Origin of the sequence: Paenibacillus ginsengihumi DSM 21568, assembly GCF_000380965.1 — a bacterium.
GTDB classification, from domain to species: Bacteria; Bacillota; Bacilli; order Paenibacillales; family NBRC-103111; genus Paenibacillus_G; species Paenibacillus_G ginsengihumi.
Genome location: NZ_KB905589.1, coordinates 1 through 45008 on the forward strand (window position 1 = coordinate 1; position 45008 = coordinate 45008).

Here is a 45008-nt window from a genome sequence, read left to right on the forward strand (position 1 = left end):
ATACGGTAAACGGGGAAGAGTGAGTTACGCGCTTTGCCGCCGGAGAGGCTGCACATCGCCTCCGGCAGTTTGATTTTTTCGAGAAAGGCCAGGAAGATTTTGATGCCACCGCAACTCGTTGCGTTTTGTAGTGAAAATGCAGTTTTGATTTTGCTGATCGTTGTGGTAGACTTCACCTAAAAGGTGCTCCTCTCTTTGGGTGTAGTGTTCCTTGCAAACACCATTCTACCAAAGATTCGGAGCCCTTTTCATATTTTCAAGAAGCGATACTTTCGAAATTCAGGTTTATAACAATATTTGTAGTGTTGCATGTCCTTCCGAATGTTTTAGCTGCAGTAGTTGCATCAGGAGGTACGTTCGGAAATTACCACCTTTTTATAGATACTAATGAAAGTTTATTCGTTATTCCCAAGTACTGTTTTTTGATCGTAGGCGTAGCCTATTGTGTGTTGGCTGAATTTGGGGGGAAAGTTGAAGGCAAAAAATAAAACCAGCGAAGAACGCTGGTTTTATTTTTTAATAAGTGGGATAGCTGGAGGACACAACAAACTCGACGATGCCGTCTTGCTGTCCGCTGACTTCCCGAGGCATATAAAGATCAACCCAAGTGCTGCCGGTCAATTTATTTTTCCAGTTTGTATAGTAGTTATTTTCCCAATGTTCCATCCAGCCATAAGAATTTGTTTTGATCGGCGTGAAATCGTACCAAGCATATTTTCCGTGCGGAGCTGTGGCGGCAAGATTGTGCTGATAAGTTGCAGAACCGTTCCAATTTCCGCCGAGTGCTACTTGGAGAGCTTTCTTCATCTTAGCCGTAAGGGTCATAACCCTCTTTCTTTCTTTATGGACTGGGACAGGAACACGATTGTATTCGTTATATACGTTCCAAGTACAATTTGTGCCACACAATGGTGGAGCCATAGGCGTAATCTCAGAGAATGAATTTTCGGGCCTCAATTTTTGTGTAGGTTGGTTTGCTTTTTGAATTGATTTCGACCTTTCTTGCCTTTTTACTGTTTCATGAAGAGAGGCAACTTCTGCGGGAGTAAGTTCAACGAGACCATTCTTTGTAACTCTCCATGTTTTCACTACTTGTCGATCGTTGTTGGATCCTTTGGTCTCTGTAGCCCCGGCACTCATGATCGAAGAGAACATAAGAGCAAATGCTATTTTACATTTATGCCTTCCCCCATGGTATGATAGATGCTGCGAATACCGCCCCTAATTTTGCGCGAAACAAGCATAAGTGAGGACAATCGATGGAACTGGAATGGACAGGGGAGCGCATTATCCCCAAGCAGCTGAAGCCGACTAACGGCATGCTGCTCGAGCATGTGGCCAGGTATTACTTTGCCACACCTTATATTACCGGCCGGGTGCTGGATATCGCCTGCGGGACGGGATACGGGTGCCATATGGTGGCCAAGGAGCGCAAGCGGGAGGTCACGGAAATCGTAGGCGTGGATATCGACGCTCCGACGATCCGGTATGCGAGCCGCGAATACAACCACCAGAAGGTCCGTTATGTGCAGGATGACGCCGCCGATCCCGGATTGCCGGACAGGTTGGGAACCTTTGACACGATCCTCAGCTTCGAGACGTTCGAGCATGTGGCGGCCGAGCGGACGTTCATGGACAACCTGTATCGGATGCTGAAGCCGGGAGGAACGCTGGTGCTCTCCAGTCCTTTCGGACGAGGGAGGGGCATGCCGACGAGCGAGCCGTTTCACGTCCATCAGCTGACGCCGGAGCAGTTCTCCGAGCTGTTCGTTCGCTATCGGCATACGGATATTTATTACCAAAGAGGGGTAACCTTCGAAAAACCGAGAGACGGCGTACGTTATTTTATCGGAGTTGCGGTCTGCACGAAATAATCGGACCGCTGCATTTAAAGGAGAGACAAACATGATGAGCATGAACGGCCAGCGCCGCAGCGATATCCGGCCGGGACTGGAAGTCGACATTGTGCTGAAGCAGGACCAGCGTACAGGCAAGACGACGCGGGGCATTGTTAAGGATATTTTGACCAAATCGCCGAATCATCCGCATGGCATTAAGGTGCGGCTCCAAGACGGTCAAGTCGGGCGGGTAAAAGCCATTATCGGCGGGATGCCGGAAGACAGGACATAACGCCTTAGGGCAGGGCTTGGCAGTATGCTGCATCAGAAGCGGCGAAGTGTTGGATGAGCAAGGGAGGCCGACAGGCTTTGCGGCATTGCGCCAATGGACACTGCGGCATGCAGCGCAAGAAGCGACAAGCCGCGGGGCGGTTAACGGCGCCGGCATGCTTCGGAACGTGCCGTGCAAGGGGCGACATGCTCGATAGACGCCTATGCCGCTTGCGCGGCACCATCAGGCGATGGAAAATGAGCCGCGGGCCCTGGGCATTTTTCGGGGGAGCTTACGCCTATGCCAGGCGATTCCTTTTGTCATCGGTCGTCTCCTTCGGAATTGAAAATTTGGCCCGTGGATTATCGCCTAATTTTCGGGGATAGCCAGCAAATGTTGTATTTTTTGCAGGATTTGTCGCCTCATGCGCCCTGAGAGGGGCCGCGTTCACGCGGAGTTCGCACGCATGCTAACGTGGAGTCTGAACGCAACGCGGAGTCTGAGCGCTACCATGGAGTTTGCACGCTAAAAACCGGTTTCGGGGGCCGCCGGCTGAGCGCTTTGTCGCAGGAAAGTGTAAATTTCCACAATAAAGGGCCACTCCGAAGGCAAAGTTTACTCCGCGCTGACAAAAAAAGTTTGACTTCGATAAAGCGTAAACGTGTTAATCGAAGTCTCGCTTTCTGCACCAGGCAAAACTGCCGCTCAGCCGCAGCTCCGCTCATCTGGCGAATGTGCTTCGGTCGAAGCCTCTCTTCATGCTCGCTAGCCTGGAGTGCTGTTTTGCCCGGGCTAACGCTTGCCACAGAGCTTATTCCCTCGAAACGCTCGATTTGAAATTGTAACGCAAGTGAGCAGTCTTATTTGGCATTTCGGGCCACCAGATTCAGCGTTTCTGACTAAATAGCGCTCTTCAGTTTCGTTACATTTTAAAAAGTGCCCGTTTCAGCAAAATAGCGTTTGTCACTAGCGTTAGAAATTCGGAAGCTTCGGCAGGAGCGCAAGAAGGGACCGTTCAGGAAGAGCAGCGTAGGAAAGAACAGTACAAGAGGAGCAGATGATGAAAATGTGCCGCGCACCCCGGGGCTTGACTTCATCACAAGCAATATTTATACTAAATCTAAATATAAACTAGGTCAAAGGATTTGGTGTCATGAATAAAATTAACTTGACGACACAGCGCAAAGCGATCCTCGACATTATACAGCAATCGCACGATCATCCGACCGCTGCGGAGGTTATCGAGCGGCTGCGCGAGCAGGGCCGGCAATTCGCTTACGGCACGGTCTACAATTCCCTCCGCTATTTGACGGATATGGGCCTGATTCGCGAGCTCAAGCTTGGCGAGGCGGCCAGCCGTTACGATGCGCGCACCGATGAGCATCAGCATATCGTATGCCGGCGCTGCGGCCGCGTCGACGAGGTGCTGACCGACATTCCGGCGGCATGGCTGGAAGCCGTGGCGCGCGAGACCGGCTATGCGATTGATCGCGCCCAGGCGGTCGTGGAAGGAGTGTGCGCCGAATGCAGGAACTCCGGCAAGTAATAAACGGCGAGTCGTATCCGAGCTTTGGCTATGCGCCGCTGCAGGGCCGCGAGCCGTGTCAGGGCTTTGACGGTGCGCCGCTGCACTGCTCCCAAACCGAGCGGATCGCCATAGTCAGCCCGTTCCCGGGGAGGCTGCAGCAGCTGATCGCCGCATTATCGGAACAATGCTACGATGTGATGGTGTTTCATCGCTGGGATGAGCGCCTGGCAGACGATTTGCAGATCGGGCTGCGCATCGTGGACTTCACGGCAGCCGGTCATCCCGGCTTCCGGCGGGAGCTGGCCCATTTGGCCGAGTTAGGCGACGCGGTTCCCACGTTGTACCTGGTCAATGGCGCTTTGCCGCGAGGGGCGGCTCTACTACAGGAGCGCAGCCGGATGCCGTGGCCGATTCATCCCGCCCGGGCGCTGGAGCGAGTTCGGCGCATGATTCGCAGCGAAGAAGCGGCGGTTCGCCGGGCCAGGAGCCTCCGGTTCAAGGATATCGAGCTCGATCCGAAGCGGATGACGGCGCTGCAGAGCGGCCGCAGGCTGGAGTTGACCAGGACGGAATACGACCTGTTGAAGGCGCTGCTGGAGGCGAAAGGCTCCGTGCTGACGCGCGAGGAGCTGATCCGCCGCGTATGGGGATTCGACTACTTCGGAGGCAGCAACGTCGTGGACGTGCATGTGCGGAGCTTGCGGAAGAAGCTCGGAGACAGCGTCGCGTCGCCCCGGTACATCGATACCGTGCGGGGCGTAGGCTACAGGCTGGCGGATTAAGCCCAAATACCGGCCGGAAGAGATGAACGAAGTGCCGGAAGAGATGGGGACGGAGAACCGGAAGAGGATAGAAGAAGTATCGGAAGAGATGGACGAAGCAATGGGCGAGATGGGAAAAAATCAGACCAGCAGTGAAGTTGTCGGCACACTTCACGATCTGCCAGGACAGTTATGCTTTCGTTTCAAGCCCAGCCGCCTAAGCCTCCAACACCGCAACGGCCCGGACCGGGGATCCGTCACCACGGACGATGCGCAGAGGAAAGCCGTAGAACATAAAATCGGTCCCGGCGGGCAGGCGGTCCAAACCGTGCAGCCCCGTATATGTCACAATTCCGATACCGAGCAGCGCCCGCTCCAGTTCTTCTGACAGTTCGCCACCGACGAACGGCGGCCGTAGCGCAGCGAGCCGGTCAAAGCATTCCAGCCCGACGGATTCAGCGAAAAACAGCCCCCGGCCTTCCGGCCAAGTCGGGTCTTCGATCCGTACTACGCGCGATGCTCCGAAAAATCGCTCTAATGGCAGCTCATCCAATGTCGCTGCACCGGGGTGCATGTGCGAGGGCGCGTCCACGTGCGTCCCCGTATGGCTGCCCATCGAAAGTTGCCGCAGCTCCCAGGTGTGGCGCTCGTATGTGTGCACAACCTTCACTTTGACCTCCGGATCGCCGGGATAAACGGGCATACCGTCCGCAATCGGCTGCGACAAGTCGATCACTCTCACTTTGAACGCCTCCATTTTGCAAGTTGATTTTACAAAATTTACCATTATATGAATAGGTGTCGTTCCTCGCTAGCGTAACATATAAAACGATCTTATTCTTCTCAAAAAAAGTTGCCGCCCGGCAATGCTCGCTTGCGAATCGATGCCGCCTGCGCCAAACGCGCCAAATATGACAGCGCTTCGCTCCAGTCCGGCTGCTCCGGCGAATGCAGCCCGAACTTCGGCTCGATTTCCGGTTACTTTCCCTTTATACTGAGAATAACAGATTTTTGAGTTCATACCAACGCCGAAGGAGCGATCCTCATGCCGATGTCCTTTCACCAAATCAGGGAGCTTGCCGACCGGATCCGGAGCAACGTCAATCAAGTGATCGTGGGCAAAGAAGACGTGATCGACAAGCTGCTGATCGCGCTTATCGCCTCCGGGCATGTGCTGCTCGAGGACGTGCCGGGCACGGGCAAAACGCTGCTGGCCAAGGCGCTCGCCCGTTCGCTGGATTGCCAGTTTAAGCGCATTCAATTCACCCCGGATTTGCTGCCCTCGGATTTGAGCGGGATCAATTATTTCAACCAGAAGCAGTCCGATTTCGAGTTTCGGCCAGGGCCGCTGTTCACGAATATTTTACTGGCTGACGAGATCAACCGGGCGACGCCGCGCACCCAATCGAGCCTGCTGGAATGCATGGAGGAGCGGCAGGTCAGCATCGACGGCGACACCCGTCCGCTCGAGCGGCCGTTCCTCGTCATCGCCACCCAGAATCCGGTCGAGAATCAGGGGACGTTTCCGCTGCCCGAGGCGCAGCTCGACCGGTTCCTGTTCAAGCTCGGCATGGGGTATCCGAGCGCGGAGGAGGGCCTGAGCATCCTGAAGCGCTTCAAGGAGGCGAGCCCGCTGGCGGAGCTTGCGCCCGTCGCCGCGGCAAGCGAGCTGATCGAGGCCCAGAACAGCTTTGCCCGCATCGAGGCGAGCGACGAGGTGCTGACCTACCTGCTCAGCATTGTGGAGCGGACGAGAACGCACCCCGATGTCGCCACCGGCGTCAGCCCGCGGGGCAGCCAGGCTCTCCTGAAAGCGGCGCAGGTGCAGGCGATTTTGCAGGGCAGGGATTTCGTCGCGCCCGACGATGTCAAGGCGATGGCCGTGCCGGTGCTGGCCCACAGGCTGATGCTGACCGGCTCGTTCCGACTGCGTCCGGAAGCGGCCGAGCGCGTCATTGAGAAAATATTGCAGGAAATTCCCGTGCCTGCGGAGGAACAGGTGTTCTCCAGGCCGTAAGGAAGCGAGGCCGATTGCAAATGGAAATATATTGGCTGCTGCTCGTCGCCGCTGGCGTCATCTGGCTGCAGGGTGCGCTCTTTGGCCGCTTCGGCAAGCGAGGCCTAACGTATGAGCGATTTTTCAGCGTGAAGGCGTGCTTTCCCGGCGACGAAGTCGAGATGGTGGAGCGGATTGCCAACCGCAAGCTGCTGCCCGTGCCGTGGGTGCGGCTGGAATCGCTCATCCATGCCAATTTGCGGTTCCAGGGGCAGTCGGGGCTGACGATCAGCGAAGGGGAGATGTTTCAGAACCATCGCAGCCTGTTCAGCTTGATGCCCTATACGCAAATTGTGCGAAGACATAAAATTGCGGCCCTGCGGAGGGGCTGCTACCGGCTGAACACGGCGACGCTGACGACGGGCGATATGCTCGGGCTGAACCGGGCGAGCGTTACGATGACGCTCGATGCGCAGCTGCTGGTCTACCCGCAGCTGCTCGATCCGCAAGAGCTGCAGCTGCCGAGCCACAGCTGGCAGGGCGATGCGACGGTGCGCCGCTGGATTGTCGACGATCCGTTCATGATCTCCGGCGTCCGCGAATACCGCTACGGCGATCCGCTCGGCGGCATCAACTGGAAGGCGACCGCCCGCACCGGCCGGCTGCAGGTGCACCAGCGCGATTTTACCGCCGAGCACCGGCTGATCATCTGCGTGAATGTGGAGGATCACGAAGGCATGTGGAGCCAGGTGAACGATGAAGAACGGTTCGAACGCGGACTCTCGTACGCCGCGTCGTTCGCGCAGATGGCGATCGGGCGAGGGATGGAGACAGGCTTCGCCACGAACGCTTACAGCGTCGACGATCCGAAGGAGCCAGTGCGGGTGGAGCCGGGAAGCGGGGGGCCGCAGATGGAAGCGCTGCTGCAGACGATGGCCCGGCTTGTCGTCGCCCGCAGCATTCCTTTCGACACGCTGCTGGAGCAGGAAGTGGAGCGGGCGGTCTCGAACGTCGATTATCTGCTCGTCTCGGCTTACGTCAGCGAGAAGATGGAGGCGCAGATCCATCGGCTGCGAAGGAACGGCAACGCTGTCGACTTCTTCATGCTCGAGGGCAAGGACAACGGTGCGGCACGAAGGGAGGGCGAAAGCGCATGAAGCCGAGGGACAACAGATCGAAGGAAGCATGGGCCCCCCAGCCCCCCTGGGCACCTGCCTGGAGCTCGCTGATCCGGGCCGCCCTCCAGGGCGCCGCCGAGCTGCTAATGTTCCTGCCCCTGGCGCTGATTGCCGCGGCGTACGCCTTGCCGGATGGGGCGGCGTCCTGGGCGTGGATCGCTTCGCTGCCGATCCAATATGCCGTAGGCTACGCGGTATGGCGCTTTCTGCCGATCCGCCGCCGCGTCTCGCTCTATCTCCTGCTGCTGCTGATCGCGCTGGCGGGCGCTTATGCGGCGTTCGGGGCCGAGCGCTGGCTGCTTCTGCTGCTGACGGCGCCGCCTGGCTTCCTGATGGCCTTCCGGGGAGCGCAGGCCGTGTCCGAGCCATGGCATGCCGCCTTCCCGGCCAGCTTGTATGTGATCGGTCTGGCCGTCTATTTCCTCTCCTCCGTCGTGCTCCGGTTCATGGACAGCTTCGACCCGTATATGCCGGCGCTGTTCTGGGGCGGGTTCGCCTCTCTCCTGCTCGGTCTTGTGCGGATCAATCAGTCGAACGTCAGGCAGGAGACGCTGTCCGGCGGCCAAGAACCGAGCTTGCCGGCGGCGCTGTTATGGCAGAATCGCCTGCTTGTCGCCGCATTGTTTGCGGTCGTGCTGCTGGCGGCAGGCTTCGGCGCGATCCGCCGGGCCGCATTCTGGCTGCTCGCGCAGGCCGCCGGCTTCGCCCGCTGGCTGATCTCGCTGCTGCCGGAATCGTCCGGCGAAGGCGCCAGCCCGCCGCCGGCCCCTCCCGGCGCTCCCGAGCTCGGACCGGTCGCCGAGCCTGCTGCCTGGTGGCTGCTGCTGGAGAAGATCGCTGTCGTCGCCGCAATCGTCATTGCGGCAGCGGCAGCCTGCGCGCTCGCTTATTGGCTGGCTCGCAGGCTGTATCGATGGGCCCGCCAGGCCTACGATTGGCTGAGAGCGGCGCTGCAGTGGGGCGAACGGCTGGAGGCGAACGAGGGCTACGAGGATGACGTGGAGCGGCTTGTCAGCTGGCAGGAGCTGAACGGGCACTGGGCCTCCCGGCTGAAGCAGTGGCTTACGCCCGACAGGAAGGCAAGATGGAGCGATTTGACCGACAATCGCGAGCGCATCCGCTTTTTGTACCGTGCCATGCTGGAGGAGAGCGTGCGCCGGGGCTACGTGTTCAAGGCGCATCTGACGCCGCGGGAGACGGAGCGGGACTTGCAGCGCTGGCAGGCGGAGCGGCCGCGCCGGATGGAGCCGCTGATCGGTCTGTATGAGCGGGTGCGTTACGGAAGGCGCGATGCGAGCGACGAGGAAGTGCGCGCAGCGAAGGAAATGCTGGAAGGGAAGTGATATAATTAGGGAAGCGGCTAATAATTTGAAAGTAAAAGGAGGGAAAGCCTATGATTCAGCATGATCCGGCGTCATCCCGCTATGCGTTCGACCGGGGCTGGCTGCGGGGCCACTACAGCTTCTCGTTTGCCGATTACGAGGATGAGAACAAGATGGGCTTCGGTCCTTTAAGGGTATTCAACGACGATTGGATCGCCCCGGGACGCGGCTTCGGCGCGCATCCGCACAGTGACATGGAGATCGTCTCGATCGTCCTGCAAGGCCAGCTGCGGCATGAGGATAATCTCGGCAACGTAGCTGTCACGACGTTCGGCGAGGTGCAGCGCATGTCGGCCGGAAGCGGCATTATTCATACCGAGCATAACGCATCGCAGACCGAGGAGCTGAACCTGCTGCAAATGTGGTTCATGCCTGCAGTCCGCGGGCTTGTGCCGTCCTATGAGGCGACGCGCTTCGATCCGGAGCGGATGAGAGGCCGGCTGCTGCCCGTCGCTTCGTCCGTACCGGAGGCCGGCGTGGCCAAGCTGCATCAGGATATGACCATTTACTTGACCCGCCTGGACGGAGGAGCGGAGCTGGAATTCCGGCAAGAACCGGGACGCAGGGTGTTCCTCTTCGTCATCGACGGTTCCCTGAAGGTGAACGAAAGCGTGCAACTGCAGAGGAGAGACGCGGCGCGGATCGTCTCCGAGCCCAGACTCACCCTGCAGGGCGGCGGCTCCGCCTTCGCTGTATTGATCGATTTGCCATAACGGGCATCCGTGAAGTTCGGCCATGCTCAAGAATACCGCACTCGCTGGCAAACGATCGCAGAAATGTGCCGTTACAGAGGCCAGGCAAGGAGGGAAAATCGTTGGCTGCAAGCAAAAGGCTGCTTATCAAGCATGCCGTCACCGGAAAAATGCTGCTGGATTCGGACGCCGCTCCCGTGTCTTATGCGCTGAAGGAAGAACAGCCGGGCTGGACATTCGAGATATCCTTGCCGGACCCCGCGGCGGCGGAGCCGATCGTTCGCCTGCGTCACGAGCTGAACGTGTTCCGGTTCGAGACGCTGGAGGACGGCACCATCCGGAAAAACTGGTACTACGTCAAGGACGGCGTCGTTCGCTGGGATGAGGCTGCGCGCAAGCTCGTCATCTATGCGGATTCGCATATTACGTATCTGCCGACGGATTATTACGCCTAGACCGAATTGTTTCTTCGCCTCCGGCCATACTGGGGAATGAGGGTACGGTTGAATAATCAGAAGGCGAGGAAGACCCTTTTTTAGGGACAACACCATTTTGTGAAAACCTGTCGTTGAACCGGATGGCGGCGGGTTTTGTATTCATCTCGCGGGACCTATCAAAATAATTCCTGCCAGCTTCCTAATTTATTTTGGAAGCTTTTTTTCCGCCCTCTAAAAGGAACGCCGCGACAAAGACTGCTAATAGACCTAATGTAACGACGGCTGAATTTTCATACCATTTTAAGAAAAACGTCTATCGACGTCTATTCAAGGATGGGCGACCGCGGTTCAGCGGTTGTTTTTTTTCTGGTACAGAAAGTCGCACTTTGCTTTCATCCTTTAGCGAGGTTAGACTTTCTGTAACGGTAAAAAAAGCTTTGTTGTCCAAGGGGAATTGTCGTCAATAACCGTTTTTTGGATTTCCGGCCCGTTCGTGGTACTATAAATAATTATCGACATATTTCCAAGGGTGAATCGAGTGGCATGAGTTGGATAAATCAGATCAGCAATCTTTCCTGGGAAGACATTGAAGCGATATTGAACCGTTACGAGGCGCTCGGGCCGATTCCCGGCATTGCTGCGCCGTTGATCGAGGCATTCATCCCCGTGCTTCCGCTCATTGCCATTCTCATTGCCAATGTGAACGCCTACGGCCTGTGGGAGGGCATTCTGCTCTCCTGGTGCGGCGTCGTGGCTGGGGCTATCAGCGTCTTTCTGCTCGCCAGAAACTTCGGAGGGCGGTTCCGCGGCTACATCGACCGCAAATTTCCGCAATCGCGCAAATTCATCGGGTGGGTGGAGAAGAAAGGCTTTACGCCGATCTTCGTGCTGTCCTGCTTCCCGTTTACGCCGTCCGTTCTCGTCAACGTCGTCTCAGGCATCTCCAAAATCCCGTTTCACACCTTCGCCACGGCGACGATGCTCGGCAAGGGCGTGATGATCATTCTCGTGTCCGTGGCCGGGCACGATCTCGGCAGCATGCTTCGCCAGCCGTGGAAGCTGGCGCTGGTCGCCCTCGTATTCGTCCTGCTCTGGCTGTCGGGCCGCAAGCTGGAATCCCGCTATATGAAATAAAGCCGTAAGCGCCTGTCCTTCTCAGAACGGCGCTTTTTAGCATTCGATCGTACAGTCGTCTCGCGGACAACATGATGGAGGATAAGAGAGTCATTTTTGGGTGAAAATGGAACACTCCGGTTCCTGTTTGTTCGCAGATTTACGGATAGACGCCTATGACGAGCGATTCCTATCGTCATCGGTCGGGATTTGTGCGACGAGCTCGTCGTGCTGAACAACGGCGTGCTGTCCTCCGTGCCTTCCGAGCTTCTGCATAGCCCGGAGTTTGAACAGAGCGTGATCGAGCTGCTGAAGGGTGAGAACCTTGCTGAAAACTCTTAAGACGTTGCTTGCGATCCGCACTGCCGCTGCCGTGAACTTGTTCGTATATTACATCCGCAAGCTGCCGCTAATGGGAAGGCTGATCACCGACCGTTTCTATGCCAGGCTGAAGCTGAAAAAGACGCTCTCCGCGATCATGCTGGTCATCATCCTGCTGTGGGGATTTGTCTCCAAGCTGCTGTACGTCGGCCTTATGGCCTATTGGCCCGCCACCGCGCTAGGCGGCGAGCGGCTGCTGCTTGGCCTTCCGTCGGCACTTGCCGTGCTCGTGGTGGGGCTCATTGCGGTAGCAGGGCTCGCCCGCTACTCCGGCTACCGGAACATCGTGGACGCGGCGGCCAAGAGGGACGACCCGCTGATGGATATCGGGCGCATGATTGCGGAAGCGCAGGCTGCCGATGTGCGAACCCGCGAAGACGACTACATCTCGCCTGCGGCGGACGGCGGCAAGCTCTCGCCGCAAGGAGGGCTACGCTTATCTGAATGCGTTGTTCTTCGCCAGGCACCGGAGACTGATTAATCAGCCGGTTTACAAAAGAATGACGCTGATCGGAGGCTTGACCGCCGCCGGCGCGGCGTTTGTTCTGTTCTTCCCGCAGTGGGCAGGCGGCCTGCACGGGGAAGCTCTCTTTCCGTACATGCCGATCGCGCTGTATTTCCTGTCCACCGGAGAACGCGCATGCAGGGCGATGTTTTACAACTGCGACCTCAGTCTGCTGCGTTACAGCTTCTACCGGAACGCTGCCGGCCGGCATTTCCGGATTCGGCTGCTGCGGATCGCCGCCCTCAACCTGGCGGTCGCCGCCGCATTCGGAATCGGAAGCGCGATAGTTATTGCGGCCGCGGGGAGAACGGTCTGGAGCGCGGAGCTGCTTCTGCCGTGGATTTACGCGCTGGCGCTGTCCGTCTTTTTTTCAGTCCATCATCTGTTCATGTACTATATTTTCCAGCCATATTCCACCGAGCTTAACTCGAAAAATCCGCTCTACCACGCGACGAACACGCTCGTATCGCTGGTTTGCGGCATCAGCATCGCTGTCCGGGCCGCTGCTCCCGCCTACACCGCGGCCGCACTGCTCCTGGCGCTTGCGTACCTGGGGATCGCGCTCGTTCTCGTTCCCAAGCTCGGCCGCTACACCTTCCGCGTAAAATAACCGGGCAAGGACGGGGCGGCGGGAGGGAGAGGAAGGGAACGCGCCATAGCGAGGGGGTTCGACCGGCGAAGCGAGCAGCGCCCTACCCGTTCAAAACGGTCCTCCGCTGCGAATTTTATAGCGAAAGCGCGTATTGCACACACCTGGTATTACCGGGGATGACGAAGTGTTTCTCGGCAATGCCGGGAATGGCTCGGAACCTCGGGACCATGAAAAGGAGGACCTGTCATATGCCGTATCATTTTTTCGTAGGCAACGATAACGGGAACAGCGAGCACGATATCGTCATTGATGGCCGGCTGATTCGCCAGCCCAACGTTTTTTGCGCGGTGGACAAGCTTCCCTGGAGCGACGAGCAGGCGCCGGAAAGCTTCATCCGCCATTTGCAGGACCAGCTGATCGTGACGATCGATTCGCCCTCGGCCCGGCCCGGCATGTACTACATAGGCCAGTTTGCGCTGGAGAGCGGTGAGCTGCTCGATACGATGCAGATCGGCATCGACCAAAAAAGCGACATGGATCTCCCGATCGTCAATACCATCGCCCACATTGCTGCGGTAGCGGTGCAGAAGGCCTACGAGGAGGATAAGGCGATTCCCGAGCAGATCGAGGTGCTGGCGGATATGGCGACGGCGCTGCCGGTGACGCAGCACAGCGACGAGACGGCGGCCAAATTCGAGCGGCGCTTCATGGACGGAACGCATCGCGTGACCGTGCATCTGGGCAAGCAGCGGGTCGCTGTCAGCATCGTGTTCGATTACACGAAGGTCGTTCCCGAAGCGACGCCGGTTACGTTCGCGCTTCAGAAGAATGCAGACGGAGAATGGCGGACCGGGGAGATGTACAAGGAGTTCGCCGCGGTGTACGGCCTGGACCCGAACTTGAGCGGCAGCTATTTCAAGGATAAGCGCATCCTCCACGTCGATATCGGCGACGGATCGACGGAATATCCGATTACGGAGGGCAACAAGTTTTTGCGGCAATTCGTGCACGGCAGCCATCATGGCGCGGGCTATGCCATCGAGGAGGCGCTGGACGAGTTCAACCGGCTCATTCATCTGCCGGACAGCCCGCGGCAGTTTTTCAGCGACGTGCTGAAAAATCCGAAGCACAAATATTACGCCAGGGCGATGAAGACGCTCAGCCGGCCGCTGGAAGGACAGGCGAAGCAGATCGTCCAAAATATCCGCAAGCAGCTGACCAAAGCGCGCAACGCCATCGACATTATTTGCGTATATGGCGGAGGCAGCATCCTGATGCGTCCGAACCTGTATCCGCTGCTGAAGGCGCTCTGCGACGAGCGGGAGATCAAGCTGTTCTACGTGCCGGCTCCGTACGCGATTACGATGAACGCGGAGGGCTTGGACGCCTTCGTGCGGGGCAAAATTTACGATGCCTTGAAAAATAAAGCGAAGCAGGCGGTGTAGCGTCGCGGGCCCGGCCGAAAGATAAGGGGGGAGCGAGGCTGTGAAAAAAGAGAAGCTGCCGGGGACCAACATCAGCTTGAAGACGAAGAAGAACGAGTCGCCGGCGGTGATGGAATGGCTGAACTGTCAAACCAACCTGATGGATTCCATCCGTTATTTGATCGAAAACGAGATTCGCGCGAACGGAGTCCGGAATCTGCAGCTGCATATTCCGGCGGAAAGGCCGCCCATCCGCCTTCCCTCCGAACTTGCGGCGGAGAGCGCGGAGCGGTTCGCGGCGGCAGCTGCGGAGGGCGGAGGCGCCGCCGCTGCAAGGCGGCACCCGGCGCCCGGGCCGGAGGATGATATCGACGAGGACGATATCGCATCGTGGGTTTAGCAGGGAGGCTGCCGCAACCGATTGAAACGGACTTCGCTTCGTTCGCGTATTGAAGGGCAAGAACCTTTCTTAGGAGGGAACGCCATGCTGAAAAAACTGCTGCGCAAGCTGCTGCATTCGAAGACGAACAAGTACGGAGGCGGCTACTACCGCCCGTATCATTCCAGCGACGATTACCGCAAGCGGCACTACGGTTCTTCCCATCCGCATCACAATCAATACGGCCACGGCCATTATCGGAGAAAGCGCAAGTCCAGCTTCTTCTCCAGCAGCTAGCCGCGCCTCGAGCGATGCGGCTGCTGCTTCAAATCCGGCAATATCCGGGCAATCTCATCCGCGATGTCGCGGCATCGGGAATAAGGCTGCTCCGCCTCCAGCAAACGGCGGAGCAGCTTTTTTGTGCCCGGATGCAGGGTCAGCTCCTCTTCCCAGCTCTTCTCTTCCTCGCGCCTGCCGCGCCCGGCCGGCTCCTCATCCGGGTACGTGCTGTACAGAAGGAACAGCAGCAAATGCCCGAGCGCGTAAAAATCGCTCGTCACGTGCAGCCTTCTGCGCAGCCGCTTGCCGGTCGGGGCGTCGCCTGCCACGCCGTCCGTGTCGGTCACGTACTTGGCCGCCGGGCTGCCCGCGTGCTCACCCGCGGCGTCCACCTGCCCGGCCGCTGCGTTGCCCGCGTGCTCACCCGCGGCGTCCACCTGCCCGGCCGCCGGGCTGCCCGCGTGCTCACCCGCGGCGTCCACCTGCCCGGCCGCCGGGCTGCCCGCGTGCTCACCCGCAGCGTCCACCTGCCCGGTCGCCGCATCTCTCGCCGCCCCGCCTGCCGGGCTAACGGGCAGGCCTTGCCCGTGCGCGTGCGCGTCCCCGGCTCGCAACTCCCGGGCCAGGCCGAAATCGATCAGCCGAAGCTCATCTCCGTGCAGCAGTACATTGGCGATGCTGATGTCCCGGTGGACGATGCGCAGCCCGTGCAAATACTCAATGGCCGCCAGCAGCCGGAGGATCAGCTCCAGCGACCGCTCTTCCGAGAAGCGGCGGCCATCCGTGAACAGCAGCTGCTCCAGGCTTCGTCCGGCGGCATATTCCATCACGAAGCACGGCTGCCTCTCCGCGCGGAAGCTATCCAGCAGCCGCGGAATGAGCGGGTGGTCGAGCCGGCTCATGATCCCGATCTCGCGGGCATAAATGCGCTCTGCCCGCTCCTTTCCGCCGCGTGCCGGACTGATCCGTTTCAGGACGCACCGCTGGCCGGAGCGCAGGTCGATGCATAAGTAAGCGACGCCGAAGCTGCCTTCCCCGAGCCGTTCCACGATCCGGTAGCGGCCGGCCGCGACAGCGCCGGGACGAAAACGGCGTCCTTGCCAGCGGCGCAGCCAGACGCCAGGGGCGAACCATCCGAAGGAGGCCATCATCCGCTGCCGCCGGCCTTAACCGCGCGATCCGGCCGAGCCAGGGTTCTCTCCGCCCGGCTTTTTCACCGTAACCCGCTCGTTGCCCATCAGGAAGACGGCAACGACGGAGAGGGCAATCGGTATGAGCGCCAGCAGGAACATATATGTGATCGAGCCGGACATGGCGTCGACGATCTGGTCGAGCATCGCCGAAGGGATTTGCGCCCGCTTCTCCGGGGTGAACAGCTCGCGCGGATCTCCGAGATTGACGAGGCCCGAGCCCGGCCCCTGGCCTTCCGTACCGCCCAAAGATGCCTGCAGCTTGCTGGCGAACAGCTTGCTCTGAATCGTTCCGAAGACGGTGATGCCAAGCGTCATGCCGAGCGAGCGGAAGAACGAGTTCGTCGAATTGGCCGACCCGCGGTGCCGCATTTCGAGATTATGGATCGAGGCGGTCGGCAGCAGCGAGAAGGAGAAGCCGACGCCGAACCCGGCGATGATCATATAGAGCGTCAGCAGCGAGCGGGCGGTGTCCGGCGTAAGCAGAGCCAGCAGCCCCATGCCGATGGCATAGGCGAAGACGGAGACGATCATCAGGTTGCGGAACGAGGTCCGGTTCGTGAACACGCCGCCAACGGCGCTGCCGGCTACCGAGCCCAGCATCATCGGCGTCAGGATAAAGCCCGCATTCGTCGCCGAGCCGCCGTACACCGCTTGCACGAAGATCGGAATGTAGACCGTCAGGATGACGAACGTCGCGCCGTACAAGAACGCGAGCGCCTGAGACGAAGCGAACAGCCGCCGGCGGAACATCCAGAAGGAGATGATCGGCTCTGCCGCCTTGGTTTCGGCAATCAGAAACCCGATGAAGAACACGGCGAATCCGCCGAACAGGCCGATAATCGCGCCGGAGTCCCAGGCGAACTGCTTGCCGCCAAGCTCGAGCGCGAACATGAGGCAGACGACGGCGACCACCAGGGTCACCGCGCCCCACCAGTCGATGCGCTGCTTCGATGTTTGCCCCGATTCTTTATAGTGCCGAAGAATCAGAAAGAGCGACACGATGCCGATCGGCAGATTGACGTAAAAGATCCAGTGCCAGCTGATATATTCCGTCAGATAGGCGCCGAGCAGCGGTCCGAGCACGCTGGAGGTGCCGAATACGGAGCCGAGCAGGCCGGTCATCCGCCCTCTTTTCTCCGGAGGGAAAATGTCGAACACGATCGTAAACGCAATCGGCATCAGGGCGCCGCCCCCGATCCCCTGAATCGCGCGGAACAGGCTGAGCTGCACGATGCTCTGCGCCAGGCCGCAGAGGGCGGAGCCGAACAGAAAGACGATGAGCCCGAAGACATAAAACCGCTTGCGGCCGTACATGTCGGACAGCTTGCCGAAAATCGGCATGCCGGCCATGACGGCGACCATGTACGCCGAGGTCACCCAGACAAATTTATCAAGGCCTCCCAGATCGGCGACGATCGTGCCCATCGCGGTGGCGACGATCGTATTGTCCATAGCCGACATGAGGATGCCCAGCAGCAAACCGGCCAGAATGAGCCGGGTCTGCTTGACGTTAGCAACCATGAAGTGGACTCCTCTCATATTTTCTTCTTTGACATTATTATCGAAAAAGGCAAAAAATACAACCGAACCTGCAGGGGGCATGAAGGGGTTATGCGCGAGCGCGGGGGAGCTTGAAGGCGATGAACGGCTTTTTTCAAGAAAAGAACGCTTGTTCCCTTGCCTGGTGTTCGCTGGCTTCGCTTTCTGTTTTGCTGGGCTAACGCAAGCTACAGAGCTTATTTCACTCGAAACCATCGATTTGAAATTGTAACGCAAGTGAGCAGCCTTATTTCGCATGTTTGGCTGCCAGTGAGCGTTTTGGCCCAAAAAAGCGATAAAGCGAAGTGCGACTTTCTGTACCAAGGAAAACTACCGCAAAACCGCCGTTCATCCTTGAAAGGACGCCGATAGACGTTTTTCTTTTCGGACGAAAGCTGTCAAGCAAGCGGCCGCGGCTTCATTATGCTGCCGGGCAGTGCCGCCAATAATCGACAAGCGGGCGGGCGGGGCACAGCCGAGCAAAAGCTACATTAATAGCTCACGAAACAGGCGGTGAACGGCGGCTTTTTTGCAGATAAAATTCGACGTGGTTCGACAAATTCAATCCTCCGCTTGAGCAGAGGATAGAAGTGAAAAAATTGTGCGGATGAGATTGTAAAAGATCGAATTCAAATGAAATAGATTTGATGATTTTTTATTTGAAATTTGATTGAAATCGAATTTAATTGGCCTAATTTCGCTGAATTTTGTTTAATACCACAGATTGACTTTTGTGTAAAACGGTGATTTTGTCCCTAATCGGGGGGATACGGGGGGAAAAAGGAGCATCGGGCAGGTTATTTGGCCTCAGCCAAAATGAGCAGGGATTATCTGGAATATGGGGGGCATAGCCAACATGACCTCCTGGGGGTATCGTGTTAACATAAATTGTGTTCGCGAACAATTTTGCATTTGCAATCAGTTTTGGAAAGGAAGTGAGTGTGTGAAGCGTATTCTTACGCTGGCCATGATCATGCTGCTGGCAGTCGCGGCTATCGGCTGCGGCAGCGCGAAGGAACCGGGCCAAGGGGGAGACGCTCCGCAGGCAGGCGCGGGCGGAGGCGGCGAAGAAGGCAAGGGAGGCACGCTGGAGGAAGCGAGGAAGCGGGGCTATATCACCGTCGGGTTCGCTAACGAGAAGCCATATGCGTACAAAGAAGCGAATGGAGAGCTGACGGGGGAGGCCGTGGAAATCGCCAAGGTTGTGCTCAAAAACTTGGGGATTAACGAGGTTCGCGGAGAACTGACGGAGTTCAGCTCGCTCATCGGCGGGCTGCAGGCGAAGCGCTTCGATCTGATTACGGCCGGCATGTTCATCAATTCGGACCGCTGCGCAGCCGTGCTGTTCGCCGATCCGGAGTACAGCATCGGCGAAGCGATCGCCGTCAAGCAAGGCAATCCGCTCCAGTTGAAGAGCTATGAAGACATTGCGAAAAATAATGACGCCAGGGTAGCGGTGATGGCCGGGGCCGTGGAGATCGGCTACCTTGAGAAGTCCGGTGTGCCGAAGGACCGCATGGTCATCGTGCCTGACCAGGCTTCCGCGCTGAACGCCCTGCAGGCCGGCAGAGCGGACGCCATTACGATGACAGGTCCCGCGCTGCAGTCGATGCTCGATTCGGCGAACGATCCGAGTATAGAGCGGGTATCCGATTTCACGCAGCCGGTTATCGACGGCAAGGACGTCCGCGGATACGGCGCTACGGCGTTCCGGCAAGCGGATCAGGAATTCCGCGACGCGTTCAATGCGGAGCTGAACAAGCTGAAGGAATCCGGCGAGCTGCTGACCATCCTGCAACAATTCGGCTTTACCGAAGATGAGCTGCCCGGTAATGTAACGGCCGAAGAGCTGTGCAAAGAGTAACATGAACACGTCCATGGTGGAATTGGCGCCGCTGCTTCTGGAAGGAGCCGGCATTACGATTCAGGTCGCGGTTCTGTCGTGGCTGCTGATGCTTCCCATCGCAACGGCCGCAGGTCTGGCCCGGCTGTCCAAATTCGCCGCTGTTCGCGCCGTGACGGTCGTCTATGTGGAGGTTTTTCGGGGAACCTCGCTCCTGGTACAGTTGTTCTGGCTGTATTTCGCCCTCCCCTTTGTCGGGGTGGAGCTGCCGAAGCTGGCGGCAGGCGTTCTGGCGATTGCCTTGAATTACGGAGCCTACGGCTCGGAGATCGTGCGCAGCTCGATCCAGGCCGTTCCCAAAGGACAGTGGGAGGCGGCGGTCGCGCTGAATATGACGCCTTGGCAGCGGATGAGCCGGGTGATTTTTCCCCAGGCATTCGTCCGCATGCTTCCCCCGTTTGGCAATTTGTCCATTGAGCTGTTGAAATCGACCTCGCTCGTTTACTTCATCACGTTGTCCGATCTGACTTACCAAGCTATGGTGCTGCGCAACAATTACGTCTCAATGACGCCGCAAATATGGGCGACCTTGCTGGTCATTTATTTTGCGCTCGCCGGAATCGTAACTTTAGGCTTCAAGCTGCTGGAGCGCAGGCTTCAGGCAGGGAGGTGACAGAAGCATGTGGGATTGGAATTATGCGCTGTCCGTGCTTCCCGAGCTGCTCAGAGCGCTTCGCGTCACGGTGCTCGCTACCGTCGGCGGCTTTGCCGTCGCCTGCATCGCCGGCCTAATGCTCGCGATCGCCGTTCGTTCGCGATGGAAGCCGCTTTCTTGGGCGGCCCGCTCGTTCGTCGAGTTTGTCCGCAGCACGCCGCTGCTCGTGCAGGTGTTCTTCCTGTACTACAGCCTGCCGATGATTGCCGGCATCTCGCTGTCCGCCTTCGCGGTCGGCATTATCGGTCTCGGGCTGCACTACAGCACTTATATGTCGGAGGTGTACCGCTCCGGCATCGAGGCGGTGCCGAAGGGCCAGTGGGAGGCGGCGACTGCGCTCAACTTCACCAAAGCCCGCACCTGGCTGTCGGTGATTCTGCCTCAGGCGATCCCGCCGATTATTCCGGTGATGGGCAATTATTTGATCGTCATGTTCAAGGAGACGCCGATCTTATCGGCAATCACGCTGGTCGAAATGCTGCTTGCCGCCAAAAATATCGTGTCCGTTTCCTGGCGCGTGTTCGAGCCTTACACTTTGGTAGGGGTGCTGTTCCTCTTGATCAGCTACCCGGCGTCCCTGCTGATCCGCCGGCTGGAGGTGCGGATGAACCGGCAGCGCGGCGCGTAAGTGTAACGGGGCGAAAGGGGCCGGGATGAACGTTGGAGACCGGGATCAGCGAAGGATCCGGGATAAGCGTAAGGACTGGAATGGACGTAAGGACCGGGATGAGCGTAAAGACCAATGGGCACCCGGTAGGCAGCCTCTTCTCATCGAATTATCTCAGTTTTCGTATAAGAAAAATAGGTGTAGCGAGTATGTCTCATTCGTTCATAGGGAGGTGAAGCGATGCTGCTGGAGGACAGGACGGCGGATGCGGCAGAGGCAGCGGAGAGCGGCGCCCCGGCATCTGCCCGCGCGACAGAATCTGAGCCGCTGAACGCTCCCATGCCGCTGGTGAAATACGACAAGATCAGCAAGAGCTTCGGCGATCATCAAGTGCTGAGGGAGATCGATCTGGAGGTGGCGCCGGCGGAGAAGCTGGCCATTATCGGGCCGAGCGGCTCCGGCAAGACGACGCTCGGGCGCATGCTCATGACGCTCGAAGAGCCGACGTCCGGAACGATCGAGGTGGACGGCGAGCTGCTGTGGCACCGCAGGGTGAACGGCCGGCTCGTCCGCGCGGACGAAGCTCATCTGCACCGGATGCGCGGCAATATCGGGATGGTGTTCCAGCATTTCAATCTGTTTCCGCATATGACTGTGATGCGCAACGTTACGGAGGCACCCCGCAGGGTGCTCGGCGTGTCGAAGGAGGAAGCCGAGGAGCGGGCCGCAACGATGCTGCGCAAGGTCGGGCTCGCAAGCAAGCTGGATGCATATCCCTCGCAGCTTTCCGGCGGGCAGAAGCAGCGCGTGGCGATCGCCAGGGCGCTCGTCATGCGACCGAAGGTGATGGTGTTCGACGAGGTGACGTCGGCGCTCGACCCCGAGCTGGTGGGCGAGGTGCTGGAGGTGATCAAGGAGCTGGCGCTGGAGGGCGAGATGGCGATGCTGCTGATTACGCACGAGATGGATTTCGCCCGCGATGTGGCCGACCGCGTCGTCTTCGGGGCGGACGGACGGATCGTCGAGCAGGGACCGCCGGAGGCGATCTTTGAAAATCCGCAGAGCGAGCGGCTCAAGTCGTTTTTGAGCCGGTTCCGCGCCTCGCGCTAAGCAGCGCGGCCTGCCCCCCGCGCGGGCGCTATTCCGAACGAGAGGAGGACGATGCATGAACCTGAACGCAAGTTTGGCAGCGGCCGGGCCGGGCGTCATCTTCCGGCAGCCGTCGGCTAGAGACGGCGCGCGCGTCTGGGCGTTGATCCGCGAAGCGGGGACGCTGGATGTGAACTCGGCTTATTGCTACATGATGCTGTGCGAATATTTCAGCAAGACGTGCCTGCTGGCCGAGCAGGACGGAGCACTGTGCGGCTTCGTTTCGGCTTTTCGGGTGCCGGAGCGGGAGGATACGCTGTTCGTCTGGCAGATCGCCGTGCACCCCGAGCGCCGGGGGCAAGGGCTCGGCCGCCGGCTCCTGGATGAGCTGCTGGAGCGGCTTCAGACGGCAAGCCGGGAAACCGCCGGGGCAGAGCCGCCCCATGCTGTACAGCCGCCCATCCGCTATATCGAGGCGACGATCAGCCCGTCCAATGCAGCTTCCCGCGCTCTATTCCGCAGTTTGGCCCGGCGTCTGAAGGCCGGCTGCGAGGAGACGAGCGGAATGCCGGAGGACTGGTTTCCGGTCGAGCAGCGGCATGAGGCAGAGCGGCTGTTCCGGATCGGTCCGCTGGCTCCGTGATCCGGATCGGTGCTGCAGGCCCCAGGATATGGATCGGGCTCGCTGGTCCCGCGATCCGACGCGGTGGCGTAGGTACCATGATCTGGCCTGGTGCCGCAGGTTCCATGGTCCGGCCCGGTGCCGGTGCCGGTGCCGCAAGCTCCTGGATCAGGCGGAATCGGTTCTGCACGCCCCACGATCAGGCACAGAAGCTGCTTGAGAACGTACTGGAATTTTTTTTGCAAGAGAAAACCCCAATCGAGGAGGATGATCGAGTGAAAACGCAAACGATGGAGACAGCGTCCTTGCACGTGTTCGAACAGCTGGAATCGGAGGTGCGCAGCTACTGCCGCAGCTTTACGACGGTGTTCGCCCGCGCGAAGGATGCGATCCTGTGGGATGCGAACGGGAACGAATATATCGATTTTTTTGCGGGTGCGGGATCGTTGAACTACGGGCATAACAATGACGTCATCCGGCAGCGCCTTGTCCGCTATTTGCTGGAGGACGGAATCACGCATAGTCTCGATATGGCGACCGAGGCGAAAGAGCAATTCCTGCTGCGTTTTCAGGACATCATTCTGAAGCCGAGAGGGCTGCAATACAAAATCATGTTTCCCGGGCCGACGGGCACCAACGCGGTGGAAAGCGCGATGAAGATCGCCCGCAAGGTAACGGGCCGCACGGGCATCCTGTGCTTCACGAATGCCTTTCACGGCATGTCGCTCGGCTCCTTGTCCGTCACGGGCAACGCCTTCAAGCGCAAAGGAGCGGGCGTCAGCCTGAACCATTCCGTCTTCATGCCTTACGACCGCTACTTCGGGCCCGACGTGGATACGGCGGCTTACATCGAGAAGCTGCTGGACGATCCGGGCAGCGGCATTGAACGGCCGGCGGCTGTCATCCTGGAGACGGTCCAGGGGGAAGGCGGGCTGCATGTCGCAAGTCCCGAATGGCTGAGGCGTATCGCCAAGCTGTGCAAGGATCGGGACATCCTGCTGATCGTGGACGACGTGCAGATGGGCTGCGGCCGGACAGGATCGTTCTTCAGCTTCGAGGAAGCGGGAATCGAGCCGGATATCGTCTGCATGTCCAAGTCGATCGGAGGCTACGGGCTGCCGATGGCGATTACGCTGCTGAAGCCTGAGCGTGATATTTGGTCTCCTGGCGAGCATAACGGCACGTTCCGGGGCAACAATCTCGGGTTCGTCGCCGCTAGCGAAGCGTTGAATTATTGGATCGGCGACTCGTTCGCTGCCGAGATTCGGCGCAAGAGCGGGGAAATTCGCGCCGCTTTGGAAGGCATTCTGCGCAAGCATCCGTCCCTGAAAGCGCACATTCGCGGCAAAGGGATGATTCAGGGGTTGGCCTTCGAGGAGGAAGGAATGGCGGAGCGCCTGTGCGCAATCGCTTTCCGGAACGGTCTGATCATGGAGACGTCCGGCCCCCGCAGCGAGGTCGCCAAGCTGATGCCGCCGCTGACGATCGCCGATGAGGCGCTGCAGCGCGGTTTGCAGGTGCTGCAGGCGTGCGCCGCCGAGCTGGCCGGGGAAATCGCCCGCACCGGAGCCAAAGCCGCCGCGGGCCGGGCGGCAGCAGTGCCCGTTGCCCGGACAGGGACCGAACGTTAAGGGCAAGACTCCGGGGCCGATTCTGAATCTCATCATCCATCCACAGGAGGGAGCAGCGAACATGATCGTCAAACATTTGGAAGACATTATCCGCACGGAGGACGACGTCGACACGCCGACCTGGAATGCCCGCAGGCTGCTGCTGAAGAAGGACGGCATGGGCTTCTCGCTTCACGATACGGTCATCAAGGCGGGGACGGAGACGATGATTTGGTACAAAAACCACCTCGAAGCCGTGTACTGCATAGACGGAGAAGGCGAGATCGAGGTCGCGGGAGGCGAGACCTATCCGATCCGGCCGGGTACGCTGTATGCGCTGGACGGACACGAGAAGCATTACTTGCGCGCCTATTCGGGAGGGCCGATGCGCATGGTCTGCGTGTTCAACCCGCCGCTAACGGGCCGGGAGGTTCATGACGAGGAAGGAGCGTATCCGCTGGTTGAATAAGCGGACTGCCGGCAAGGGACGGCCGCTTGACAGACGAAGCCGCTCCCGCGCTTGAACGCTGTCTGCGGCGCAGAACGCGCAGCGCGCGCGAGGCGGCGTACGCCTGAGCCTGAGTGCCGCATCGCGGACCGATATGGCCTCTCTCGTTAGGCGAAGGCCTATGACTGAAAGGCGGATGGCAGGAACCGACGAAGCTGGATCGATGACGATACCTAGGACGATACCTGGATCGATGATCAAACCAAGAGATCGCTGACGATACCAAGAAAGAGGAGATGAACCCTGATGAGCAACCCTCAGACGAACGTGCGTGAGATCGATGTGTATCCTTCCCGGATTCATTCCGAGCCGGCGATTTTGGAACGGCAGGACCCGGTCGTATACTCTGAGTGGACGGAAAGCAGCCCGCTCAGCAAAGAGCAGTCCGACTTTTACGACAAGAACGGGTACTTGTTTCTGGAGGGATTCTTCTCCGAGGCGGAGGTCAACGTATGGCGCCAGGAGCTGCGGAACATGTGGGAGCAAGCCAGAACTTCGAATGCGGAGGAAGTGATTCGCGAGCCGGATAGCCAGGAAGTCCGAAGCATCTTCGCCGTTCATCGGGAAGGAGTGTTCGCCGAGCTGGCGAAGCACCCGAGTCTGGTCGGCATCGTCCAGTATTTGCTCGGCGGCGACACGTATATTCACCAATCGCGCATCAATTTCAAGCCGGGCTTTAACGGCAAGGAGTTTTATTGGCACTCCGACTTCGAGACATGGCATGTGGAGGACGGAATGCCGCGCATGCGGGCGCTCAGCTGCTCCATCGCGCTGGAGGACAACTATTCGTTTAACGGCCCGCTGATGGTCGTGCCGGGCTCGCACCGCAAATTCGTCTCCTGCGTCGGGCAGACGCCAAAGGACCATTACAAAAGCTCGCTGCGCCGGCAGGAGTACGGGGTGCCCGATCCGGACAGCTTGACGGCGCTCGTGCGCGAGGGCGGCATTGACACGCCGACTGGCAAGGCCGGCTCGATCCTTCTGTTCGACTGCAACATTATGCACGGCTCGAACAGCAATATCTCGCCCATGCCGCGCAGCAACGTGTTCCTCGTATACAACAGCGTAGACAACCGCATCGGCGAACCGTTCTCCGGTCAGAAGCCCCGGCCGGCCCATATCGCTACCCGCGAATAGCGATGCTGTCGCTGCCGCTGGTCGCCGGGATCGTCGGGATTAACGTCGCGTATGTATCCATTTTTACCCTGAGGCTCATCCTGGTCATCAAGGGGAGGATTGCTGTCGCTTCGTTCATGGCCATGCTCGAGGTGTTCGTCTATTTGACCGGCCTCAGTCTCGTGCTGGACAGTCTCGACAACCCGTTCAACCTGGCGGCCTACTGCATCGGATTCGGTCTGGGCGTGTATACGGGCAGCCGGATCGAGGAATATTTGGCGCTCGGCTATCTGGTCGTGCAGGTGATCGTCGATTCGCCGCAATCCGTGCTGCCCGCGAAGCTGCGAGAGATGGGCTACGGCGTGACGGCTTGTCCAGCGGACGGGCGCGACGGGCAGCGGCTCGTCATGCAGGTGCTGGTGAAGCGCAGCAACGAGCGGAAGCTGCTGAACAGCATTTCGCAGCTTTCGCCCCGGGCCTTCGTCATCTCCCATGAGCCCAAGCGGTTTGTCGGCGGCTTCTGGGTCCGGTGAATCGGGCAGTAGGGCAAGGCCAGTATCAATGAGGCGATTTTGCCCATGCTGCATTGCATGAGAGAATGCACCGGTTTTAGGGCATGGCATCAGGAAGAATAGCTTATGACCGGAGCGTGTGCGCGACTGGGTACTGCCCAAACGCCCGCTTGCGGAGTTCTTTTGCTTGTCCAAGAAGGAGGGGGGACTGGGGCTGCTGGTCTGCAAAGGGTGCCATGGAAGAGGGACATAACCTCCGGATCGCTACTGCAAACGCGGCTAAAGCCACGGCGGATATCCAGTTCTTCGCCGTGCAGCGCGCTCTTCCAGTGCTCGTTCCCCTCGCCGTCCCGGACGATCTGTCTGCGTCGATCAGCACAAATTGCTCCAGATAGCAAATGTTGTATTTTGTACAACAAAAACGGGGGAATAACCTCTATTTGCGAATCAATGTTGTAAAATGTGTAACATTTCGGGCGATGTTCCCGGGTTTGAAGCCCATTGCGCCCAAATTATTGTATAAAATGCAACATTACCCTTTCCCTTGTGCAAAAGGGGCAGAAAATGTTGCATTTTTTGCAGGATTTGTCGCCTCGTGTGCCTGGGACCCGCCCCTTGGGCTATTTTCAAGATCACCGGTCGTCACCTGTGGTGTTGAAAATTCAACGTTTAGATGAATTTTCAAGTTAGCGAAACTGTGCTCACCGCAGCCATCTTGCGGCAATATCGGAGCGTCCGTAGGGATCAGCCAATTGCTTTCACTCGTTTGATAGGCGATCGGTTTCCACCCTTCGCTTACCGGCGATCTGATTATTGCAGCAGTTGTTCAAGCTCGGATTTGGAACGGATGAGTATAATATAACATATTTTCCAAATTCAGAAATGTCTGTTCCGGCGACAAAAAAGGCACAGCGCCTCATGGATGAGGGCTGTACCTTCCTGCGCTTCATGACTGATGCGGATTGTGCCGCTTGAATAGGCCAGGCTTACTTGCTTTGGTTGTAACGGTCGTATGCCGCTTTGTATACCTTCATATATTGGTCGACGCCCATGCCCTGCACGGTCTGAACGTATTTGTCCCACTCCGAGAACGGCGTCGCGCCGGTGATGAACTTCGCTTCCATTTCCTTAATATAGGTATGAATATCGCTGCCGATGGAGCTCATGAATTCCGTCTCTTCGTCCGTGAAGTTGAAGTTGTACCACAGTTCCTTGATGGCATGCGGCTCAGCCTTCTTGCCGGCCTCGATCGATTCCGGCAGCGTTTCGGAACCTTTGAAGTATTTCTCCTGCACGTAGCCGGGGTAGCTGCCGCCCATCCACGATACGTACTTCGTCAGCGCCTGATCCATCGTCAAGCCGCTTGGGTTGTTGCGGATTTCGTCGACGTATTCCAGCTTGCCGTCGGCCGTTTTGTTGTAGGAGACGCCTTCTTTACCCATGAAATAGAAGGTCGCGCCTTCGTCCCCATAGAAGTGGTCGATCCAGCGTACCGTCGCCTCCGGGTTTTTGTTTTTGTCCGTGATGACGAACGCGCCCGGCCATACCATCGGCACCTTGATATGCGTGTACAATTGATCGCCGTGCGGTCCTTTCAGCGCGCCGAGGCCGATGTACCCTTCGCCGTTGAACTGCGTTTTCGGATTCGGATTGATCGTTGCCGCGAGCAAGTCCTTGCCGCCTTTGGCGTACAGGGCGTTGCCGGTTTGCGTGAAGACGTCCTTGTCGATCAGCCCTTCCGTATACAGCCTGTTCATATATTGCAACAGCTCTTTGAAGTTTTCCGTCGTGCGGAAGAAGCGCAGCTCGTTCGTTTTCGGATCGATATCGACATGCTTGTGGCCGAGGCCGCGGGTGCCGACGCCCCATGCGCCCATCAGCTGCTCCATCAGCGGGTTGATGCCCGTGCCGCTATACGGAATTTCATCCAGTTGTCCGTTGCCGTTCAGGTCGGTCGTCTTGACAGCCTTCAAGTATTGATAAAATTCCTCCGTCGTCTGGGGAACCTCCATGCCCAGCTTGTCCAGCCAATCCTTCTTCACCCAGAGCGGAGTGCCGATCAGCATCGGAAGAAATTCCGGGCTATAGAACGACGGGAACGAGTAGATGTTGCCGTCCGGCATTGTCAGCGCTTTGCGCAGATCCGGGTATTTCTCCATCAGCTTCTTCAGGTTCGGGGCATATTGGTCGATCAGATCGTTCAGCCGGATGAAGACGCCCTGGCTGCCGTATTTCATCAGGTCCGCCGCCGGAACGCGGGCGGAGTAGAGCGCGTCCGGATAGTCGCCGTTGGCGAGCGCCAGATTGCGCTTTTCCGTCAAATTCTCGAAGGGAACGGTTTGGAAGTTGACTTTGATGTTGGACATCTTGGCATATTCCGACCAGACGAGCCGCTCTTCGAATTTGTTGCTGCCGTTCGTGGCTGCAAGGCCGGTGAAGAACGTCAGCTCGATCGGTTCCTTGACAATCGGCATGCCGGTCGCATTGAGGTTTTGGCTTTGAGCCGTCTCGCCCTCTTGCTCCTGCGACGCTCCGCTGGTGCCTCCGTTATCTCCGGCGCCTCCGCAGCCGGCCAGCAAAGTCGCTGTCATGACCGACGACACCGTCAGCGCAGTCCATTTTTTCCATCTCATCTTTGATTTCCTCCCCTGGTCTTGTTGCATCGGAATGTATCGCCAAAAGGGAATTATCCCTTTAAAGCCCCAATCATGACGCCTTTGACAAAATATTTTTGCAGGAACGGGTACAGCATGAGAATCGGCAGGTTGGCGACGACGACGACCGCATATTTGATCGCTTCCTGGTCGAGCAGTGTCTTGGCGTGCGAACTGTCGCCGACATTGACCATTTCTTCCATCTGGCCTTGTATGAGAATTTCCCGCAAAATAAGCTGTAGCGGGTAATCCGCGCGGTCGGTCAAATAGATCAAGGCGTTGAAATACGCATTCCAGTGGCCGACGCTGTAAAACAGCACCATGACCGCCAGTATCGGCATCGACAGCGGCAGCACGACGCTCCGCAGGATGCGCAGCTCCGAACAGCCGTCGATCGCGGCCGCCTCCTGGATTTCTCCGGGAATGCTCGATTGGAAGAAGGTGCGCATAATAATGATGTTGTACACGGAGACGGCGTTCGGGATCACCAGAGCCCAGAACGTATTCGTCATGCCGAGCTGCTTGACGAGCAGATAGGTCGGCACGAGGCCGCCGCTGAAAAACATCGTGAACACCATGACCCCCATCAGCACGTTGCGTCCGCGAAAATCGCGCTTCGACAGCGGGTACGCGGCCATGACGGTCATGACCAGATTGATCGCCGTTCCCAGCGTCGTGTAAAAAATCGTATTGCCGTAACTGTTCAGCAGATCGCTGTTGTCGAATACTTTGGCGTATCCCTCGAACGTGATGCCTTTGGGCAGCAGCCACATATCGCCGCCCAGGACGGCGGCCGGATCGCTGATCGAGGCGCTGAGAACGAAAACGAGCGGATACAGGACAATGATCGATATGATGCCGAGCAATGTCATGTTAACAGCGTCAAACATTTTGTCCCCCGAGCTTCGGGTTTCCATGTCGGTTCCTCCTTCCGGATGTCGCGAGGCCATGCGAGTGTTGTGGTCGGCTGGCTCTGTCCATTGACCGGACGTTTACCAAAGGCTGACCTGATTGACCTTTCTCGCGATGCGGTTGACTGTAATGAGCAGGATGAAGTTGACGACGGAATTGAACAGCCCGACCGCCGCCGAGAAGCTGTACTGTGCCCCCAAAATGCCGCTTCGGTACACATAGGTCGAAATGACATCCGAGCCTTCCATATTCAGCGAGTTTTGCATCAGAAACACTTTCTCGAAGCCGACGCCCATCAGCGAGCCGAAATTGAGAATCAGCAGGATGACGATCGTCGGGCGGATGCCGGGCAAGTTCACGTGCCAAATCCGTTGCAGCCTCGTAGCCCCGTCGACCTTGGCCGCCTCATGAAGCTGGGGATCGATCCCGGCCAGGGCCGCCAGGTATATGATCGAGCTCCAGCCCATCTGCTGCCAGACGCCGGAGAACACGTAGATCGTCTTGAACCAGCCCGGCTCGGTCATGAAGGAGATCGGCTCGCCGCCGAAAGCCTGGATCGCCAGGTTGACCAGACCGCTCGTCGGGGAGAGAAACATCAGGAGCATGCCGACGATGACGACGGTGGACAGGAAGTGCGGCGCGTACGTCACCGTCTGCACGAATTTGCGGTAGCCCTTCAGCCGGACCTCGTTGATCATGAGCGCCAGCAGGATCGGGACAGGAAAGCCGACGGCCAGCTCGTACAGGCTGATGCCGAGGGTGTTGCCGATCAGCCGCCAAAAGAAGTAGCTGTCGAAAAAACGCTCGAAATGCTTGAAGCCGACCCAAGGACTGCCCCAGATGCCTTTTGTCGCGATGAAATCTTTGAAGGCGATCTGCACGCCGTACATCGGCCAATAATGGAAGACGGCGAAGTAGGCGATGACCGGTGTGATCAAAAGATAAAGCTGCCAATGACGGCGAAGCGCCTTGACGATCGCGCTGCACCGCCTTTTCGGGGCTGCCGGAGCTTTTGCCGGAGCCGCTTGGGCCAATCCGCGCGCTGATGTCGTTGATTGTACTGGTGTATTCATATGCTCCTACATAACCCTCCATGGATCGATTTTGGATTAGACGCCTATGACGAACGATCCTTCGTCAATCGGTCGTTACCTGCGGTGTTGAAAAATTCGCCGATGAGCTTCGTCGAATTATCAAGATAGACGCCTATGACGAACGATTCCTTCGTCAATCGGTCGCCCTCTGCGGTGTTGAAAATAAGACGGAAAAAAAGCCACAGCAAAGAAGCGGCCTCCGTTTCCGCAACGCGCGACTTGCAGGCCATCTTCCCGCCGGGCTTTCTCCTCATCTCCACCCGTTATTGACATGACTGACGCCTAGAACGAATGAATTCTTCGTCATCGGTCGTCCCCTTCGGTTGTTGAAAATTTGCTGATGGGTTTCTTTCGTTCAACTGATATTGATTTGCTAATATGGATAAGCTCCTCCGGCCAATCGTCAGTTCGCAAACGTCCGATCCGGTTCGTCGACGGCTTGCTGCCATGCTCCTTTCGCCCCGGGAAGTCCAGCCGAGCGGAGGGCCTGTCCGATTGCCTATAACGAGCATACCGGCCGATTGTTAAGGGGAGATCAAGCTCGTGTGAAGAATTTGTAAAGGGGTTGATGAACGGTCCGTTCTGCTTTCTTGCCGCCTGCAGGCAGTGGAGATGGGGGGAAGCGCTCGTCCTGCTCGGCTTCCCCGGCAATTCCAGAACTGGCAAGAGCAGTTCGGGGGCTGTGCGATGAGGACCGCTGCTTCAAAGAAAAGCGTCAAGTGGCAGGAAGCCCAGCCTGGCATTTGGGATGGGCAGGAGCAGGACGATGAGACGGATTGGGGAAGTATTTTTGTAATAATGTACTATCGTGCTACCACACTATTTCATTATTTCTTTATAGCGAAGTCAAATATGATAGCTGCCAATCGGCTTGTTCAGCACCCACTCCAGCAGCATGATTTTCTCTTCCAGCTGATCGATGTCCCGTTGAATTGCCGGCTTCTCTTCTTCGGCCGCGGAGGCCAGGCGGCTTGCCAGCGATTGCTTCAGCATCAGCAGCTCGTTCGCTTTACGTCTTACCTGATCTTCGGTTCTCATCCCGAATCCTCCAATTCTTATTCAAGCATTCACATGCAACACGTACTTAAGCGATCCTTAGCCAAGGCACGGATGACAGGCACAGGCAGTGCCCTTTCCCAGGTTCATAGCGCCAGATCCCGTCGATATGTCTGCCCATAGTATAGCTCACGGCATTCGCCGCTGTCAGCTAATGGAATGCGGACCGGCCGTCGTCTTGGCATTTGTACAGTTCATGTCCATTGCGGGCCGGAATGAAAAGCCGTGTTCCGTGGGACCGCTTCCCAACCGCTCGCCGTTCAGGCGCGATGTTCGTGCTGAATCCTATAAGAAAAATGACCGCTAAACCGCGGTCGCTCATCCTTGAATGGACGTCGATAGACGCTTTTTATCGCGCAGGTCGCTACAAGCTGAGCCGAAACGGTTCTTCCTCGAACTGCTCGAGCAGCTGGTGGGCTTTGTCCAAGTCCCTGGAGTGCACTTCCAGCCGCAGGGTGGCGGTATGGTAAGAATGCTCGGAGGCTGCCGCCTGCATAGCTCCCAGATTGGCATGCCCTTCGGACTTCACGCGGCACTTCACCTGGTGCTCCTTCAAGAAGGCGTATTTGGCTTCCAATTGGTCGGCATCCGCGCCGGAGCTGATCTGGACCGTTTTCCAAAGCACGCTGCGGCGATAAAGGACATACATCACGACCAGCGCAACCAGTAACAGAATCAAGCTACTCATGGAAAACACCGCCTTTTTCCGATTTTCGGCCGCAATGCTATGATTACAGCCCTGCCATTCATTAACCGGGAACGAGGCAGGTGAAACCGTCGTAGGGAAATTTTTTTGTAAAATCCCTGAAATTGGTGGGGCTCGTATCCCCGCAAACGATGCTCCAACGCCCGAAAGCTGTAGCAAGCCTGATGCCATCAGGCGGGTTAAACGTCGGCTGCGGCGAAACATTCGTCATCGGTTGTCATCTTCGGGCTGCTGAATTTGCTTGAAGGCCGCATGGCTGCCGCCATCGCCGGATGGCATGAGCTGACGGCCGCCGTGAAGGAAGCGGCCTCCCAAATCGCAACCGTCGTCAAAGGTAACGTATAGAGACAGCATTACGAGATATGAAAAAGGTGACCGAAGCCGCGGGAATCGCTCCCGCGGCTTCCGCGTTTTCGCGGACTTTCGCGGGCTTTCGCGCCTGGATCAGGGCGTAAGAAACCGTGCGCCAATATAAGCGATCAATGTCGGGAACATTGCCTGCAACGATTAGCTCGGTCAACCAATGGCTTTCATGCTATACTGTTGGCGTATGCATGCGTAAAACATAAGGGATAGCGAACGTAAGCCCATTTTGAAAAAAGGCCGGGAGGTGCCGATTTGATTATCGAGGTGTTTCAAGATACGGTTTGTCCGTGGTGCCGCATCGGCAAGCGGCATTTGCAGACGGCGCTGGAGCGTTGGGACGGGGAGCCGGTGGAGCTGGAATGGAGAGCGTATGTGCTCGATCCGGGCGTGCCGGCTCAGGGCGCTCCTTACCGCGAGCTGATGAGCGCGAAGCTTGGCGGCGAGGAACGGATGGAGCACGCTTTTGCGCATGTGACGGAAGCAGGGTGCAGCGTCGGACTTGACTTCCGGTTTGACCTGATCCGCGTCATGCCGAATACGCTGCTGTCCCACCGGGTGATCGCCCTGACCCCGCAGGAGAAAAAGACCGCGCTCGTGGAAGCGATCCACCGGGCCGTATTCGAGGAAGGACGGGACATCGGCCGATTGGAGGAGCTGCTTGCTTTGGCCGAGGCGGAGGGCGTCGATGCTTCCGAGCTCAGGGAGCGGCTGGAGCGCGGGGAAGGGACGGCGGAAGTGGAGCGGGATCTGGCGTTCGCCGCGAAGCTGAAGGTGTCCGGCGTGCCGTTCTTTATCATTAACCGCCGCTTCGGCGTAACCGGCGCCCAGCAGCCGGAGACGCTGCTGCAGGTGCTGCGCCGCGCGGCGGGGGAGAGCGGCAAGCAGGCATGAGGAGAGGGCTGGACGAACCGCCGTACGGCAGTTCGAGGTTCGGGACTTCGAGGCAGGGTTCGCCTTCCGGCAGCGCGGGCGGTTCGGAGCCTCCCGGCCCCGGCGGCGGGACGCCGGGCATCCGCTATAGCTTAGGCTCGAGGCGGCTTAGCCTTTCCTGCACTCTGCGCTTTCGGTACAGCATCATCGCGGCCTCCGACACGTCCTGCAGCGTGCTGCGGTTAATGAACGCGCCGAACAGCATGCCGGCGACCGGGATGAGCTGGAACAGCTTCTTCCAGCCGAAGTTGTCGCGATAGATTTGAATCACCTCGCGCCAGCCCTGCAGCTGCGAGATGACCTGGGCGTGCCCGTCCGTTCGGCCGAAAGCGGACAGCTCCGCAAGGATGGCCTGCTTGCCGACGATGTCGGACGAAGCGAACTGCATGCATTTGACGGCGAAGATCCGCTCGTTCTTCTCCTTGGGGTCGTAGCCGTAGCAAACCGCCATCTCTTGAATCACCTTGAGCGATAGCCCGATCACAGCCGGGATGTCCAGCGCCAGCGTGAACAATCCGCCGAAGCCGGTCGTCGCTCCCTGCACGGTGGCCAGGCGCGTGCCCGTATCGCCCAGCTCCGCGGCGGTGCGGTCCATGATGGCGAGCGGCACGAAGGAGACGTCGGCCGCGGCGGACAGCGGCACCCCGTTGTGTGTCCCGGTAGCGCGCCGGTTCTGTTCCAGCTTCTCCAGCACGCTGCGCTCGGAGATCAGGTATTGGCCTCCGTTCTGGATATAGCTGCCGAGCTCATTGACCGCCTGGCCCAGCTTTTCCTGCACGAACTTCGGCGTCAGCCGATCCAGCAGCGCGAACGGCAGGCGGCCAAGCTTTTCCCAGAACCAAAGATCTTTCTGCTCTTGCTCCCATGCTTCAATCTGCTGCAGCGCCTCGGTCAGCTCTTCGCGCGTTTCCGAGGGCGGGGGAAGCAGTTCGTTTGGTTTCATGGTTTCACTCCTTGAGGGATAGATACAAAGAAAAGGACTGACTGGCATGATCAACATCGGGCTAGCCGGGTGGGGGGATCACGACGATCTCTACGGACAAGGGACCGCCCCCAGAGACAAGCTGAAAATATACAGCCGATATTTCTCTGTCGTCGAAGTAGACAGCTCCTTCTATGCTGTGCAGTCGGAGGAGACGTATGCAAGGTGGGTCCAGGAGACCCCGGATCGTTTCCGTTTCATAATCAAGGCTTATCAGGGAATGACCGGACATTCCCGCGGTAAAAGTCCATACGCGGACCTGGCGGAAATGTTTCAGGCTTTTTGCCGCTCGATCCGCCCGGTTGCGGAAGCGGGCAAGCTGAAGGCAGTGCTGTTTCAATATCCGCCCTGGTTCGACTGCCAGCGCAAGCACGTGCAGGAGCTGCGCGAAGCGAAGGCGCGCATGGAGGGCTATCCTCTGGCCCTCGAGTTCCGGCACCAGAGCTGGTTCGTTCCGGAGATGCGGGAGAAGACGCTGGCGTTCATGGAGCAGGAAGGCTGGGCGCACAGCATCTGCGACGAGCCGCAGGCCGGTCCCGGCTCCGTCCCTACGGTGCTGCATCCGACAGACCCGCGGCTGACGATCGTCCGCATGCACGGGCGCAACGCCGCAGGCTGGAATCAGGGAGGCTCGCCCGATTGGAGGGCGGTGCGGTACTTGTACAGATACAGCCGCGAGGAGCTGGCGGAGTGGAAGGCGCACCTGCAGCAGCTGCTCAAGTCGACGCGGGAGATTTGCGTCATCTTCAACAACAACTCCGGCGGAGACGCCGCAGTCAACGCGCTGCAAATGATGGAGCTGCTAGGAATGAACCCGCCGCCGCGGCCGGAGCAGATGGAGCTGTTTTGAGTCGCTGCGTGAGCCGCCGCGAGCCGCTACGCTGGCGCTGCGCTGCGCTCGAGGCGAAAAAAGGGGCTCCCGCTGCGGGAACCCCTTTCGAAATTATGCCTGCACCGCTGCCCGAGTCGATATTTCCGGCTCAGCCGGGGTGCGTTTCAACACTTCCAGCTTGCGCACGCGGTGGTGGTCCTTTTCCAGAATCGTAAAGACGACATCGCCCTGCTCCCAGGGCGTATTCAGCCCGAGCTCCGGATTTTGGGCGTACAGCCAGCCGCCGATCGTGTCGACTTCGTCGTTTTCAAGCTGAAGGCCCAGCAGTTCGTTGACCTCGGACAGCAGCACCTTGCCGTCGAACACGTAGCGGTTCGGCTCCAATTGCTCGATTTCCTTCCGCTCATCCGCGTCGAATTCGTCACGGATTTCACCGACAATCTCTTCCAGGATGTCCTCGATCGTAATCAGACCCGAGGTACCGCCGTATTCGTCCACCAGGATGGCCATATGGACTTGTTCCTGCTGCATCCGCTTCAGCAGAGCGTTCAGCGGAGTCGATTCCGCTACGGTGAGCGCAGGCTGAACCAGAGAAGCGTAGTCGAAGGCGGTGTCTTCTTTGTTATAGTTCATGAAAAACTGCTTCGTATTAATGATGCCGACGACGTTATCCTTGCTCTCGGACACGAGCGGGAAGCGCGTATATTGCTCGCGGCGAATGATCTCCAGATTTTCTTCCAATGTGTTGTTGACGTACAGGCAGACCATATCGGTGCGCGGCACCATGATCTCCCGGGCGGTCAGCTCGTCGAAGGCGAAGATGCGGCTGACGTAGCCGTACTCGGATTTGTTGATTTTGCCGCTTTGATAGCTTTCGTTCAAAATAATCTGGATTTCTTCTTCCGAGTGGGCGTCTTCGTGTTCGCTCACCGGCTTCAAGCCGCCCAGTCGAACAAGGTAGTTGGCTGAACCGTTCAAAATCCAGATAAACGGATACATCACTTTATAGAAAAACATAATGGGCTTGGCAACCAGAAAGGTGATGGCTTCCGCTTTCTGGATGGCGAGCGTTTTGGGGGCCAGTTCGCCCACAACGACGTGCAGATAAGTCATGGAAATAAAGGCGATCAGATACGAAATCAGACTGCTGATTTGCGGGCCGAGAGCCCACTGGTCGAAGACGGGATGCAAAATCTTCTCGACCGTCGGTTCGCCCAGGGCGCCGATGCCGAGCGCAGTGATTGTGATCCCCAACTGGCAGGCGGACAAGTAACCGTCCAGATTGCTTGTGACCTTTCTTACCGCAAGCGCGTTTTTGCGGCCTTCGGCGACCAACTGGTCAACGCGGCTCGGGCGCACCCGGATGATAGCGAATTCAGTGGCGACGAAGAAAGCAGTAAGAAAAATTAACACGGCCACAAGAAATAAATTAAGTATCATATCGACCTTCCTTTATGATAGGTTCGAACTTATCCTAAGAAAAGTTCTTATGAGCTTATTTTACGAACTTCATAATAGAATAACAACAACCGTTTTTAGCAGTTTTTGACCTTATTTTTTCAAATTGGAGCAATTTCATCCCTGAAGCGGGTGCGTATCTTATAATTAATTCCTTTGACAATCCATTTTGTTCGTCTTATCATCAGTTCATGTGAACGTGTCAGTTTAGGAAACGGGGAGGTCAGCTTATGGAGACATTCACATTAACCCGGAAGGAAATGGCCACCATGCTACTAGCGCTGCAAGGGCGGTGTCCCCATAAGCCGCTGTCGGTGCTGCAGGAAGCATGGATGAAAAATCATCGCTCCGACGTGCAGAAGGGAACTCCCTTGTCCGCTTTCTTATCGACGCAGCTCCCCGCGGTGTTCGAGAAAATGATGAAGCAGGAGCAGCTGCCGGGCTTCTCCCTCCAGGAGATCGTCTCGCTGGCCAACCAGATCGAGTATACCCATTGCTCCATTACGTCTGTACAAAATTGGGTCAAGCGGGATTTCAAAGATTTTTTCGGCTCGCCGAAAGCGGGCAAAAAATATTCGCTTGATCAATGCGCGCTCATCTTCATTATCGAAGATTTGAAAAATAACTTGGACTTCGAATCGATCCGCAAGCTGTTCCAGATCATTTTTCGGCAGCCGGACAACGATGCCGACGATCTGATCAAGCCGGTTGATTTGTATTATGCCTATTCGATCTCGTTCGAGGAGCTGGACGCCAACAACGACCAGCTGATGGATGTGGAAGGGCACGAATCCGGTCGGCGCAATCACGATATTTTGATGGAGACGACCATTCGCCGCAAAGCGGACGACTATGCCGGCAGCTTGTCCGGGCTGGACGTTCGTCAGCGGGAGGCAGTGCGCAACATGCTCTTCATCGCTATGGTATCGGTACAGACCGCGTACTTCCATTCGTTGGCCCGGCGGTACTTCAACGCCGCCCTGTTCCTCCAGCATCTTGCCGCCCGGCCTGAGGAATGAAAAAAGACCATCGCTTTTGCCATGAAAAAACTGCCCCTCCAACGGCCAGATGTGTCTAGCAATAGGAGTGCAGTTCGCGGCGCGGCGATGGTTTTTTTGTGCCTTTATGTTCCAAATATCCGATACCGGCAGGCTGCGCCAGTCGCGCCCCCCGTTGTTCGCGGGTCATGTCGAGCGTGACAATCGGAAATATCCGGATCGGCAAGAATGAAGCGCTTTAAGCCTCCTCTTCCGGCATCGTTGTCCACGATTGGCCCCACCGTTCCTTAAAGATCAGGGGGTCCAAAGCCCGCCGGCGTTCCCAGTCATGAATTTCCAGCAGTGGGCGGTCGGGATAGTCGTCCGTATAGCCGATCGAGAGCAGGGCGACCGGATCGATATGCGGCGGAATGGCCAGCAGGCGCTGGATATCCCTTTTTTTGTAAAAGCTCACCCAGCCCATCGCGAGGCCTTCGGCATACGCCGCCAGCCACATATTTTGAATGGCGCAGCTGACGGACATCAGATCGGTCTCCGGAATCGAATTGCGCCCGAGCACATGATCTCCGCCCCGGGTCGGATCGCAGGTGACGCAAATGGTGACAGGGGCTTCCAAAATACCGGCGATTTTCAGCTCCAAAAACTTGGTCTCGCGCCCCGTTCCTTCATAATGGATGGCGAGCGCGCGCCGCTCCTTGTCAACCGCCTGGGCCAGCTCGCGCTTTAATTCCGCCTCTTCGATCAAAATAAAGTTCCACGGCTGCATAAAGCCGACAGAAGGGCCGTTATGCGCCGCTTCGAGCAGCTTCCTGAGCAGCTCGGGAGCGACGGGATCGCTGCGGAACGTGCGGATGTCGCGGCGGTTGCGGATCGCTTTGTACACTCCGTTCTTTTCCTCCGGCGTCAGTGTCACGTTTCTCCCTCTTTCGCTTAGATTTACGCCGATGACGAGCGAATCCTTTCGTCATCGGTCGTCCCCTTCGGTACTGATCATTCGCCGATAGTTTTCGCCCAGTGATCAGGATCGACACCTATGACGGCCGCTTCCTTCATCATCGGTCGTCCCCTTCGGTGTTGAAGTACCTTCAAGTATAGGCGCTTCCCTCCTCCGCGGCAAGCCGCATAAAGAGAGCGGGATTGCCCCATAGTAACAGAGATGCTGAACAAGGAAAGGAGGAACGGCATATGCCCCGCAGCGATTCCAGTCTGCAGTCGCAAAATCCGGTTTCCCAAGCCCAAAACTCGGTAGAGAAAGCCCACAACGCCGTGACGCAGGCGCAGTCTCATCCGTCGGAGCAGGTGATCCGGCAGGCGCGCAATGCGATCGGCAAAGCGGAACGGGCCCTGGAGCAGGCGAAGCTGAGCGACAATCAGGAAGCGGTGGAGCTGGCCTCATCGATGCTGGCAGAGGATGAAGCGGCATTGAACGCTATCCAGCCGATGAAAGAAGAATAAGGTGCGGAAACATAAGCCCGTCTGCGCGTCCGATGTCCGCGGCGGGCTTTTCGCATGGCCAAGTACGGAAAGCGGCCCGGGCCGAATGGGCTCAAGGAAGCCGCAGCGTTCCGGAAGGCGAAGAACGGAAGAATGGCTTATGACCGAAGCGTGTGCGCGAACGGGTACTGGCCCAAACGCTCGTCTGCGGAGACGAAAGGGCGTTTCGTCGCTGGCCGGGGATGCTGACAAGATGTCAGCATTCATAGGCCGCCCGCGTGCCCGCTGCCGCAATGGGGTTAATTGTGTTACAATAACGATGATAAAAAACTAGCGCGGATGAGAGGCGGTGGCTAGGCATGCGTAAAGAAGCGGAAGCTGGGCTGGAGCTGGTGTGGGACGGACGGGCGCTGCTCGGCGAAGGGCCGGTCTGGGACGAGCGAACCGGGGAATTGCTGTGGGTCGATATTTTGAACGGCCGGGTGCATGTGTACAGCTGGCGTGCAGGAACGACCCGCACCGTTCAGCTGGATCGTCCCATCGGGGCTGTCGTTCCGAGGGCTTCGGGAGCCGGCTGGGTCGGAGCGATGCGCGACGGACTGTATTTGATCGACCCGGATACGGCAGCGCTTACCCGTCTGGCCAGCCCGGAGAGCGACAAGCCGGACAACCGTTTTAACGACGGCAAGTGCGACGACCAGGGCCGCTTCTGGGCGGGGACGATGAGCATGCGGGGCGAGCAGGGGGCCGGGGCCCTGTATTGCCTGGAGCCGAACGGCAGCGTCCGCAAGGCGCTGGAGGGCGTCACCGTATCGAACGGGCTCGGCTGGAGCCCCGATGGACGTACGATGTATTATATCGATTCCCCGACCCGGCAGATCGCCGCCTTCGATTACGATCCGGCCCGCGGCGAGCTCTCCCGCCGCCGGATCGTTGTGTCGCTGGAGGGAAGCGACAGTCAGCCTGACGGAATGACGGTGGATGCGGAAGGCATGCTGTGGGTCGCCGAGTGGGACGGCTGGCAGGTATCCCGCTGGAACCCGCTGACAGGGGAGAAGCTCGGCGCTGTGGCCGTGCCGGCGGCGCGGGTCACCTCCTGCGCATTCGGCGGTCCGCAAGGCGACGAGCTGTACATTACGACGGCCACGGTAGGGCTTGGCCCGGAAGCGCTGGAGCGCCAGCCGCAGGCCGGCGGGCTATTCCGCATCAAGCCGGGCGTGCAGGGGAGACCGACGCATTGGTATGGCGGATGACGGAATAAGATCCGGACAAGGCCCGGACAGACGGCCCCCCGGGCCTGCCGGCGTCCATGCCGCGCGGTCGGCAGGTTGGCGGAAGGAGCGGCGCCGCGCGGAGGCGCCGAAGCCGCTCGGACCCGCCGCGGGCAGACTGGGGGAGCATGAGCTGGATTCCGTGCGCGAATACATCGCCCGCATCGAGGAGCAGCTTCTGCCCGAGCTGGCCATCGAGAGCGAGCATCCGGACGAGCCCGTCGCCGTCCGGAGCCGGCCGTCCGGCTGGCGGGTGCTGGGCGTCGGCAATTACGCCGCCGTCTTCCTGCATCCCGATTATCCGCGCTTTGTCGTGAAGGTATACGCCCCGGGCCGGCCCGGACTGGAGGACGAGGCCGAGGTGTACCGGCGCCTGGGCCGGCATCCGGCCTACTCGGAATGCCTCCATTATGGCGACCGTTATTTGGTGCTCCGGCGGCTGACGGGGGTGACGCTGTACGACTGTCTGCTTCGGGGCATCGTCATCCCCCGCCGCGTCATCGCCGATATCGACGATGCGCTGGATTACGCCGTCCGCAAAGGCCTTAATCCCCACGACGTTCACGGCAAGAACGTCATGGTGCAGAACGGGCGCGGCGTCGTGGTAGACGTTTCCGACTTTTTGAAGCCCGAGCCGTGCCGCATGTGGAACGATCTGAAGCAGGCTTACCGGCTGCTTTATTTTCCGGCGATTTTTCGCCGCTTCGCCGTGCCACACTGGGTGATGAATGCGGTGCGCAGAGGCTACCGCTGGTTCCGGAGGAGACGCAGCCGCTGCTGAAACCGGTCGCGGATGCAGCGCGTATGTATCACCATAACCAATCCGATTTTTTATAAGGTGGAGGTCTTCCCTATGTCCTTGTTCAAAAAAGTGTTGGCGAGCGTCGGCATCGGATCGGCCAAGGTGGATACGCGTATCGCATCGACGCAGATTGAGGTGGGCGGAGAGCTGCGCGGCGTCGTTGAGATTCAGGGAGGACAGCTGGAGCAGAAGATCGACCGGATCTATCTGTATCTTAAAACCCAGTACCTGAAGGAGCAGAACGACCGGAAGGTTGCCGTGCAGGCGGAAATCGCCCGCTTTTTGATTACGGAGGGCTTCCTCCTGCAGCCGGGCGAGAGGCGCGACATCCCGTTCTGCTTCACCGTGCCGGATCATACGCCGGTGACTTTGCAGCGGGCGCCGGTATGGATTGAGACGGGGCTCGACATCAAGAATGCCATCGATCCGACCGATCATGATCACATCCAGGTGCTGCCGCACAAGCATATGCAGGTTGTGCTGAATGCGCTGCACGAGCTGGGCTTCCGGCTGCGCGAGGTATCGAACGAATATGCGCCGCGCCTCGGGCGGGGGTTGCCGTTCGTACAGGAGTTCGAATTCGTTCCGACGACGCATTTCCGCGGGGTGCTGGACGAATTGGAAGTGATGTTCTATGTTCAGGGCGATGACTTGGAGCTACTGCTGCAGATCGACCGCAAAGCCCGCGGCTTGTCGGGCTTGCTTGCCGAAGCGCTTGATTTGGACGAAAGCTTCGTTCGATTGACCATTTCCGGCGGCGAGCTGCGCCGCGGCAGTGCGGCGGTAGCCCGGATGCTTCGCGAGCTGATCGCGCGCTATGCTTAAGCCTGCGGCTGACGACAGGCCCATCGGCGGCAGTCCACAGCCGCAAGCGGATCGAGTCCCTTGAAGGCGCGCGCAGCGCCAAGGGACTTGCTCCGCTTGCCTGCCAGGAAAGCGAAAGGCGGAAGGGACTTGCTCCGTTGCCTGTCAGGAAAGCGAAGGTGAAGCTGACTGGGCTCACGCGGCCGGCGTTTACGGTTCCGTTCTCCCGCTGCGCCCGGAGCCGAGCCGCGGAAAGAATGAAGCTTTGATGAAGTTTCGTTTCATCCGGGGAAGGGCGTGGTATGATAGGAATACGACCCCGAATCGGTGCCGCATAACGAAAACTGGCAAGATGATTCGCTGACGCATACATGAAAAATGGCGGAATGGCAAACGATAGATGGGGTACATTTTCCAAGGGAGGATGAATCACATGTCCAAGAGCATTGCGGGAGTGCTTAATCGGCAAATCGCCAACTGGAGTCTGTTGTACGTTAAGCTTCACAATTATCACTGGTATGTGAAAGGCCCCCAGTTTTTTACGCTTCACGCCAAATTTGAGGAGCTATACAACGAAGCCGCTTTGCATGTGGACGAGCTGGCGGAGCGTTTGCTGGCCTTGAAAGGGCAGCCGGTCGCTACGATGAAGGAAATTTTGGAGCAGGCCAGCGTACATGAAGCTGACGGCAATGAAAATGCGGAGCAGATGGTTCAGGCGATCGTCAACGATTTCAGCACGATCATTCAGGAGCTGCGCGAAGGAATGGCCATCTGTGAGGAGGCCGGGGACGAGACGACCGGCGATATGCTGCTCGCTATTCATACGAGCCTTGAGAAGCATGTCTGGATGCTGGCTTCGTTCCTCGGAAAATAATTCGATTTCGTCGTTACATTGCCGGCTAGTTCGGAAGGCAGAGACACCGCGGCATGGGGCTTCGGTGTTTTTTGCCGTGTCCGAAGGGCGATGCGGAGCTTTCTGTGCTGCTGGTTCCTGAATCAAGGCGCGATTCGTTATGCCGCCCCCAAATGGGCTATAATGGATAGAAAGACAGGCTCATTCGAACCGAAGGACAGGTGATGAACGGTCATGACGGTGCAGACGAAGAAGGCACAACGCATCCGCAGCCGATGGTGGACGGCGCTTGCGCTGACGGCGGCGTTAGGGCTTGCCGGCTGCGATGCATTGACGGGCGTCCGGCCTGCAGGGACGGAAAGCGGCGCAAGCGAGGCTTCGGGCGGTACCGGAGCCGGAAAAGCGGGCGGCGCCGCCGGTCAGCCGGGGCAGACAGCGCAGCCGGGGCAGACAGCGCAGTCGGGTCAGACAGCGGAGCCGGGGAAACCGCCGCAGTCTGGCGATGCGCCCTCCGCAGAATTGCCATATACGCGGGAAGTGCTGGCCGAAGGCTTGAACGTGCCTTGGGATATCGCGTTCGCTCCGGACGGCCGCATCTTCGTGACGGAGCGTCCCGGTGCGCTCAGACTCATTGAACAAGGCAAGCTGGCGGCCGAGCCCGTATTCCGCTTCGATGACGGACTTTATGCGGAGTCTGAGGCAGGTTTGCTCGGTATGGCGCTCGATCCGGATTTTGAAAACAATCATTACATCTATGTCTATCATTCCTATTCGGACGGCGGGACGCCGTACAACCGGGTCGTTCGGCTGAAGGAAGGCGGCGGCCGGGCGGAGCTGGACAAGGTGATTCTGGACAAGCTTCCGGCCAGCCGCATACATGACGGCGGACGCATTCGCTTCGGCCCCGACGGCATGCTGTATGTCACGAACGGCGACGCCAGCGCGCCGTCGATAGCTCAAGACGTACGCCAGCTCGGGGGCAAAATCATGCGGGTTCGGCCGGACGGCTCGATCCCTCCGGACAATCCGTTTCCGGGCTCGCCGGTGTACAGCTTGGGGCACCGCAACCCGCAAGGGCTTGCCTGGCATCCCGAATCCAAGCGTTTGTTCAGCTCCGAGCACGGGCAGACGGCGCACGACGAGCTTAACCTGATCGAATCCGGGGCTAACTATGGCTGGCCTTTGGTGCAGGGCGACGAAACGGAGCCGACGCCGGAGGATAAGGGCAAGCTGGGGCCGGGCCCGCTGAAGGCTCCAATCCTGCATAGCGGCAACGAGACCTGGGCGCCTTCGGGCATCGCTTTCGTCACCCGCGGGCCTTGGAAGAATAACCTGCTCATCGCCAACCTGCGGGGAGAGCAGCTGCTCAGGGTCGTGCTGACGGAGGACGGTACTTCCGTGCATTCGGCAGGCTCCCTGTTCAAGAATGAGTATGGCCGGCTTCGTACCGTGGTGGAAGGTCCCGACGGCTCAATCTATGTGCTGACCAATAACCGCGACGGCCGCGGCCGTCCGCAGAAGGGCGACGACAAGATTATCCGGCTGAAGCCGGCTTTTGCACAATAGACGCCTGGTGGCGAGCGAAGCCTTCGTCATCGGTCGCCGCCTGCGGTGTTGAAAATTTCAGCTTGTAGGCTAAGCTGATTTTTCAAGATAGACGCCTATGACGAGCGATTCCTGTCGTCATCGGTCGTCACCTGCGGTATTGAAATTTTGTCGGCGTATACCGCCAAATTTTCAAGATAG

47 protein-coding genes and 1 pseudogene are annotated in these 45008 nt (G+C 58.4%); 34 read left to right on the forward strand and 14 right to left on the reverse strand.

The features are described from left to right. Together F591_RS33425 and F591_RS31560 are read right to left on the reverse strand one after the other, a co-directional pair. Positions 1-176: pseudogene (locus F591_RS33425) on the reverse strand (IS1380 family transposase); the annotation flags it as partial. A 340-nt stretch (positions 177-516) separates the two neighbouring features. Further along, entirely contained in the window at positions 517-1155 is a 639-nt protein-coding gene (locus F591_RS31560) for a hypothetical protein (protein ID WP_156829616.1), read from the reverse strand. 104 nt (positions 1156-1259) lie between these two features. Here F591_RS31560 and F591_RS0118415 point away from each other — a divergent pair, with 104 nt between their 5' ends. From F591_RS0118415 to F591_RS0118430, 4 genes are all read left to right on the forward strand, one after another. Further along, the gene (locus F591_RS0118415; RefSeq protein WP_019536094.1) at positions 1260-1874 is read left to right on the forward strand and encodes a class I SAM-dependent methyltransferase; all 615 of its coding nucleotides are present in this window, start codon (positions 1260-1262) and stop codon (positions 1872-1874) included. 40 nt (positions 1875-1914) lie between these two features. Further along, complete coding sequence (locus F591_RS0118420; RefSeq protein WP_026326716.1) at positions 1915-2130, forward strand: YwbE family protein; 216 nt, start codon at positions 1915-1917, stop codon at positions 2128-2130. A 1132-nt stretch (positions 2131-3262) separates the two neighbouring features. Continuing rightward, positions 3263-3655, forward strand: a complete 393-nt coding sequence (locus F591_RS0118425) for a Fur family transcriptional regulator (RefSeq protein WP_019536096.1) — start codon at positions 3263-3265, stop codon at positions 3653-3655. Then, positions 3634-4419, forward strand: coding sequence for a winged helix-turn-helix domain-containing protein (locus F591_RS0118430; RefSeq protein WP_019536097.1), 786 nt, complete (start codon positions 3634-3636; stop codon positions 4417-4419). Before F591_RS0118425 ends, F591_RS0118430 begins: the two co-directional genes overlap by 22 nt. A 196-nt stretch (positions 4420-4615) precedes the next feature. On the opposite strand, the gene F591_RS0118435 is transcribed toward F591_RS0118430, so the two are convergent. Further along, a complete protein-coding gene (locus F591_RS0118435; protein ID WP_019536098.1) occupies positions 4616-5140 on the reverse strand; it encodes a cyclase family protein in 525 nt (174 codons plus the stop codon). 309 nt (positions 5141-5449) lie between these two features. Here F591_RS0118435 and F591_RS0118440 point away from each other — a divergent pair, with 309 nt between their 5' ends. From F591_RS0118440 to F591_RS0118490, 11 genes are all read left to right on the forward strand, one after another. After that, complete coding sequence (locus tag F591_RS0118440) at positions 5450-6415, forward strand: AAA family ATPase (protein WP_026326718.1); 966 nt, start codon at positions 5450-5452, stop codon at positions 6413-6415. A gap of 20 nt (positions 6416-6435) precedes the next feature. Then, on the forward strand, positions 6436-7551 hold the full coding sequence (locus tag F591_RS0118445) for a DUF58 domain-containing protein (protein WP_026326719.1): 1116 nt from the start codon (positions 6436-6438) through the stop codon (positions 7549-7551). Beyond that, positions 7548-8915, forward strand: a complete 1368-nt coding sequence (locus F591_RS28430) for a DUF4129 domain-containing protein (RefSeq protein WP_019536101.1) — start codon at positions 7548-7550, stop codon at positions 8913-8915. The genes F591_RS0118445 and F591_RS28430 overlap by 4 nt, the downstream gene beginning before the upstream one ends. A 50-nt stretch (positions 8916-8965) precedes the next feature. Then, positions 8966-9667 carry a pirin family protein gene (locus F591_RS0118455; protein ID WP_019536102.1) on the forward strand — a complete coding sequence of 234 codons (702 nt, stop codon included), beginning with the start codon at positions 8966-8968 and terminating at the stop codon, positions 9665-9667. Between the two features lie 101 nt (positions 9668-9768). Beyond that, a complete protein-coding gene (locus F591_RS28435) occupies positions 9769-10101 on the forward strand; it encodes a hypothetical protein (RefSeq protein WP_019536103.1) in 333 nt (110 codons plus the stop codon). A gap of 525 nt (positions 10102-10626) precedes the next feature. Further along, a complete protein-coding gene (locus F591_RS0118465; RefSeq protein WP_019536104.1) occupies positions 10627-11217 on the forward strand; it encodes a TVP38/TMEM64 family protein in 591 nt (196 codons plus the stop codon). A gap of 304 nt (positions 11218-11521) precedes the next feature. Then, a complete protein-coding gene (locus F591_RS0118470) occupies positions 11522-12058 on the forward strand; it encodes a hypothetical protein (protein ID WP_026326720.1) in 537 nt (178 codons plus the stop codon). A 19-nt stretch (positions 12059-12077) separates the two neighbouring features. Further along, positions 12078-12692, forward strand: a complete 615-nt coding sequence (locus F591_RS0118475; protein WP_156829617.1) for a hypothetical protein — start codon at positions 12078-12080, stop codon at positions 12690-12692. 230 nt (positions 12693-12922) lie between these two features. Continuing rightward, complete coding sequence (locus tag F591_RS0118480) at positions 12923-14119, forward strand: ParM/StbA family protein (protein WP_019536106.1); 1197 nt, start codon at positions 12923-12925, stop codon at positions 14117-14119. Between the two features lie 40 nt (positions 14120-14159). Further along, positions 14160-14498 (forward strand): hypothetical protein, encoded by a 339-nt coding sequence (locus tag F591_RS0118485; protein WP_019536107.1) that lies wholly within the window; start codon positions 14160-14162, stop codon positions 14496-14498. An 84-nt stretch (positions 14499-14582) separates the two neighbouring features. Next, the gene (locus F591_RS0118490; protein ID WP_019536108.1) at positions 14583-14774 is read left to right on the forward strand and encodes a hypothetical protein; all 192 of its coding nucleotides are present in this window, start codon (positions 14583-14585) and stop codon (positions 14772-14774) included. Here F591_RS0118490 and F591_RS29665 read toward each other — a convergent pair. Continuing rightward, a complete protein-coding gene (locus tag F591_RS29665; RefSeq protein WP_019536109.1) occupies positions 14771-15907 on the reverse strand; it encodes a protein kinase domain-containing protein in 1137 nt (378 codons plus the stop codon). The genes F591_RS0118490 and F591_RS29665 overlap by 4 nt on opposite strands. 15 nt (positions 15908-15922) lie before the next feature. Then, positions 15923-17470, reverse strand: a complete 1548-nt coding sequence (locus tag F591_RS0118500; RefSeq protein ID WP_019536110.1) for an MDR family MFS transporter — start codon at positions 17468-17470, stop codon at positions 15923-15925. Here F591_RS0118500 and F591_RS31565 point away from each other — a divergent pair. The 10 genes from F591_RS31565 to F591_RS0118550 all read left to right on the forward strand — a co-directional run bounded on the left by F591_RS31565 (position 17454) and on the right by F591_RS0118550 (position 26131). Further along, a complete protein-coding gene (locus F591_RS31565) occupies positions 17454-17720 on the forward strand; it encodes a hypothetical protein (protein WP_156829618.1) in 267 nt (88 codons plus the stop codon). The genes F591_RS0118500 and F591_RS31565 overlap by 17 nt on opposite strands. Positions 17721-18431: 711 nt before the next feature. Then, on the forward strand, positions 18432-19352 hold the full coding sequence (ehuB, locus tag F591_RS0118510) for an ectoine/hydroxyectoine ABC transporter substrate-binding protein EhuB (RefSeq protein ID WP_019536112.1): 921 nt from the start codon (positions 18432-18434) through the stop codon (positions 19350-19352). 1 nt (position 19353) lies between these two features. Continuing rightward, positions 19354-20004: an ectoine/hydroxyectoine ABC transporter permease subunit EhuC gene (gene ehuC, locus F591_RS0118515; RefSeq protein ID WP_019536113.1), complete on the forward strand. Its 651-nt coding sequence runs from the start codon at positions 19354-19356 to the stop codon at positions 20002-20004. A gap of 7 nt (positions 20005-20011) precedes the next feature. Then, entirely contained in the window at positions 20012-20674 is a 663-nt protein-coding gene (gene ehuD, locus F591_RS0118520) for an ectoine/hydroxyectoine ABC transporter permease subunit EhuD (RefSeq protein WP_019536114.1), read from the forward strand. 318 nt (positions 20675-20992) lie between these two features. Next, complete coding sequence (gene ehuA, locus F591_RS0118525) at positions 20993-21763, forward strand: ectoine/hydroxyectoine ABC transporter ATP-binding protein EhuA (protein WP_169445863.1); 771 nt, start codon at positions 20993-20995, stop codon at positions 21761-21763. Positions 21764-21818: 55 nt separating this feature from the next. Continuing rightward, the gene (gene ectA, locus F591_RS0118530; RefSeq protein ID WP_019536116.1) at positions 21819-22385 is read left to right on the forward strand and encodes a diaminobutyrate acetyltransferase; all 567 of its coding nucleotides are present in this window, start codon (positions 21819-21821) and stop codon (positions 22383-22385) included. A 254-nt stretch (positions 22386-22639) separates the two neighbouring features. Then, positions 22640-23995, forward strand: coding sequence for a diaminobutyrate--2-oxoglutarate transaminase (ectB, locus tag F591_RS0118535; protein ID WP_019536117.1), 1356 nt, complete (start codon positions 22640-22642; stop codon positions 23993-23995). 61 nt (positions 23996-24056) lie between these two features. Next, positions 24057-24443: an ectoine synthase gene (locus tag F591_RS0118540; RefSeq protein WP_019536118.1), complete on the forward strand. Its 387-nt coding sequence runs from the start codon at positions 24057-24059 to the stop codon at positions 24441-24443. Between the two features lie 285 nt (positions 24444-24728). Further along, positions 24729-25619 (forward strand): ectoine hydroxylase, encoded by an 891-nt coding sequence (gene thpD / locus F591_RS0118545; RefSeq protein ID WP_019536119.1) that lies wholly within the window; start codon positions 24729-24731, stop codon positions 25617-25619. A gap of 2 nt (positions 25620-25621) precedes the next feature. Further along, positions 25622-26131: a DUF2179 domain-containing protein gene (locus F591_RS0118550; RefSeq protein WP_019536120.1), complete on the forward strand. Its 510-nt coding sequence runs from the start codon at positions 25622-25624 to the stop codon at positions 26129-26131. A 965-nt stretch (positions 26132-27096) separates the two neighbouring features. Here the strand turns inward: F591_RS0118550 and F591_RS0118560 are convergent. The 6 genes from F591_RS0118560 to F591_RS0118585 form a co-directional block, all read right to left on the reverse strand. Beyond that, the gene (locus tag F591_RS0118560) at positions 27097-28743 is read right to left on the reverse strand and encodes an extracellular solute-binding protein (RefSeq protein WP_019536122.1); all 1647 of its coding nucleotides are present in this window, start codon (positions 28741-28743) and stop codon (positions 27097-27099) included. A gap of 53 nt (positions 28744-28796) precedes the next feature. Further along, a complete protein-coding gene (locus F591_RS0118565) occupies positions 28797-29681 on the reverse strand; it encodes a carbohydrate ABC transporter permease (protein WP_019536123.1) in 885 nt (294 codons plus the stop codon). A gap of 75 nt (positions 29682-29756) precedes the next feature. Then, on the reverse strand, positions 29757-30749 hold the full coding sequence (locus tag F591_RS0118570; protein WP_051109222.1) for an ABC transporter permease: 993 nt from the start codon (positions 30747-30749) through the stop codon (positions 29757-29759). A 44-nt stretch (positions 30750-30793) separates the two neighbouring features. Continuing rightward, positions 30794-30958 (reverse strand): hypothetical protein, encoded by a 165-nt coding sequence (locus F591_RS0118575; protein WP_156829619.1) that lies wholly within the window; start codon positions 30956-30958, stop codon positions 30794-30796. A 658-nt stretch (positions 30959-31616) separates the two neighbouring features. Further along, complete coding sequence (locus tag F591_RS0118580; protein WP_019536126.1) at positions 31617-31808, reverse strand: hypothetical protein; 192 nt, start codon at positions 31806-31808, stop codon at positions 31617-31619. Positions 31809-32190: 382 nt separating this feature from the next. Beyond that, a complete protein-coding gene (locus F591_RS0118585; RefSeq protein ID WP_019536127.1) occupies positions 32191-32514 on the reverse strand; it encodes a hypothetical protein in 324 nt (107 codons plus the stop codon). Positions 32515-33150: 636 nt separating this feature from the next. Here F591_RS0118585 and F591_RS32380 point away from each other — a divergent pair. Further along, complete coding sequence (locus F591_RS32380; RefSeq protein WP_019536130.1) at positions 33151-33789, forward strand: DsbA family oxidoreductase; 639 nt, start codon at positions 33151-33153, stop codon at positions 33787-33789. A gap of 124 nt (positions 33790-33913) precedes the next feature. On the opposite strand, the gene F591_RS0118605 is transcribed toward F591_RS32380, so the two are convergent. Further along, positions 33914-34771, reverse strand: coding sequence for an EcsC family protein (locus F591_RS0118605; protein ID WP_019536131.1), 858 nt, complete (start codon positions 34769-34771; stop codon positions 33914-33916). A gap of 46 nt (positions 34772-34817) precedes the next feature. Here F591_RS0118605 and F591_RS0118610 point away from each other — a divergent pair, with 46 nt between their 5' ends. Then, entirely contained in the window at positions 34818-35660 is an 843-nt protein-coding gene (locus tag F591_RS0118610) for a DUF72 domain-containing protein (protein WP_019536132.1), read from the forward strand. 93 nt (positions 35661-35753) lie between these two features. On the opposite strand, the gene F591_RS0118615 is transcribed toward F591_RS0118610, so the two are convergent. Then, entirely contained in the window at positions 35754-37082 is a 1329-nt protein-coding gene (locus F591_RS0118615) for a hemolysin family protein (RefSeq protein ID WP_019536133.1), read from the reverse strand. Positions 37083-37330: 248 nt separating this feature from the next. Between F591_RS0118615 and F591_RS0118620 the strand changes: the two genes are divergently transcribed. Continuing rightward, positions 37331-38119 carry a DUF1836 domain-containing protein gene (locus F591_RS0118620; RefSeq protein WP_019536134.1) on the forward strand — a complete coding sequence of 263 codons (789 nt, stop codon included), beginning with the start codon at positions 37331-37333 and terminating at the stop codon, positions 38117-38119. A gap of 217 nt (positions 38120-38336) precedes the next feature. Here the strand turns inward: F591_RS0118620 and bluB are convergent, their stop codons facing one another. Further along, the gene (bluB, locus tag F591_RS0118625; RefSeq protein ID WP_019536135.1) at positions 38337-39011 is read right to left on the reverse strand and encodes a 5,6-dimethylbenzimidazole synthase; all 675 of its coding nucleotides are present in this window, start codon (positions 39009-39011) and stop codon (positions 38337-38339) included. A gap of 272 nt (positions 39012-39283) precedes the next feature. On the opposite strand from bluB, the gene F591_RS0118630 reads away from it, so the two are divergent. The 6 genes from F591_RS0118630 (at position 39284) to F591_RS0118660 (ending at position 44828) form a co-directional block, all read left to right on the forward strand. Next, entirely contained in the window at positions 39284-39553 is a 270-nt protein-coding gene (locus F591_RS0118630) for a hypothetical protein (RefSeq protein WP_019536136.1), read from the forward strand. 338 nt (positions 39554-39891) lie between these two features. Beyond that, a complete protein-coding gene (locus tag F591_RS0118640) occupies positions 39892-40785 on the forward strand; it encodes an SMP-30/gluconolactonase/LRE family protein (RefSeq protein WP_019536138.1) in 894 nt (297 codons plus the stop codon). Next, the gene (locus F591_RS0118645; RefSeq protein ID WP_019536139.1) at positions 40775-41584 is read left to right on the forward strand and encodes a hypothetical protein; all 810 of its coding nucleotides are present in this window, start codon (positions 40775-40777) and stop codon (positions 41582-41584) included. Before F591_RS0118640 ends, F591_RS0118645 begins: the two co-directional genes overlap by 11 nt. A 72-nt stretch (positions 41585-41656) precedes the next feature. Further along, positions 41657-42430: a sporulation protein gene (locus F591_RS0118650; RefSeq protein ID WP_019536140.1), complete on the forward strand. Its 774-nt coding sequence runs from the start codon at positions 41657-41659 to the stop codon at positions 42428-42430. 412 nt (positions 42431-42842) lie between these two features. Beyond that, complete coding sequence (locus F591_RS0118655; RefSeq protein ID WP_019536141.1) at positions 42843-43283, forward strand: Dps family protein; 441 nt, start codon at positions 42843-42845, stop codon at positions 43281-43283. A 213-nt stretch (positions 43284-43496) separates the two neighbouring features. After that, positions 43497-44828 carry a PQQ-dependent sugar dehydrogenase gene (locus F591_RS0118660; RefSeq protein WP_019536142.1) on the forward strand — a complete coding sequence of 444 codons (1332 nt, stop codon included), beginning with the start codon at positions 43497-43499 and terminating at the stop codon, positions 44826-44828. Positions 44829-45008: the final 180 nt, after the last annotated feature.

Bases quoted from the DNA above. Each gene is read 5' to 3' on its own strand.
- F591_RS0118500 (WP_019536110.1), bottom strand. From the start codon at position 17,470: ATGGTTGCTAACGTCAAGCAGACCCGGCTCATTCTGGCCGGTTTGCTG.
- F591_RS0118440 (WP_026326718.1), top strand. From the start codon at position 5,450: ATGTCCTTTCACCAAATCAGGGAGCTTGCCGACCGGATCCGGAGCAAC.
- ehuC (WP_019536113.1), top strand. From the start codon at position 19,354: ATGAACACGTCCATGGTGGAATTGGCGCCGCTGCTTCTGGAAGGAGCC.
- ehuA (WP_169445863.1), top strand. From the start codon at position 20,993: ATGCCGCTGGTGAAATACGACAAGATCAGCAAGAGCTTCGGCGATCAT.
- F591_RS0118415 (WP_019536094.1), top strand. From the start codon at position 1,260: ATGGAACTGGAATGGACAGGGGAGCGCATTATCCCCAAGCAGCTGAAG.
- F591_RS0118420 (WP_026326716.1), top strand. From the start codon at position 1,915: ATGAACGGCCAGCGCCGCAGCGATATCCGGCCGGGACTGGAAGTCGAC.
- F591_RS0118660 (WP_019536142.1), top strand. From the start codon at position 43,497: ATGACGGTGCAGACGAAGAAGGCACAACGCATCCGCAGCCGATGGTGG.
- F591_RS0118565 (WP_019536123.1), bottom strand. From the start codon at position 29,681: ATGGAAACCCGAAGCTCGGGGGACAAAATGTTTGACGCTGTTAACATG.
- ectA (WP_019536116.1), top strand. From the start codon at position 21,819: ATGAACCTGAACGCAAGTTTGGCAGCGGCCGGGCCGGGCGTCATCTTC.
- F591_RS0118580 (WP_019536126.1), bottom strand. From the start codon at position 31,808: ATGAGAACCGAAGATCAGGTAAGACGTAAAGCGAACGAGCTGCTGATG.
- F591_RS28430 (WP_019536101.1), top strand. From the start codon at position 7,548: ATGAAGCCGAGGGACAACAGATCGAAGGAAGCATGGGCCCCCCAGCCC.
- F591_RS0118445 (WP_026326719.1), top strand. From the start codon at position 6,436: ATGGAAATATATTGGCTGCTGCTCGTCGCCGCTGGCGTCATCTGGCTG.
- F591_RS0118585 (WP_019536127.1), bottom strand. From the start codon at position 32,514: ATGAGTAGCTTGATTCTGTTACTGGTTGCGCTGGTCGTGATGTATGTC.
- F591_RS0118615 (WP_019536133.1), bottom strand. From the start codon at position 37,082: ATGATACTTAATTTATTTCTTGTGGCCGTGTTAATTTTTCTTACTGCT.
- F591_RS0118430 (WP_019536097.1), top strand. From the start codon at position 3,634: ATGCAGGAACTCCGGCAAGTAATAAACGGCGAGTCGTATCCGAGCTTT.
- F591_RS31560 (WP_156829616.1), bottom strand. From the start codon at position 1,155: ATGTTCTCTTCGATCATGAGTGCCGGGGCTACAGAGACCAAAGGATCC.
- F591_RS0118455 (WP_019536102.1), top strand. From the start codon at position 8,966: ATGATTCAGCATGATCCGGCGTCATCCCGCTATGCGTTCGACCGGGGC.
- F591_RS0118620 (WP_019536134.1), top strand. From the start codon at position 37,331: ATGGAGACATTCACATTAACCCGGAAGGAAATGGCCACCATGCTACTA.
- F591_RS0118645 (WP_019536139.1), top strand. From the start codon at position 40,775: ATGGCGGATGACGGAATAAGATCCGGACAAGGCCCGGACAGACGGCCC.
- thpD (WP_019536119.1), top strand. From the start codon at position 24,729: ATGAGCAACCCTCAGACGAACGTGCGTGAGATCGATGTGTATCCTTCC.
- F591_RS0118465 (WP_019536104.1), top strand. From the start codon at position 10,627: ATGAGTTGGATAAATCAGATCAGCAATCTTTCCTGGGAAGACATTGAA.
- F591_RS0118605 (WP_019536131.1), bottom strand. From the start codon at position 34,771: ATGAAACCAAACGAACTGCTTCCCCCGCCCTCGGAAACGCGCGAAGAG.
- F591_RS29665 (WP_019536109.1), bottom strand. From the start codon at position 15,907: ATGATGGCCTCCTTCGGATGGTTCGCCCCTGGCGTCTGGCTGCGCCGC.
- F591_RS0118480 (WP_019536106.1), top strand. From the start codon at position 12,923: ATGCCGTATCATTTTTTCGTAGGCAACGATAACGGGAACAGCGAGCAC.
- F591_RS0118490 (WP_019536108.1), top strand. From the start codon at position 14,583: ATGCTGAAAAAACTGCTGCGCAAGCTGCTGCATTCGAAGACGAACAAG.
- F591_RS0118570 (WP_051109222.1), bottom strand. From the start codon at position 30,749: ATGAATACACCAGTACAATCAACGACATCAGCGCGCGGATTGGCCCAA.
- F591_RS0118560 (WP_019536122.1), bottom strand. From the start codon at position 28,743: ATGAGATGGAAAAAATGGACTGCGCTGACGGTGTCGTCGGTCATGACA.
- F591_RS0118475 (WP_156829617.1), top strand. From the start codon at position 12,078: ATGACGCTGATCGGAGGCTTGACCGCCGCCGGCGCGGCGTTTGTTCTG.
- F591_RS0118425 (WP_019536096.1), top strand. From the start codon at position 3,263: ATGAATAAAATTAACTTGACGACACAGCGCAAAGCGATCCTCGACATT.
- F591_RS0118550 (WP_019536120.1), top strand. From the start codon at position 25,622: ATGCTGTCGCTGCCGCTGGTCGCCGGGATCGTCGGGATTAACGTCGCG.
- F591_RS0118540 (WP_019536118.1), top strand. From the start codon at position 24,057: ATGATCGTCAAACATTTGGAAGACATTATCCGCACGGAGGACGACGTC.
- F591_RS0118630 (WP_019536136.1), top strand. From the start codon at position 39,284: ATGCCCCGCAGCGATTCCAGTCTGCAGTCGCAAAATCCGGTTTCCCAA.
- F591_RS0118610 (WP_019536132.1), top strand. From the start codon at position 34,818: ATGATCAACATCGGGCTAGCCGGGTGGGGGGATCACGACGATCTCTAC.
- F591_RS0118655 (WP_019536141.1), top strand. From the start codon at position 42,843: ATGTCCAAGAGCATTGCGGGAGTGCTTAATCGGCAAATCGCCAACTGG.
- ehuD (WP_019536114.1), top strand. From the start codon at position 20,012: ATGTGGGATTGGAATTATGCGCTGTCCGTGCTTCCCGAGCTGCTCAGA.
- F591_RS0118640 (WP_019536138.1), top strand. From the start codon at position 39,892: ATGCGTAAAGAAGCGGAAGCTGGGCTGGAGCTGGTGTGGGACGGACGG.
- F591_RS0118650 (WP_019536140.1), top strand. From the start codon at position 41,657: ATGTCCTTGTTCAAAAAAGTGTTGGCGAGCGTCGGCATCGGATCGGCC.